Below are 49,446 nucleotides of genomic sequence, written 5' to 3'. Positions count from 1 at the left end.
GCGCAGCGGCTCGGTGGGTGCGGGGCCCAGTGGGGTGTCCTGGCTACTCCGTCTTGATCGCCGTCAGCATGTTCAGCCGAGCCGCGCTACGGGCCGGCCAGAGCGCGGCCAGCACACCGACCACACCGGCCAGCAGCAGGAACAGCCCGAGCCTCTCCAGCGGGATGACGAGCTCGTAGTTCGGGATGCTGTTCTTGAAGGTCTCACCGATCGCCCAGGCCAGGAACGACCCGAGGACCACGCCGATCACCGCGCCGAAGAGGGAGATCACGATGGCCTCCAAGCGGATCATCCGCTTGACCTTGGCCCGGTCCAGACCGATCGCCCGCAGCATGCCGATCTCCTGCTGGCGTTCGAAGACCGACATCGCCAGGGTGTTGACCACCCCGAGTACCGCGATGATCAGGGCCATGCCCAGCAGCCCGTACATCACATACAGCATGGTGTTGATCATGCCGCCGAACATATTGCGGATGTCCTGGCGGTCCATGATGTTCATACCGGGGTTGTCGCCCAGCGCGTCCACCAGGGCCTGCTCATTGGCCTTGGTCTCGCCGCCGTCCATCTTCAGCCAGACCTGGGCGATGTAGGGCTTCTCGTAGAGCGGGTCGACCAGATCGGTCGAGAGCACGAAGGGCGAGACGAACTCGTTCTCCGTGAAGGTCGCGCCGATGGTGAGTTTCATCGACTTCCGAGGCTCGCTGTCGCCGATCTTGGCGGTGATCGAGTCACCGGTCTTCCAGCCGTTGCTCTCGGCGGTCTCCTCCGCGATGGCGACCTGCCCATCGGCGAGGGTGGCCAGCGAGCCGGACTGGATCTTCAGGGAGAAGATCTTCTCGACATCCCCGGGGGTGACCGCGGAGGCCGCCCATGCCTCGCCCTTGACCTCCACGTCCAGCGCCTGCTGCGGGGTGACCGCCGCTACGCCCTTCGCCTGCCGGAGCGCTTCCAGGGCCGAGCGGTCCATGGAGCCGTTGTTGGCCATGGACACCATGTAGTCGCCGCGGATGTTGTCCGTGGTCATCCGGTCGATGGCCTGGCCGAGCGTGACACCGATGACGGTCAGACCGGTGACCAGGGTGAGCCCGATCGCCAGCGCGGAGGCGGTGGCCCCGGTACGGCGGGGGTTGCGCACCGCGTTCTGCCCGGCGAGCTTGCCGGAGACCCCGAACATCTTCCCCAGCAGCGGCTTGACCACCGCGATCATCGGTCGGGAGAGCAGCGGGATCAGGATGATGACACCGATCAGGGACAGGAAGGCACCTACGCCGATCGTCAGTCGACCGTCGCCGCCGCCCATCGAGGCCCCGGCGAAGATGCTTGCCAGACCGGCCGCGGTGATGACGCTGCCGATGGTGTTCCGGACCACCAGGGACTTGGTGGAGGCGACCGCGTGCACACTGCTCATGGCCGCGACCGGGGCGATCTTCGCGGCTCGACGAGCCGGCAGCCAGGCGGCGAGGACGGTGATCAGCACACCGACGCCGAGAGCGGCGATCACCGCGGTGGGGGAGATGACCAGGGAACCGCTCGGGATCTTGGCGCCGAAGGAGCCCATGACCGAGCGCAACCCGACCGAGAGGCCGAGGCCGAGCACGAAGCCGACCACGGAGGAGAGGAAACCGACCACCAGGGCTTCAAAGATCACCGAACGCTTGACCTGGCTGCGGGAGGCGCCCACGGCGCGCAGCAGCGCTAGCTCCTTGGTGCGCTGGGCGACCAGCATGGTGAAGGTGTTGGCGATCAGGAAGGTGCCGACGAAGAGCGCGATGGCCGCGAAGGCGAGCAGCATCGTGTTGAGCGCGCTCAACTCGGACTTGATGTCCTTGGCCTCCTGGTCGGCCAGCTTCTTCGCCGTCTGGGCGTCGGCTCCCTTGGGGAGCAGCGGCTCGACCGCGGCCAGGATCGCCTGATCCGAAGTGCCGGGCTTGGCGCTGACGGTGATGTCCTGGAAGAAGTCCGGCTTCTGGTAGAGCTCCTGGGCGACGGGGGTGTTGAACAGGACCAGGCTGCCGCCCGCGTTGACCGCCCCGTCCTCGGTGCTGAAGATGCCCGAGAGCTGGTACTCCTTCACCGGACCGTTGGTCGCGACCCGCACGGAGTCGCCGACCTTGTACTTACCCTTCTTCGCGGTGTCCTTGTCGAGGGCGATCTGTCCGCCCTCCGCCGGGCCCGAGCCCTGGGAGAAGTCGTACGCGGCGTCCTTGCCGTCCTTGCCGGGCGCGTAGTTCCCTCCCTTGTTGGCCCAGCCGCTGCCGATCAGCTTGCCCTTCTGGTCGGCCACGCCGGCGAAGCCGGAGACCCGACCGGTGACTTCCGAGACCCCGTCCAGGCCCTCGATCTTCTGGAGGGTGTCGGCCGGGATGCCCCCTGCCTTCTCGGCGCCGGGGCCGATCTCAGTGGTGCCACCGTTGGCCACCACGGCTATGCCGTCGTAGCTCTTGGCTGACTGCTTGCTGAAGGCGCTGCTGAGGGTGTCGGTGAAGACCAGGGTGCCGGAGACAAAGGCCACGCCGAGCATCACGGCGAGCGCGGTCATCAGCAGCCGGGCTTTGTGCGCGAGCACATTGCGCAAGGCGGTACGGAACATGTGAGTCAGTCCTGGGGTGAGAGCCGGAGGTCAACGAAGCGGCTGATGGTCAGCTGGTCCGGCCCTTGGCGTCGAATGCCTTCATCTGGTCGAGCACGCTGTCCGCGGTGGGGTGCAGCATCTCGTTGACGATCCGGCCATCGGCCAGGAAGATCACGCGGTCGGCGTAGGAGGCGGCGACCGGGTCGTGGGTGACCATCACCACGGTCTGGCCCAGTTCGCGCACCGAGTTGCGGAGGAAGCCGAGGACCTCGGCGCCGGAGCGGGAGTCCAGGTTTCCGGTGGGCTCGTCTCCGAAGATGATCTCCGGCTGGGAGGCGAGGGCACGGGCGACCGCCACTCGCTGCTGCTGGCCGCCGGAGAGCTGGGTGGGGCGGTGACTCAGCCGGTCCCGCAGACCCACCATGTCGATCACACTGTCCAGCCACGCCTTGTCGGGCTTGCGGCCGGCGATGTCCATCGGCAGCGTGATGTTCTCCAGACCGGTGAGCGTGGGGAGCAGGTTGAACGCCTGGAAGATGAAGCCGATCTTGTCCCGGCGCAGCTGGGTGAGCTGCTTGTCCTTGAGGCTGCCGAGCTCGGTGTCGCCGATGCGGACGGAGCCGGAGCTGAAGGTGTCGAGCCCGGCGACGCAGTGCATCAGCGTGGACTTGCCGGAACCGGAGGGCCCCATGATCGCGGTGAACTCCGCCTGGCGGAAGTCGACGGTGACATGATCGAGCGCGACCACCTGGGTCTCGCCCTGTCCGTACACCTTGGACAGATCCGTGGCGCGGGCGGCCACGGCGGTGGCGCGGTGTGCGATGGGCGTGGTGGTCACGAGGAGAGGCTCCTGTCACGGTTGGTTGGTGAACTCCGTTGGGGTCGAGTTCCATCCTGTCCGCCGTCCCAGCGCCGAACGTCAGCCCCCGTGCCCGTTCCGGGGGCCCTCTTTGGGCGGACTGTCGAGGGTCGCCGTCCTCCTTTGGTATGACGGAGGCCCCTGAGGGGAACGAGTCGATCAGAGCGGAACGGATAAGTCCGTTCAGACCCCGAATCCGGTCCCGGGCACCAGTACCGACCAGGGGGATTCCGCTTACCGCTGTCATGCGATGCGGCCAGGCTCGCGGACGCACAGACGGCGACGCTCTCGGGCCGGCGCGGGGACTGCCCGCCTCCAACCCCGAGCAAGGGGTGGTTGCGACGAGTTTCCGTCAATCACGTGTCAACGCATGGATGCCCACCTGTTGGGATGGCGCCGCCCGAATCTTCTGTCACCTGGGCTGACGCACCCTCAAGCGGCAATAAAATAAGACAACATCGGGCCATGGGGGCTCCGGGCGTATCGATCTACCCGGATAGGCTCCTGTGCTTACGCGGAGCCACGCACCTGGCCCGGATGGTGGAATGCAGACACGGCGAGCTTAAACCTCGCTGGCCTTCGGGCCGTGCCGGTTCAAGTCCGGCTCCGGGCACGACTGACCCTCCCCCGGATGACCTGCGGATTTGGCATATTTCCGCCTTCAACAACTGAAGATTTGGGAACACCGGGGGGAACACCGGGCGGTAGCGTGCACTCTCATGGCGAGCGTGCACGCGCGGAAGAACCGCGCCGGGATCATCACCAGCTACCAGGTCAAATGGCGTGAAGGCGGCGCCCGTACAGGCAAAGGGCAGTCCGAGACGTTCGAGGACATAGCCGCTGCCGAGATCTTCCAAGCGGCTGTCAACGCCGCGGGCCAGCAGTGGCCGCACGGATGGATGAAGGGCCGCGGCTACGTCGCGGTGGAGCCCGTACTCAGCGACGAGGCGCGGTTCCGTTTCCGCGGATATGCCACCCGGGCGATAGACCGCCGTACGGGCATCAGTCCCCAGTACCGCAAGGACTGCCACCGAGACCTTGAAAAATACATCTATCCGACGTTCGGCGACGGTGACGTGCGGTCTGCCGAGCACTTCTCTGGGGAGACAGTCAAAGAGTGGGTGCGAGTGCTGGAGCAGACGCGTGTGACGCGTGGCGCGCAGCTGCCGAACTCCCCGAACCGAAAGCTGATGTCCCCCAAAACCATCCGGAATCTCCATGGTCTCCTGTCCAGCATCTTGCAGGAGGCAGTCACGGCGGAGCCACCGCTACGCAACAGGAACCCCTGCGAACTCACCCGGCTGGGGCGTACAGACGATGACGGCGGTGCCGACGACGGCGGTGTTGATGACGACAGTGACGAGGATGAGGAGGACATCTGCTTCCTCACCCCCCAGGAGGTGGCGGGAATCCGGGAGTGCATGACCCGACCGGGTGATCAACTCCTGCTAGACGTGAAGTATGGCAGTGGGATGCGTTTCGGAGAGATCACGGCACTGGCGCCCAAATGCATCATCGACCGAGCCACCAAGCCCAAGATCAGGGTGAGGCGCGCATGGAAGAAGAACGGCAAGGGCGGCTACTTCATGGGCAAGCCAAAGTCCAAGCTCGGCCGGCGCTCCATCAGGGTCAGTACGACCGTGATGGCGGCCCTGGTTGAACTGGGCCTCGGGACTCTCGATGAGAGCACGTTGTTCTGGACCGGCGACAAGGGGCAGAGGCTGCACGCCAGTACGTTCAACGACCGGTGGCACCGCGCCGTTCGCCGCGCCAAGGCAGCGGGGCTACTGTCTGCGGAGAGAGCCCCCACGCCGCACGACCTCCGGCACTCCCATGCGGCTGCGTTGATCTCCGCCGGCCACGGGCTCACGTACGTTCAGCGTCGCCTCGGGCATGAGTCCATCAAGACCACATCGGACTTGTATGGGCATCTTCTGCCCGAGGCTGACGACGACGCTATGGAGACGATAGAGGCGACGCTGAGCGGGGAGCGGCCCCGACTGCGCGCCGTGTGAGTGGACTTACCCGCTACATCGGCGAGGGGCAGAGTCCAGCGGAGCCGCATATACGGCGGGGGCGGGGGTGGGTGTTGTGTCAGCTGCGGCTGGGGTGGGACAGGCGGCGCCCAGGGCCGCCAGCAGTACGGCGACCGCCCCCGCCGTGCTGGCGCCGTAGCGGGACCGGGCCATGCCCTGAACCAGCCTTAAGTGGTCCCGCCTATCGCGCCCCTTGGGGTTAGGGGCTGGGCTCTCCCGATCAGCCAGAGCCCGTTCGACTCGGGCGAGGGCTATCTCAACGCGTAGCTGATCTGTATCGGCTCGTAGCTGGTCTATCTCGGCCTGAAGTTGGTTGGTTTCCTTGGCCCGGTCGGCTCGGGCCAGAGCTACCGCGGTACGTAGTTGATTGACCTCCCTACCTAGTGACCAGCACCATCGGATGCCCCAGCCGACAACTGCGGCCAGTGTGCCGATGGCGGTGGTGGCAATTGCGGATATCAGTTCGATCATCAGGAGTGATCATCTCCCCAAAGCGATGTGAGGGGTAGGTCTGCATCGTTTCGCGGCGTATGGCGCTGTGGTGTGCGTGGGCAACTATGTTGCAGAAACGTTACTCCTCATGTGCGGAGCGTAGGGCCGGGGTCAGCGGTGGCCCCGGCTGCCTTGGGGGAGGCAGCCGGGGCGGGGAACTGCCCGCGGGCAGTGGTTTTATCGCTACGCGATCCGTCGCCAGACCGGCTCGCAACTCCGTAACTCATCCCGTTGGCGCCGCACCCCGGCGAAGAACGCGGCCGGCCGCGCCTCTACGTCTGCCAACTGCCGCTGATGGAGCCTGAGTGCGTCGTCACTGATCTCATACGCGCAGCCCGCATCGGTGCACTGATGCCACCCGGTGCGTGCGTGCGTGAGCAGCTGGGTGCACCGAGGGCAGTGGAGACGGGCAGCTGGCTGGCTGACACCGCATGGGTAGCAGATGAGCCAACCGTCCTGCGTGCTGGTCATCGGAGCTCCGCACTTGCCGCAATTCACCGTGCGCCCCTTCCTGTGAGTGGGTGGAGTCCGGCCGCGGCAGTCCAGAGATCACGCGGCGGGGCCGGGCTCAATCTGGTGTGGTGAGCAAGCCGCGGAGCCGCTCAAGGGGCTCGTCGGTCTCTCCATCGGCGGTCTCGCTGTAACCGCCGGCGTGCTCGATGCAACGGCGCATGACAGCTGACTGCGAGGCATCGCGTGACAGTCGGTCCCAGTCGTGAACCAGGCAGATCACCCTCCCGGAGGTGCCCGCCATCGCCCGGCACAGATTCTGGAACTCCGGCCGATGGTGACCTAGGGCGTGGTCGCCGAGGTCCAGCCACATGCCCGCAACCCTGTAGCCGTGCTCCTGGGCGTACTCGCGGCAGCGCTTGAGACGATCGTCAAGGGCGACCGTGTTGAGGGTGGCGTGCCTGTCGTAGATGAAGGCATGCGTCACCTCACCATGTGTTTGGTGTGCACTGTCAGTGCTCATAGTGCGTCTCCCGACCCGACTCGGTATGGACGAGACGCCATCGTGCGGGGGATGTCCGGCCGGCTATATACACTCCGCGCGGCGCCGGGCGTATATTCCGGCTATGGGTGGTCGGGCACCGTGGACAGACGTCAGGCTGCGCGCCGCATGGGCACGAGCCGATTGGGGCGCTGTCCTGCGCGAGTATCGACGCGCAGCCGGCATCACTCAGCTAGCGCTTGAGTCCCTTACCGGTTTGCCGCAGCCGCACATTTCGGCCATCGAGTCCGGCCGTCGGCAGGTACGAACCGGGTCGGCGGTGAAGACTCGCATCACTGAAGGACTTCACGTGCCACGAGAACTGATAGAGGCAGGGCAAAGCGCTGCCTTCGAAGAGTGGTCACCCAATACTGAGTTGAGGGAGCGCCTGGCGCACGGGCACCGCACTGGTCGGACTGACCTCCGTGCCGCGCAGTGGATTGCGGAAGTCCTCGCCACGCAGCGCCGAGCCGAAGACGAAGTAGGCGGCACTGTGCTGTGGCCAGTTGTCCGCTCGCAACTGGACGTCGTCACCCGGCTGATCCCATCCGCCTCAGGACAGACCGCGGACGAACTGATGCTCCTGGCAGCCGAGCACGCCCACTGGCTGTCATGGGTGGCCGCGCAGAACCAGCAGACCGGGCCTGCCCTCGCCTGGCTGGATGGTGCGCACGGGTGGGCAATCGACGCATCCCACGCCGACATGGCTTCCTGGCTCCAACGAGTACGGGCCTACTACTGCCGACAGCACAGCGACCCCATAAGGGCGCTGCGCGTAGCGGATGGGGCACGCCAGCTAGCAGGGCTGTCACCCGGTGCGACTTCGGTGGCCGCGCATGAGGCATCGCTGGCTGCCGCTGCGGTAGGTGAGCGGGACAGGGCGCTGCGCCTGGCGGATGATGCCGTTGTGGAAGCGTCGCGTGTTCCGGATGAGCCGGACCGGCCTGCTTGGCTCTACTGGCTCACCCCGTCGCGAGCACGCCTTCACCGCGCGGATACCGCGTACGCCTGCCATCGGTGGCAGGAGGCGGCAACAGGGTTCGAGGAGTCGCTACCTGGCCTCGCGGGGTTTCCTCGGGACCAGGCGCACTATCAGGGGCTTCTCACCGACGCTCAACGCCGAGCGGCTTAGTTTCACTCGGAGTAGTCGAACCGCTCGATGTAGGCCCGCCGGCCGTCACCGAGGAATCGCTCGACGGCAAGGACCGCATACGGTGTGGACGGCCCGTCGGCGATTTCCTCGCCCTTGGGATTGATCCAGATGTCCCACAACTTCTCGGGGAAGTCGAAGCGCTGGCGCTGGCGGAGCGATCGGTCGATCTCCGTCTCATCCTCGTCGTCACAGGGTACGTACGGTACGTAGGTGATCCACATGGGGCGAGTAGGTGTGCCCGAAAGTGGATCAACCCCCTCAACCGGCGGCGCCGTCGGGATGACTCGGGCGGCAACGAGCACTCCGAGACCATCGGAGACCTCGCGTACGCGATCGTGCGCCAGGTGGATACTCTTCCCGCCCAGGTCAGCCGCCTCTAGCTCCACCCCACGCGCGTTTCGCGGGATCTTGTGGTAGTACGTCAGGTTCCAGCGCACGTGTATCTCCCTTGCAGCCCAACAGCTTGCGCCGATGCTAACCGCGGGGACTGACAAAGCGAGACCCCCGGGGGTCGGGCCCCAGGGGTCTCATCACGCCGAAGCGTACCCGCTCACCGCTCTCGTCAGCCGCTGTCGGGCAGGTACCGCTCCCCGTCGCAGTGTCGATGCACTCGATGCCCGTGGGGAGCCGGGAGGGACCGCCACGTGGGTCTGACCGAAGCCCAGCGCTGCGGCATCACGCAGCGTCCCCTCCCAATGACCTGGCCGTCCACGGCCGCGCGGGCGCGGCCGCCGCTGCGGCCATTGACGAGACGCTCAGCGTCCCGTGGTAGCCAGGTGTGCTCAGATAGGCCACACCACCACGTGAAAGGGGCCGAGGTGTCGGTCTGGCGCAACCTCAACGAACACACCGTCTACGAAAACCGCTGGTTCCGCGTGAACCTGGCAGACGTGGAGCTCCCTGACGGTCGGCACCTGGACCATTTCTTGATCCGACAGCGGGCGGTGGCCCTGGCTACAGCGGTCAACTCGGAGAACGAGGTGCTCTTGCTCTGGCGGCATCGGTTCATCACCGACAGCTGGGGCTGGGAGATGGCGGCGGGAGTCGTCGAGGATGGCGAGGACATCGAGGCCGCGGCCGCGCGTGAGATGGAAGAGGAAACCGGCTGGCGACCCGGGCCGCTCCAGCACCTGATGACGGTCGAGCCGGCCAATGGACTGGCCGACGCACGACATCACCTCTACTGGGCCGAGACAGCTACCCACATCGGCCACCCTGAGGATGACTTTGAGTCCGAGCGCCGCGAGTGGGTGCCGCTCAAGCGGGTCCCGGAGCTGATCGCGGCCGGTCAGATCCCGGCCGCGAACATGGCTGCCGGACTGCTGATGCTCCGCCACCTGCGACTCGGCTAGCGGCATCACGCAGCGTCCCCTCCCAGCTTTGCGGGAGGGGACGCGTAGGGGGGTGGCCCTGCCGAGTCAGCGCACGGGCAGGATCTCCAGCCGACCGCCTAAAGGTGGGCCCAGGCGGTCGACGTCGACCACACTCGCACCAGATCCGGCCACTCGCTAGTCACCAGTAACCAGAATTTGGCACTCCGGGCATGACAAAGCGCCCCCTGCCAGCCCGTATCGGCTGGCAGGGGGCGCGTGGTTGTCAGCCAGGGTCAGGGTCCCGGTCGCTGGCGGTCCATGGCTAGGGCGTTTTTGACCGCGGTCTCAATCCTCTTGGTGAGCACACCGTTCGTGTTCTCTTTGATCTCGTCCAGTGCCTGGTCCTGCTGCCCGAGGTGGGTGGTCAGATACGCCGCAGCAAGCACCGGACCCACGAGGGTCATGTACTCGGCAGTGGCCTGACCTGCGATGGCGAGTGCGATGTATCCGGCGACGCAGATCGCGAACACCAGGATCTGAAAGGTCTTGTTCTTCATCTCGTTTCCTTGATGCTCAGGTTCTGGGGACCTTGAGCCGGTCCCAGGTGGTCTTGCCGGGTGGCCACTTGGCGGCGGTGCCGGTGTAGCCGCATTTGCGCTGCCACGCCTCATACGAGGTTCTGTCTCCGGTGCCGATGACGTCCGGGTTGGCCTGTGTTTGGTAGCGGTTGCAGCCCACCGCGATGAGCCGCTTGCGCATGGCGGCGACGATGGGTGACTTGCGGCCCATGGTGAACCAGGCCGCACCCGGGAATGGCTCATGGGCAGGCTTGGTCGGCGGCTTCTTCACCGGCGGTTTGACGGGTTGGGCGGGTGGCTGGCCTTTCAGCCGCACCTCGACCCGCTGCCGCATGGACGCCATGGTGAACCCGCGGGGATCGATCTTCCCGGGCTGCCACTCCAGATGCCCCAGCACCGCCCGAGCGGACCAGCCGTGCACCCGGCAGAGCGCGGCCGCCGCCTTCTCGATCGCCATCAGCTGGGCCTCGGGCCACGGGTCGCGGCCGTCGCCGAGGTTGATGCACTCGAACCCGTAGAAGTGCCTGTTCCCGTCGGTGGTCGCCTCGTTGTCCGCCGGCAACTGGCGTTCGTCGATGACGGCCCGGAGTACGTCCGGGTCACCGAGCCCGGCGTGGTTGGTGCGGCCGTAGCCGACCAGGTGCACCACGCCCTGCTTGTCGATCACCCCGTGACAGAGCGGCCCCGGCAGACTGCTGTGCCCGTCCCGACACAGCGCCACGGTGTTGGCCGTGCCCGTGGTCACGGTGTGGTGCACCATCACCCCGTGTACCGGACCCCACGGCCCCTTATGGTCACGGCTCCGGGTACGCCACCCCGGCACCTCCACCACGGTCAACCCTTCGTCCCGCAGAGCGGTGAGGAACACCGCGGCGTTCATGGGGGCGGTCATCGCTCACCGCCTCCGGCAGCGCGGGAGATCGCGGCGGCCGCCGCAGCCCACGCACCCTGAACGCGGCTGCCGACGTCATCCCATACCGGCATCTCCCACCCGTCCCAGGTCTGACCCTCGGTGTGCGCGGCATAGGCCAAGAACCCGATACGGGCGAGGTCAGCAGCGTCAGGCGCGGGGGTGCGCGAGGGCCAGGACCAGGTACCTCGCTCCGTGCCAGCCGGGCGGGACGTCACCCACGGGGTCACCTGGCCATCCAGGATTATCCGGAGGTTGAGGAGGTCGCCCTGGTGGACGCGCACCACCACGGCGGGCATCGTGTCGCCCTCATGGAGCTCCGCGATCGGGGCGCGCGGGGTAGTGGCCGCGGCGAGGGAGCGAATGTAGCTGATATCGGTGTCGGCCAGCCGATACAGAACGATCCGACCGAGGGTGGGTGTGGAGCTCATAGGGTGCCTCCAGACACGGCAAAAGCCCCGGCCGTATGGGACTCGGGGCTGCGGGTTCGAAGGGTCAGACGACTTCGAAGATGGTCAGGTTGTAGGCGCAGTTGACGCCCTGGATGATCTGCCCGGCGCCCGGGCTGGCGATCATCTTGAACGTGTGGGAACCGGCAGCTGCGAGGGTGCCTTGATAGACCTGGGAGAACGTTCCTCTGTCTGTGCCTGTGGCATCCGAGAATGCCGCCAGCGGGCTCTGGTTCGCGCCATCGACATTGAGTCGGCCGGTGCCGGTGGTGGCGCCCGTGTTGGTGTCGAGGTCCCAGACGCATACGGCGTGGTAGGTCGCGCCGTCGGTTTCGGTGTCCAGGGTGATGGTGGTGTTGGCGACGGTTTGGTTGCTGAGGGCACCAGAGATGGTGCCCGTGCCGACCGCGTTATGGGGCCTCGGTTGGATGCGGTTGACCTGTTCGGCGGTGAGGATCTGCCCCGCGAGTAGTGCCATCCGAGGTCGCCTCCTTGTCTATAGGGCGAGCCGTAGCGGAGTGGTCAGGCTCAACTTGGTCGCGGTCGGGTGGGGCTTGATGATGGTGTTGGCGGAGCGCACGACGGTGAACGTCTGCGGGGACGATGTGCCGCTGATCGCGGTGACGGTGACCCGCTCCCCGCCGATGGTGATGTCGAAGGGGAACTGGGCCGGGAACTCGCCGGTGGTGATCCAGCGGGGACCGGCGGTGGTGGTCACGGACCAGCTGGTAGCGGTCGCGGTCACACCCGATGCCAGCTGCGACCCCGCGGTGTCCAACCGCCCCAGCACACTGTGGTTCAGCACCCCTACGGTCCAGGGCCGGGCTGGCGTGCAGGTGTAGGTGATCTCCCACGTGTACGTGTCCAGGATCTCCTTGTAGCCCTGGACGATGAGCTCGATCGGCTCCGGCGGCAGCCAGTCGGGCGGGTTGGTGATGGTGATCTTGTCGCCGATGTGGATGCCGAGAACTTGGGGGATGAGTTCAGGTGCACGGTGCAGCAGGATGCGCACCGTGGGATAGCGGGCCTCATCCGCAGTGCCGAGGTGGACGCGCCATGCTGCGATCTGTTCGCACTGGGCATCCCGGGCGAGCGAGCGGGTCACCGACTCGTCATAGATCCCCACCCCATCGGGCGGCGGCGCCGTCGACATGGGGCCGGTCTCCCGCACGACGCGCGCGCTGGACCCGCCCGATCGCGTCACGGTGACGTCGTTGACCACACCCTTGTCGTCATCGAGAGGCTCGAACGGGGCGGCGATGTGCCCCGGGGCGGTGTAGTCGAGAGTGAGCACGGGTGCCTGGTTGTAGAGGGTGGTGCGGGTGCGGTAGATCAGCCCGGGCCGGTCCCGCGCCTCATACAGAATCCCGCCGTCCGTGTCGGCAGCTTGTTGCAGGAGGGTCAGCAGCGATGCGGGCCGCTGCGGGCCGAGGCCCTCACTATCCGCGGCGCGGCCGCGGATAGTGAGCGGGACCTGGCCCACCTCGTCGGTGACCCGCCGCATCCGCGCCGGCACCAGCTCGTTCAGGTATCCGTGGTCAGCGAAGTTGTAGATCGTTGACTGGTAGACGGGAAACACTGCGAGGTGCCCGATCGGCACCCCGTTCAGTTCGGCATCGAACGCCGTCTGGATGCGTTGGACCGCGCCGACCGCGCCGGCGTAGGAGGTGGCCCAGCCCACGGAGGTTCCGGAGATGGGGATGACCTGGATACCGAGCCGGGTCATGAGCCCGTCTTGCTCGGACCGTAGTTGCAGGCGGTTCCATTGCCCGTCGATGTCGGCGTCGGCGATGCCGATGGTCAGAAGGCTGCTGGTGGCGTCGCCGTCGGCGTTGGTGCCGATGATCCGTACGCCGGCGGTGGAGATTTGCACCGTGAACTGGGCCCACGGATTGGAGCGGGTGTAGACGTCCAGGATGGTGGTCCAGGCCGCGGACGCCGCATCGAGGTGGTACACCACCTCGATCTGCCACGCGCCCGTGTTCAGGTACGGCGGCACGGTGGCGGTGAGGGTGGCACCGGTTTTGATCTTGGGGAGCGGTCCCGAACCGGCCAGTGAACTGTCGGCCGCGAAATCCAGCCCGGTCACCTTCATGGGTGTGACGCCGGGGATCGGGGATGCCGCCGTGGTGGCGGTGGCCCCGTCCTCCATGGGCCAGTACGCAACCGGCTGACCGCTGGGAATACGGCGCCGAAGGGTCGACGGCACCGGTTTCTGTCCCTGGCCGAGGCGGCGCAGGATGCCGCTGGCCGTGGTCGACACCCAGACGTCAGCCCCGGATAGGTCCCAGCGCACCGGCCAGCTCGGGATCTCCCCGGACATGCGGATGTCCCGGCGGGTGACCTCCGCCGTGCCGATCATCGTCCACGTCCGACCGGCCGAGTCGACGAACGAGCTGGTGCCGGGAGTCTGGGCGGTGAAAACCGGGCCGGCAACGATACTGCCGCCAATCCCATTGCGGACCTGGACAGCGTGGATGCGCCCCCCTGCCGGCGGGGCGAAGATGCTGGGCCGCGCCACGGTCAGAGGTGCGGTACCGGCGTGGATGGACGTGATCCCCGGGTAGACATACGGCTCGCCGATCTCCACCCAGGACCCGGCCAGACTGGTGGCCCAGTAGAAGCGCACGGTCCAGCCACCGATGCCGTTGTTCACATCCAGCGTCACCCGGAGCGCGGCCCGGCGGGGCAGTTCCGGCAGCCGGCGGGAGACGAACCAACTGTTGGTGGTCGTGCCGTCCTCGGACCAGTGGATGTACAGCAGCCCGTCACGGACATAGACGATGAACGACCGCTGATTCGCCGGTTCGTCCCACTTGGAGGCGAACCATTGGGAGCGTGGCCACGTCCAGTCCAGTGTGGCCTCGGCCCGCACGTCCAGGTCACCGACGATGTCCAGCGATGCGTGGTCGGGGGTGGTGGCGCAGTCGGTGCCGGCGTTCACCGTGAGGTAGGGCTCCGGGCCGGGGACCGAGGTACGTACCGGGGTGTTGTGGCCGATCAGCCCGGACCAGGGCGACCTAGGGTTTCGCCGGCTGAACCGGCCGTCCCCGTTGTTGAGCTGGATCGGCAGTTTGGTGGGCTTCACTTTCTGGGTCTCGTCGTCCCGGCCGGCGGTGATGGACATGGCGCCACGCACATAGGGAGTGATGTCCGTCCACACCCCACCGAGCTGGATTTCCGTGGTGATGGCCAGCGGGAACGTCACGACAACCTCCTCCTATGCATGGGTGCCGCCCAGCGCGGTGACCGGATCGGACTCGCCGTTGATCCGAATCCACTCGCGGACTACGCGGACCAGGCCGTCATCGCCGCCGGTGACATCCACCGTGACTCGGACTTCCTGCGCGCCGGTGGATCGGACGCTGCCGGACACGCTGCGGAGCATTCCGTCCAGCTTCGACAACGGCAGCACGGCCTCTTGTTCGGCTCCTTCGCCGATCATGGCGAGGGTGGGACCGGTGGTGATACCGCCCTCGGCGAGGTAGGGGATATCGGGTGTGTGGAGGGTCATTGAGGGGACGCTGACGCCCATGACCGACCCGCCACCGAGGGTGAAGGACAAGCTGTTCCAGCGGCTGATGATGTTGTTGACCGCGCTCCGGAAGCTGGCGGTGAGTCCGTCCCACATGCCGCGGGACGCGCTGGCGATCCGGCCGGGCAGTCCGGCGACCCAGCTGACCAGTTCGCCCAGCCACCCGCCTACCCGGCCGGGCAGTGCGCGCAGCTGGTCGACGTAGCCCATCACCGTGTCGATGGCCGCCCCGGTCTTCTGGCTCACCCACGCCCAGGCGTCACCGATCTTGCTCGTGATCCAGTCCCAGGTCTCGCCCGTTTTGGTGGTGATCCAGCCCCACGCGTCCGAGAGTTTGCTGACCACCCAGTCCCACACCCGCCCCGTGGCGGCGGCGATCTCGTCCCAGTAGACGACAATCAGGATGATGATCGCGATCAGGGCGATGATCCCGGCGATGATCCACGTACCGGGGAACGCCCACAGGGCCGTGTTCCAGGCCCACTGGGCGATGACCGCGATACCGATAGCCAGCGCCAATCCCAGCAAGACCGGCACCAGGATTTTGAGCAGGGTGGGGTGTTCGGCGAAGAAATCGGAGACGATTTTGAGTGCGGGTGCGAGGGTCTCGCCCAGCGTGGTGGCGATGTTCCGCCAGATACTGTCCAAGCTGGCGGCGGCCGCCATGGCGTCGGTCGCTTCTTTCGCCGAGCCGGCGGCCTGGTCCATGCCGGACGTGGCGGCGGCCGAGGCCGGGTCCATCGCCCACAACGCATCGGCACCCTCACCAGCCATATCGCCGAACAACTGGACTGCCAGCGCGCTCTGTTTGCCGGTGTCGTCCACACCGCGCAGCGCTTCAATCGTTTTTTGCAGGGCGGCTTTTGCGGGCTCGCCGCCTTTGTGAATGTCGGCCAGCATTTGCTTGGCCGGAAGCCCGAGGCCCTTGAACGCCTCGGCCGCTTTATCGGTTTCCTCTGACGTGATGCGGGCGAACTCATGCAACACGTCACCGGCCTGGTCGATATCCCGACCGCCTGCCTTGACGTACTGCGACATCATCCCGAAAGCGGTTTGCGCGTCCAATCCGATTCGATTCCAGTGCACCCCGTACTCGGTGACAATCGCCGGGATATCCGCAGCCATGCTCTTGGGTAGCGTCTGAGCGGCTTTGGTGAGGACGTCGAACGCCTCGGTGCCGTCCTTCACCAGTCCTTGGTTGATCATCTGCCCGGCGGCGGTCGCTGACTCGCCCACATCCATTTCGAACGTGTCGCCGAGCATGATCGCCGACTTGGTCATGGACTGGAGCTCACCATCGGCGATCTTGCTCATGCCGCCCATAGCCGATGTGACGCTGCCCAGTGAGTTGTTGACGTCCTCGATGCCCGCCCCGAACCCCTGGGTGAACACGGTGCCGGCGAGGTCGCCCGCCCGGGCTGCTTCCGCCTCGGTCAGATCGAGCTGGTTCGAGAGGGTGACGTTGGCGTGCTTGGCGTCCATGGCGTTGGTCAGCCCGGCCATGAACAGTCCGCCAACGGCGGCGCCGGCGGCCGCGGCCTGCATCCCGCCCAGCGACTGCTCCACCTGCTGCGCGGCCTGGTCGGCGCCCTGGGCTGCCTGTTCGGCGCCGGTGCCGATGTCGGCGAGGGCGGCGGCCGCGCGGTCGGCCGCCTGGCTCACATCGAGGGCGGCCTGGTCGCCGGCGTCCCCGATCCCGGCGAGTGATGCGGCCGCGCGATCGGTGGCCTGCGCCATCTCCAGGGCGGCCTGATCGGCAGCGTCGCCGATCCCGGCGAGAGAGAGTTCGACCTGATCAGCTGCGGCGCTCGCGCCACCCGTCAGATCCCCGGCGCTGATGCCGACCTCTACCAGCAGCTGGTCCAACACACTCATGATCGCCACCGCCTCCATTCGTCAGGTCGGTGCCGCCCATACGGGAATTCATTTGCTTGACCGCGGTGAGCATTTCTTCCCAGCCGGGGCCAGGCTTGCTCTGGTCCCACTCGGGCAGGAAGTCCTTGGGTTCCTTCGCCCGCTGGCCCTTGCCGCGGGCCGTGTTCGCCACCGTGGCGGTCAGGATGGAAAAGAGGACATCGAGGCGCTCCGGACCGAGCGGGCCGGTGACCCGCTCATACGCCATCCACTCCGTGAGCTGGGCCGAGGTGTGCCGGGCCAACACTTCGTCCACGGACCAGCCGAGCTGTAGCGCTAGTCGGAAGTAGAACTGTCGCTCGGCGGAGTTTCGGATTTTCCCTCGGCCTCTTCCAGGTCCTCCTTACGCATCCCCGAGAGACGCTGGCCGATCTTCGTGAGCCGTTCGAGGACCTGGCCGTTCTTCGCCCCCAGCTGGCGTACTTCCTTGTCGGTGTAGAGGCGCTTGAAGTCCTCATCCACCAAACACTTGGACAGCAACTTGGCCGTCTGATCTTGCATGTTGACTCGCTGCGGCTTGCCGTTCGTGCCGATGCTGACGATGGACTCCGAGTAGGCGTTCCGTTCGGTGCCGGACATGCCCAGGATCCGCACTTCCCCGCCCCACTCCGGTACGGGGACGTCCTCCCACTGCCGGTCATCAGCAGCATCGATCAGGGCCTTAGTGAGCAGTGCCATCAGGTGCCTTCTTTCAGGGTGTTGAGGACGGTGACCGTGCCGGCGGTCAGGGTCAAGGTCACCGAGGGAATCTCGCTGGGGTCGACGGGCACCGACACCGAATCGCGCAGGATCGCGCCGGCGGGGATCTCCACCCCGTCGACCACGACACTCGCCGTGCCGCCTTCACGGGTGATGACGATGTGCGCTGCGCTCATGACAGGACCGGCTTTCCGGAGACCTTGAGGGTGAGTGAGGCTGCGGCCTTGTCGTCGTGCGGCCACTCAGGCTCAAAGCCCGTCAAAATCGACTTGATGGTCCAGGTCGTCTGCTCTGGGTCCGGGAAGACGATCTGATAGTTCCGGGGGGCGGTGTCGTCGAAGTCGGCGACCAGGGCATCGTGATAGCGAGGCTGGTAGTTGACATCGAGGCTCACCTCGCCGGCGTCCTTGAGCCCGCCTATGTGCTCCATCCACCCGTCCGGTGACCCGTGGCTGGTGACGTCGATGGTGTTGCGGGTCATGCTCGGTCCGCCGAGGTTGGTGATGTCGGCGATCGAGGTGAACACCTCGGGGGTCGCGCCGTCACCGCGGCGTAGCTGGACGCCGAAGCCATCCTGACCGGCCATGAGTCCTCCTTCTGGGCATGGCGGCAGCCCCGGACCGATGGGCGCGGGGTGCTGGGTGCTGGGGCTAGTTGGGTTGTTCGGTGATCACTCGGTAGCGGAGCACCAGGTGGCGGATGTCACCGGGTGGCTCTGGGTCGGTCAGCGTCTGCTGGAACTCGAACCGCGTGACCACATGGTGGAACCCGGTCACGGTGAGGGGCTGGTGGTCGAGGAGTGCGGTCACCCGGGCCCCGATAGCCAGGCCTTTACTGTGGCCGCGGTGCCGGGTCCACACATGTTGGGTGATGGTGGTCTGCCAGCCGTAGCCACGGTGGCGGTTGTCGGGGATCTCGGTTGCCTCACCGATGACGATGTACGGGTAGGTGGCCGACTCTGGCACCCAGTCGTAGACACCGCTGATCAGTGCCATGAGTGCCGGGTCGCCGGTCTGGCGGATGCGGATGGCGTCCAGGATCGGCAGCAGCGGTGACAGCGGCGGCGGTGTGGTCACAGGATCTTCCGTACCTCGGCCCGCAACCGCGCCTCGAACTTTGTCCGCTCCATCTCCAGTGCGGGCCCGAGGGCGGGTTGGGCGGGGATGCGCTGGGTGCCGTGTTCGTGGATGCTGGCGTACCAGTCTTTGCGGTTGCGCCAGCCGATCGTGGCCCGCAGTCCGCCGGCCTGGTAGGCGATAACGACCGTGTCCCGCAGGTTCCCGGTCTTGACTCGGACGCCAGCGCGGGTGTCGTCGCGGACCGCTTCGGCGGACGCTTGAACGGCTGCCCGGGCGGCCTCGATCACCTGAGGGCCGAGGGCCTCCATGCGGGCCCGTAGCCGGTCGAGGTTGCGGATCTGGACACGGCTCCTGCGTCGCGCCACAGTGACCTCCCTTAGCGGTGCTTACGGAGTCCGCGACCGATGGCCGCCAGTTCCCCGGCGATGGCGAGGAGCGCCCACACCATGGCGTGCCGCGGTCCGTTCTCTGTGTCGTGCACCAGCCATGTGCCGAGCGAGCGCTGTGCGTTGAGGCGGCACTCGTGCGGGTCTATCGGGCGTTCGGGTGGTGTGCTCATCCGTGTTCCACCTCCAGGGCGGCGACGGTGACGGAGGTGACGGCGTCATAGGAAACGTTCGCGCGGCCGTTGGGTCCGCGGAACACGCCGGCGAGGGGGATGACCGCTGACTTCCCGGCGGCGATGACCACCGCGACATCGGGGATCGCCAGCCCGGACACGGTCCCGGGGGTGGTGATGGTGACGGTGTGGCTGGACGCGTCGCCGTTGGCGACGTAGAGGAACCTGCCGGGCCCGGTGGGTGCGGTGTCGCCGAGCGCGGCGGCGGCGGTGTCGATGTCCTCCAAGATGATGCCGCTGGCGATCGGCACGCGGATGATGGGCAAAGCGGCCATGTCAGCCTCCTTCTGTCTGGGTGAGTTCGCAGTCGGCTTTGGTGTAGATGGGGGTGGAGGGCTGCACCGTGGTGTGCACGGTGAGGTTCTGGCCGTCGCCGCGCAGCTGGTCGCCGCGGTGTACGTCCGCGGCGGGCTGGAGGTAGACGGTGTGGGTGTGGGCGGCGCCGGATTGGGCGGCCAGCATCCGATCGGCCGCAGACGGTTGATCGACTTTGGCGGCCGCGGTGCCGACGTGAACGAGGGTGATGTCCTGGCCGCCGTGTCCGTCGTCGGTCATCGTCGGACGCCACACATCGAGGGTGCGATTCAGTAGGTGGCTGATGTCCACGCCTCACCGGCTTTCGTTGCCGCGGGCGTACGGGCGCAGGATGCGCAGTTCGTACTCGGTGAGCGCTTCACCGGTGCGGTCTTTGTCGTAGGTGATGGACCGGTCCCCGAGGGATTCGGCGGCCACCGCCGTGGACGGGCGGACCCATGCCCGGCCGGCGACCTGTAGGCACACCTGCTTGACGATGGCGGGGATGGTGGCGTAGCCGTGGCTGTAGATGCCGGTGATCTCAGCGTCCAGCGGCCACCTGGCTCCGAGGCGGGTGAGGATGCCGTACCGGTTCACCCGGTACCCGGTCCCGGCGACCAGGAGCGTCCCGTCCTCGGTCACCGAGGTGACGGAGGTGACGGGGCGTTCGGGGAGGTTGATGACCGTGCGCCCGTTGCCCACCAGGACGATGGTGTCGTCGGCCACCAGGTCGATGGTCTGTTCGAGCTCGCCCCGGATCACGGTCTCCGCCGCGGCGATCGTGGTGGAGGCCTGGTCCGTGTCGATCGCCGGCAGTTTCAGGTGCTTGCGCAGCTGTTCAGGGGTGGCCCAGGGGCTCGCCACAGGTCACCTCCCCACTCAATCCTTGGTGCCCTCGGCGGGCTTGGCGGTCTTCTTCGCGGCCCGCTTGCGAGGGGGAGGTGGCTTGGTGTCGGTGGTGGGCGGGGGTCGGACCGCGGTCCGCTTCTCCGCCCGGGCCGGCGAAGGGGGTGTGTCGGCTTTGCGGGCTGCGTGGGTGGCGGGGCGGGCGTGCCCGGCGGTGATCCACGCTTGGGCCAGGCCATCCGGGACGTGGACGACCTGGCCCGACTCGTAGCGGTGTCCGGCCCCGTCCGCGACGGACGTGACCGAGATGATCCGGATACGCATCAGCTGGCGGACAGTTGGAGGATGCGCAGGGCGTTCGGGCGGACGACGTCGCCACCGACCCGGCGCCGGATCTTCCAGCCGATCATGCCGTCCTCGGCATACAGCTGGTCCAGGACCTTGACGGTCATCCCGGCCCGGTCGTAGAGCCGGTACCCGGCGTTGAAGTCCCCGAACGCCGCGACCTTCGCCGAGGCCGCCACCGCGGCGATGTCCTCCTGGTTCTCGATCGCGTAGCCGAGGAACGTGTTCGGGCGGCCGGCCTGGACGCTCTGCTGCCATAGGTACTGGCCGTTGCCGTCCTTGAGGACCGACAGAGCGAGCTCGGTGCCGGACGCCATCGCGAACCGTGCGGTGCGCCGGTACTGGGCCGGCACGGCGTAGATCAGCTGTTTGAACAGGTCGACCTTGACCGTGGTGTTGCCGTTCGCGGCCTGCACCACGGGCACACCTCCGCCGGTGGTCATGAAGCCGATCGGCTGCCGGTTGGCGTGCCCGGTACCGACCGCGCCAGCGGTGTCCTCCGCCTCTGCCACGGCCCTGGTGAAGGAGTCGCGGACGTACGCCTCCAGGTTCACGTCCGAGTCGTCGAGTTCGTCCTCGCCGATCTTCGCGAGCCCGTACAGGTCCTCGACGTAGGTGTACTCCTCTTCCGGGGTGCCCGGCATGGAGTCAGACAGGGTCTGCCCACCGGTCTCCAGCTTGCCCCAGCCCACCGACACCTCGGACAGCGACCGGCGCCGTACCCGGTTGGAGGAGATGGTCCGCTGCGAGACCATGCCGCGGACCACGGTCAGCGCGGGCAGTTCCCGGTTGATCTCCGTTTCGAGGTCCTCGGGGACGAGGATCTCCCCGGCGGCGTTCTCCACCAACGCCCGCTGCTCGGGCGCCAGCCCGTTCACTCCGCGGCGCAGGGCCTGGAAGAACGCTGCCCGCGCCTCCTTCGCCCGGCCCTCGGCTCCGGCGCGGCTGCCGTCGTCCGGGCCCTGGCCGCTGCGGCGGATCGGCTCGGCCAGCTGCGCGGAGCGCTGCTCCTCGGCTTCCTGCCGGTTGATGCGCTCGGTCAGGCCGGTGAAATCATTCTCGTGCCGCTCGTAGGACTGGCGTTCCTCGGCACTCAGTCCGCGGTCGGCTGCCTCGGCGGTCTCGGTGATGGCGCGCATCGACTCGACCACGCGGGCTCGCTGCTGCCGCAGCTCCACGCTGGTGGGCATGGTGTCTCCATTCTGGGGTGGGGCTGAGGTGGGGTCAGGCGATGATGTTCGCGGCCCTCAGGGAGGCGAGGAGCGCGTTGAGCTGGGTGCCGGCCGAGGTGCCGTCCGCGGCCGGGACACAGTTGGTGACGGCGGCGCCGATGTAGGTGATGGCGGACCATGCGGTACTGCCGTCGCCGATCTTGACCTTGCCGGTGTCGCGCTCGTAGCCGCGCTCACCGGCGGCGAGGACGGGATCTTCTGCGGTCCACTCGGCCGCGGTGGCGCGCTTGGCGCTGATGGGGCCTGATCCGATGGCCATGACTTCTCCTTACGTTGCGGGTCAGAGGGAGGCGAGCATTTCCAGCTCACGCAACCGGTGCTGGGCGCGTTCGAGCGGGTATGCCTGCGGCCCGGGCGCGGAGCGATCGGCGGCATCGAGGAGTGCGCCGAGGGCGTCATGGGCGTCGGCGACCAACTGCCGGTTCGCCGCGGACAGCACTTTCCCGGCGCGTACCTCGGACAGGGCGCGGGTCACGGCCTCAGGCTCCGGCGCTGCTGGGCGGCCGGTGTGCCGGGCGGCGGCGGAGCGGAGCTCGGCGGAGGTGGCGGCGAACGCCGGGTAGGTCACCACGGACACGTCGCCGCCGTCGAGGTCGATGCCGAACACCTCATGGGTGTTACCGGCCCACCCATCGGCGGTCACCCAAAACCCAAAGCTCATCTGCGTGATATCGCCGCGCTCCAGCGACACGGCCAGATCCCGGGCATAGGACACGTCGGCCATCTGGGAGTCGACGTCAACGCCGGCCTCGGGCTCCTCGGTCAGCGTGGCCGTGCCCGAGGCGGTACGGCCCAGGAGCAAGTTCGGATCATGGTTGATCAGGAACCGCACGTCCGGCGACTGCGACAGGGTGCGGGTCGCAGCGCCGGGCATGATCCGTTCCCGCCACCCGCCCATGTCCTCCGACAGCGAGTCGTAGACGATGCTGCGGCCGTGGAACTCCAACCGGCCCAGCTTCTCGTCCGCCCGGGTGATCCGCAGGTCGGTCAGCGGGAACGCCCGCACCTCACGCGTACGCACAGCGTGTCTCCCTTCACAGGTTGAATTGGAGCCGGCAGGTGCATCCGGCGATCTCGTCCACGCCGAGGCGGTGGTCATGCGGCCAGCGGCCCTGGTGCTTGCCGATGGTGAACGTGTCCCGGATGCCCACCGTCTGCCCGTCCGCTCGGGCGTGGGTCTTGCGCGGGTTGGCGTCCCACACCCGCCACGTTTTCGTCTTGGCGCCGGCGTGCTTGGCACCCTCATGACTGGCGAAGTTGGTGGTCGATGACACTCTGGCCTGCGCCAATACGCGCGCGCGGGACTCCGTCATCCGGTCGAACATGTCCCGCACCGAGGCCTGCACTTCCACCGGCGCGTGACCGAGGTTGATGGTGGACCGCAGCTTTTCCACGGTGGTGGAGTTGATGTTGCTCGCGGTCGAGGCGGCACTCGCGGCGAGCACCGCGGTGGTCTCCTCCAGCACGAACGACCCACCCAACGCCGAGGCGGTGGCGGTGCCGACCTCGGCGACCAGGCCCCGGGCGAGCTGCAACAGAAGCTCGGTCAACACCTCGTTGTCCGCGGCGAGGTCGATGATGTCGTCCGCGGTCGCGCCCGGGCTGACGTTCAGCGCGGCGAGCGCGCGTTCTCCTTGCTCGGCAAGGAACGCGCTGATCGCTTCGAAATGCCGCTGGATCCAGCCCGGCATCTCCTCGGGGGCGGGGGTCTCCGCGGTGTCGTCCCGCCGCTGCTGGGGTGGGCGGCGACGGGCACGGAGTCCGGAGAACGGGAACGCGGTGCGCTGCGGTCCTGTGGCCCAGGTCAGTTCGGTGAATCCGAGGTCGACGGGTGTCGGCGGCTGGGGAGGGGTGCCGTCGTCGCCGAGGTAGGTGAGGGTCATGTGTGGGGTGAAGCCGTGTCCGGTGTCGGCGGGGACGCCGGCACCGGCGAGCGCGTCGACTAGGCGATGGCGGAGCTCCGCCAGCCCCGGCACATCGACCGTGGCGAAGTACGGTGTCGTGCCATCGTCTCCGGGCGGAAAGTAGCCCAGGCCACCGATGGATCCGGCGAGGATCTGGTGCTGGGCGGCGACACCGGCCACCACCACAGCGGCCGTCGCCTTCTGGTCGTCGGTTAGGTCCTTGCCCAGGTAGGCGAGGGTGATGTGCAACTCCTCCGCCGCCAGCCCACCCTTAACGGCCAGACGCTCCGCGATATCGGCGGGCGGATACAGGGCGACCATCGCCGCCCCGCTCGGCACCTGGGCGGCCGCCCGCACGCTCGGCCGCGCTCGCTGCTCAGGTGGTGTGGTCTGCCCGGCCGGGCTCATGTTGAGGGGGACGACGTATTCGTCTCCGCCCTCGATCGGCGGTTCGTCTTCCTTGGCCCGGATGTCGTTGACGGACATCCATCCCCACTGACGTGCCTGCGCGTAGGCGCTGAACCGCTGGGTCGTATCACCTCGAAGTAGGGCGTCGGGGTTGAACTTCAGATACGCCTCGGGTCCGCCGAGGAGGCGTTGCGTGGTGCGTTCCAGGCGGGTGGTCCACGACATCAGCGAGTAGATGACGTAGCCGAGGGACATCTGCTCGATGCCCGATCCCCATGAGGTCGACCGCTCCACGTCGCCGATCATGTGCGGGGGGACACCGAAGATCCCGGCGATCTCCGCCCGGGTGAGCTTGTAGACCTCAAGGAACTGCGCGTCCGCCGGGGACAGGGTGGTCTTCTGCCAGGTGGCCCCGGCCTCCATGACCGCCAGGCGGTGGGAGTTGTCGAACCCTTCGTGAAGATCGGTCCATTGCCGGGTCAGCCGCTCGAACTGCTCATCCTTGAGCGTGCCAGGGACACTGACGACGCCACCGGGTGAGGCGTCACGCTGAAAGAACGACCCGATGTAGCTGGTGGCGGCCCAGCCGGTGCCGACCGCCTGCCGTGCCATACCGATAGGGGAAAGGCCCTCCACCCCGGACAGACCAAACGCCCTGAAGTGCAGGAAGTTCTCCGCGCGCACCAGGCCATCGGCCTCACGGATAGGCGCCCACTCGTCGTCATCCAGGGTGATCTTGTAGACCAGTTCCCCGGTCTCCGGCACCCGCCGCGGTTCGACACTGGTCCAGGAAATCGGCCACAACCCGACCGGCCGACCGCCGTTGTTCCGCTCGATATAGACACCGGCGTTGCCGCGGACCAGCATCCACCCCAGTACCTGGGCCCAGAACTCACCGGACGGCAGACCCGGATTTGCCTGGTAGGTCAACAGCGGCGCCACGGGGTGCTCGTCAATGCGCCGACGAGTCGACCCCGACCGCTCATACACGGCACAGGGCAGCATGCTGCCGGTCTCTGCCAGCAGTCGCACCGACGAGAACACCGCAGCAACCTGCAATGCCTTCTCCGGGGTGACGGACACCCCGGCACTGGTGCCCCGCCCATCCAACCGGGGTAGCGCCTTGCGGCTGCGTTCGGACCGGCCGGTCAAGAGTCGGCGAATCAACGGCATCAGGCACCTCCCCGCACGTTTCCGGCGGTGATCAGGACGGCGGCCACGACCAGGAGCGCGACCCCGGTGCCGATGACTCCGGCTAGCGCGCCGCCTATGAGGACCAGGCCGGCCGCGCCGGCGGTGATCCCGGCCAGCTCGCACATCCACTGGACACGCTCATGCACCCGCGGTCTCCCTTGTCGATCAGCTGATGATGCGGATGTTCGGCTCGGGCTCTTCTTCGGGCTCGGCCCGCATCAGGTGCATCGCCAACGCGTTGAGACCCGAGGCGACGCCGTCGATCCGTTTGGTGGACAGTTGCCGGTCGGGCTTGACCGGCTTCACATGACCCTCGGAATTGGCTTTGACGCCGACGCAGTCGACATGCCACCGCAGGATGGGATGCCCGCCATGAACGATCCGGCCGGAGAGAACGAGCCGTTCGAGTTGCTGGCAGGGTTGGTTCAGACCGGCGTAGCCCTGGGAGACCTGTTCCATCTGCACACCGGCGTCCATCAGCTCGGACACGGTCTCGGTGGCGTTCCACCGGTCGTAGCCGACGGCGAGGATGTTGAACCGCTTGGCCAGATCATCAGTGATCAGGGAGCGGACGGCCCGGTAGTCGACCACGTTCCCCTCAGTCAGCCGCAGCGCCTGCCCGGCATGGCCCGGCGTCTCCTCGGCCCACCGCTGCAACGGCACCTTGGTGCGCCGCTCCAGCTTGTCGATGTTGTCCTCGGGCAGCCAGAAGAACGGCACCCAGATGTGCGGCTCGGCCGGGTCATCCGTCTGCGGTGGGAACCACAGACTGAACGCGGTCATGTCGGTGGTGGAGGACAGGTCGAGACCGCCGTAGCAGTCGCGGCCCTCCAACTCATCCAGCTCCACCGGCACCGGCAGGAGCGATCCCGGGTCACGGCCGGACCGGTCCCAGTCATCCATCGCGAGCCAGCGCGTGGTCTGCTTCGTGCGGATGTTCAGGTGCAACCTGAGGTAGCGGTTCAGCTGCGCCGGCGAGCGCTCCGCCTGCCGGGCCTTGCCCTCCAGATAGTCCGCCAGCACGGTGACGCCATAGCCCGGGTTAGCTGTGCGCAGCGTGTCCTCGGTGAACGGGTCGAACTCTGCGGCCTCCTGGTCGGCGCCGAAGACGACACCGAACACGGTCGGGTCCTCGGCGTGCCTGCCGGCGAGGGTCTCGATCTCCTCGCGTTTGGTGGCGTAGACGCTGCCGGTCTCGGCGCCGTCGTCCGCCGTGGTGATGAACACGATCAGCGGCTGGGTACGGCTGCCGACGCCGGTCTCCAGCGCGTCGATGACGTCCGGGTTGCGGTGGACGTGCACCTCGTCGACCACGCCACCGTGGACGTTCAGGCCGTGCGCGCGCAGCCCCTCCGAGGACAGCGCCCGAAAGATCGAATGGGTCACCGGGTGCTCCAGCAATTTACGCTGGATGCCGCGCCGGCCGAGCTTCTTCTTCAGCGGCGGGGAGCCGGACGCCATGTTCGCCGCGGCCCGGAATACGATGTTGGCCTGGTCCCGGTCGCCAGCCGCGGCGTAGACCTCGGCGCCGGCCTCACGGTCCGCGAACGCCAGATACAGACCCAGCCCGGAACACAGCGTGGACTTGCCGTTCTTCCGCGGGATCTCGAACCACACCGTGCGGATGACCCGGTAGCCGTCCGGCCGTTTCAACCCGAACACGGGTGCGACCAGGTACCGCACTTGCCAGTCCATGAGCCGGAACTGACGCCCGGAGTGCCGCCCGATCAACTGCTTCAACAGCAGGAAGAACTTGAGGACCCGTTCCACGGCTGCCGGGTCGAACCACGTACCCGCCTGCGCGGGGATCGGGGTCACCAGTACCGGCCGGCGGCCCTGCGTCATCCACTCGGTGGCGTCGACCAGCCCGGCATCGACCCAGGCCGCCACCGCCTGGTCAATCTCTGCGGTCAGCTGCGTCCGCAGGCGGTCAGTCGAGGATGTCTTCCCCCTCCGTGCCATCGTCACCCTCCGGCTTGATGGAGCGCAGCCGCGAGTTCGGGGTGATGAACAGCTCCTTCGCCAGCATCGCCACGGTGGTCGTGGCCTCGCGCCAGATCTGCCATGCCGGGTGCTTGGCGGGGCCGTTGCCCGCGCGCCGCTCGGCCACCAGGTCCTCGGTCTGCAACAGGCGCTCTGCGGCCACGAACTTGGACCAGGCCGCGCAGTACGTCGTCAGCGCGGCACGGTCCACCTTGGCGAGCACCCCGAGCCGGTCCAGTTCGGGCACGATGCGCCGCCACTCTGCTTTCGCCTCGGTGTCCAGCCAGGTCGGAGCGGACGGGGCACCCGGCTTGGCCGTCACCCGCTTCGGCGCGGAACGCCCGCCGGGGTTGCCACGCAGCGCGCGGACGTTGTCGGGCTGGGGAACCGGGCCGCGGGTACCCATCACCCACCCCCTCCCGGTGTCACACACAGTGATGGGCGGCTACAGCGTTCTCAGGAACGCGGCCGGAACTCGCGGTCACGCGCGCGTCACCCCCGCCTGCGCTGGAAACCCACCCCACCGGCAAGATCCACAACCCCCCTAGGGGTCGGGGTCACCTCGGTGAGGCGGTCTGATCAGCGCGGTGGATGCGCCACCACGACTCGATGGCGTCGATCGTACCGTCCGGTCTGCCATCGTGTCGCGCTCGCCGTACGCACTCGTCCTCAGCGGTGGCCAGCACCACGACGGCCACGCCCTCGGGGGCCAGGCGCCGCCGGTCAGCGTCCCGCGGTGCGGTCGCGATGAGCCACGCACGCGCCACGTCGTGCCGTCGCGCGAGTCGTGCGATCACCGCGTCACGCGCCTCGGCCACGAACGGGGTCAGGGCCGATGGGTGGTGGTGGGGGTGGGGGGACCCCAGCGCCTGTGCGAGTGCATCCCAGTCCACGACCAGATCGCCAGCCGCAGCCCGCTCACGTACATAGGTGGTCTTGCCCGAACAGGGTGGGCCGCAGACCAGCGTCACCTTGGTCGGGGTGGCCAGGCGTTTGGGGCCAGCGCCGGCGAACCCGACCTCGGCCGCGGTCTTGGCATCGTGGCAGCGCTTGCACATGGCCTGGCAGTTGGCGCGGTCGAACGCCAACGTCTCATCACCGCGGTGGGGGCGGATGTGGTCGACCACCCTCGGCGGAGCACCGCACCCGGCCCGACACAGCGGCTCCTCCGACAGGACCTGGTCCCGTAACGGCGGCCACCGCGGATCGTCATACACCCACGCCCACGGCCGCCGCGCGTCACCCGCCCTACGCAACGCCGGCTTCTGGCAGACACGACACCGACCCTGCGCATCACGGCGCAGCCCGCACACCGGACAACGGCCCACTGGACGACGGGGCATGAGTACCTCACCTAGGGGTGATGGTGGCCTTGAGTTGCTGTGAGGATCTCCCGGCCCTCGCATCCGCAGCCGAAGCACCATCGGCGTTCGTCCACCAGCTCGGCGGCCTGGCCATCCAGGAAGTAGAGGCAGTCGGTCTCTTCGACGCTGATCGATCCGACCCTGGTCCGGCACATGGGGCAGTGGGGTGTGGGGTGGAGCGCCGGGCCGATCAGAGTCAGCGGGTGAAGGATGGGGAGTCGGAAGTAGATCCCGATCTGGTGCGGGGTGTGGTCGCCGTCGTGCTGGTGGGTGAGGCCGCACTGTGCGCGGTCGGGGCCGGTGAGTCTCTGACACTGGCGCTGGTCGATGGCGCGCTCCTTCCCTTGGTGCGCGGCGGTCCGGCCGCGGCCTGGTGACCGCACAGGATGCAGACGTCGGACTCGGCCAGGAGCCGGGCGCGCATCTTGCGATAGGCGTACTCGGTGAGCTCGGGACGGCCAGCCATGCGGCTACGGCTGCGCCGGGGCGAGGGAGCGGACGGCGTCGGCGAGGTCGAGGAGCGCGTGGAGGATGCCGATCTGCGCAACGGCCGCCGCGTTCGTGCTGGCAGCCACCATCTGGTCGTTGGCGACGGGGCGGCCTTGAGGCAACACCGCCAGTTGCGCGACGGCGGCCGCTTCGTATCGGCGTGCGTCGGCTCGATGATCATGCATGGAGTTCTCCAGAGGTGAGAGGGCTGGCGAGGTGTTCGCGGGCGAGGCGGATCACGTCGTCCCGGTTGCCCCATTCGCTGTCGAAGGAGCAGCAGCAGCGGATGCGCATGGTGCCGTCGTGTTCGTACTGGACCCATCCCGAGCTGGTCGTCGGCAGCACCTCGCGGTTGCCCTGCTCCCAGTCGAGATGGTGCTCACCGCGCGTCGCACATGACTCGTGGAGGTCGCTCACTGTGGTCTCCGGGTATGGGTGAGCCCGGCTGCGCGCAGCCAGCCGGTGAGGGTGAGCAGCAGGAGCGCCGCCGCGGCGATGGTGGTTGTGGTGGTGGTGGTGCGCAGCACCGGGCAGCAGGTGCGGGGTCGGTGGCACTTGTGACAGTTCCGCTACTTATGCCGGGGCTGGTGTGGTGCGCGGGGTGCAGGGTTTCCAGTCGGGGTTGCGGCCGCCGCGTTTGGCTCGGTCGGCGCCCCCGTTTTGCCAGGCGTCGCGCTCGGCGAGGGCGAGGGTGCGCAGGTGGTAGAGACGGGGGCCGGGGATGGGGACGTGGGTGATCTTTCCACGGTGGGCCCATTGGCGGATGGTGCCGGGTTTGACGCCGAAATGGGCTGCGGCGTCCGCGACGGTCAGGAGGGTGCCGGGCTTGATGGCGTCCAGCGGTGGGTTGGGGAACTGGGGCTCGCCGGGGGGCATGGGCACCTCCTGCGGGCATGACGCAGGCCCCGGCGCGGGTGGGCGTCCGGGGCCTGCGGTTGTTTTTGGGCAGGGTGTAGCTGCGGTTTCGACGTTACAGCGTGGGTGTCGCGTTGTCGATGTTGGTCGGTATGGGGGGCAGGCCTTGGGCTGTACGGAGGCCGTTGATGTAGATGGCCAGGGGTGGAGCGAGGCGGAACCACTCGCCGTTGAGGCGGTAGGGCGCATGGGCTTGGTGGAGCTCATGTTCTCGCCGGGTGTAGCCGGGTTCGGTGGCGAGGAGTTCGATCTCAGGGGCGTTGATCTCGCGCAGTCTCTGCGGCACGTTGATCGATTTGCCGATCTTCACAGCTGTGCCGGATTGAACGAAGTACACGCTGCCGTGGGCCTCCCGGTCGGCTTGCTCGCGTGCCTCGCGCCGCCCTTGGGGCGTGCGGAGGTGCTGAAGCAATCGCTCCTGTTCGGCCATTTCGCTTGTCCAGTGGTCGAGATGCATTTGGCTGTCGGCGCCGAGAGATTGGAGACCTATGCGTGTGCGCTCGATGGCGATGAGGTGAGCGAGTTCGTCGTCGGGCAGCTTCCACCAGCTGGCGTAGCGGCGTAGCCCGGTGGAAGTGAAGTGGTCGTCGCACAGGGGTAGAGGCTCGGAGATGGCTGGAGGAAGCCGGCACGCCTCGCCCAGGTGGGTCCCAACGCACTGAGAACCGCGGAGGATAGGAATGCTGACATGGACGCGGTTGCCGCAGCCGCAGCGGTAGGAACCGCGGCCTCGGGGTGCGTCAGGGGTCATCGTTCTGCCGCAGGCGCAGCGCACGGTGGGTTCCGGCATATCTGTGTTCTCCTCCCGGGTCGGCCGTGTCTTGGAGGCGGCCTTGGCTCCAGGATTCCGGGAGGGTCTGACAGTGCCTCTTGGGTCACTCCGGTTCCGGGTAGCACTCGGCGAAGCCTGCGAGGAGTCGCGCCAAGCTGGCGATGTGTTCGCGCAGTTGGCCGGCCCATGCGTGTGCGTCGGGCGCGGGGACCATGACGTGTGACGGCTCGGCGTCCACTGCGGCCGCGACGGCTTCCGCGAGAGTGCGCATGGCCGCGCCGGCCTCAGCCGCGCGTCGCGCTTTGAGGTCGCGCACTTCACCGTCTGTCGCGGTTCGCGTCGCGCTTTGAGGTTGTTGCTGGTCAGCGTGTTGCGCGTCGCGTTCCAGGGCGCGGATGTCGCGCCAGACGACGTGCTTGCTGACGCCTAGGCGTCGCGCGATCTCTATCTGCGAGACGTTCTCGGCGAGGAGTCGCGCGACGGTCGCGCGACGGGTCGCGGTGGTCGCGCTCCGGCTGCCGGAAGTCGCGGCGGGAGTCGCGGTGGTCGCGGTCATGAGGCGTTCTGTTCCTGCCGGGTGGTGTGGGCGTGGGTGGTGTAGGCGGCGGTGGTCATCTGGTGGCCGCAAACCTCGCAGCTGATGCCTGGTTGCCCGTCGGTGGCGGTCAGGGCGTAGGTGGCGCAGGCGGGGCAGGGGGCGTCCATGGGGGTGTTCTCGGGTGTGGTGCGGGTGAGGATGCGGATGTGGCGCACCAAGGCGTCCAGTTGCTGGTGGAGGTCGGTGATCCAGGGGCGGGTGGCGGCGTAGCCGAGGTAGGCGGTGAGCCAGTGGCGCCAGTCGGTGAGGGTGGTGCCGTGGCGTGGCAGCGGGGTGTGGCAGGTGCGGACGATGATCTGGCCGCGGTGGTCGCGCAGGATCTGGCCGTCCTGGTCTCGCAGGATGGCGGGGTAGTCGTCGGTGATGTAGGCGACCCATCCGGCGAGGAAGGGATAGATGGGGATGTGGCCGGTGGCATCGCGCTCATCCTCGGGCGGGGTGGCGTGGCCGGGGCCGATCAGGTTGAGGACCCCGATGTTCAGGGGTGCGGGTGCGGTGGCCCGCGCGCCGATGCGGCCCTGCGCCGGTCGGCCCTCCGGCACGAGTGCGGCGTGGAGGTGGGGCAGCAGCTGGAAGAGTTCGCCGAGGAGCTCCCGAGTGACGGCCAGGCAGCGGGTGCAGGCGTGGAGGCCGTCGCCCGCGGGTTGGTGGTGGCAGATGGTGCAGTCAGCCACGGCCAGCCTCGGGCCGGCCGTGACGGGTGATGAGCTCGCGGGCTGATACGTGGGGGCAGGGGGAGGCGGTGGTGCCATGTATTCGGCAGTGGCCGTGATGGTCGTGCCGGCAAGGCTCAGGGTCGGCGAGGGTGGCGAGTAGGCCGATGGCGCGCTGAAACTCGGCGTGGAGGGTCTGGTGGCCCCATTCGATGTGGGCGCCGTGGTAGCCGCCGCGAAGGAGGTCATCGAGTGTGGGGGCGCCGGTGGCCAGGAGATCGGCGGGGTCGGTGACCAGGATGGTCTGGCCTCCGGGGAGGAGTACGCCGTCGTAGGCGTTGCCGTGGTGGTGGAGACGGAACCCGATCGCGAAGGGAGCTTCCGTCTTGGTGTCGGTCTGTGGGGGGGTGCGGGTGTCGATGTCGTGAATCCAGGCGGCGCAGACGGCGGCGATCTGCACCAGCTCGGTGCGCAGCTTGGCGGGGTCGGTCTCGGCGAGGGCCTCGGCCGCCTCCTCACGGAGGATGTGGAGCCAGGTCAGGTACTCGCCCTCGGCTGCCTGCTGGCACGCCATCCGGGCTACGTCCGCATCGACGATGAGCTCCGGGTACTGGCCGGTGCCGTCCGGGTGACGCTGATCGCCCCATTTGGCCAACTGTCGCTGGCGCTCTGTGTCGACGGCTGCGGCGAAGGCCTGCAATCCGGGGGTGGTGAAGCTCATTTCGCCGCTTCTCTCTGTTGGGTGGCGTGGGCGGTGGCGAAGAGTGGCCGGCCGCACATCCAGCACCGGACCTTGAACGAGACGAACGCACGTCGTGCTGCGCCCGGATCGCCCTCGATGGCCGTGTGCACGGTGGTGGCCCATGCCTGCCAGCGGTCGCGCCAGTCCCGGTGCCAAGCAAGCCGTTCGTCTAGGTCGGCAGGGGCATCGCGTTTCAGTGGCCAGGTGGGGCCCGGCCTTGCGCCGCGGGGCCAGATGCTGATGGTGCCGCCGTGTACGCGCCAGTAGGTCGTGGTGGTGGGGTCGGCGTGGTCGATGGCTGCGTAGTAGCCGTCCGGCAGGCCGGTCATCGCAGGAGCTCGTATGTGCCGCAGGGGCCGAGGCAGATGGTTTGGCCGTGGGTGACGTAGTGGACGTGGTGGCCGGCGGTGCGTAGGGCGGTGGCTGCGTGCCAGGCGGGCGGTGTGTGGTCGGTCGGCTGCTGGTGGTCGGTGGGCTCGGTCCGGTTGGTGATCATCAGCGGGCTTCCTTACAGGTGGTGTCGTGCGCGGTGCCGTGGGTGATCCAGTGCTCGGTGCAGCACGCGTTGTAGAGCTGGGTGAGGCCGTGGTTGATGTGTGTGTGGATGTGGTGGGCGGGTATGAGGCGCCATCTCATGCCGGTGTGGGTGGCGTGGCTGCCGGAGTGGTCGGGGCGTAGCACGCACTCGGCGGTGCCGGGGCGGTGGTGGAGTTGGGCGGGCGGGGGGATAGCGCCGCAGTGCTCGGCGATGGCTCGGGTGTGGTGGGCGGCTGCGGTGGCTTGGGCGAGGGTGCGGGTGCGTTGCCAGTAGGCGCCGAGGGCGAACCAGGCGGTGGCGACGGTGGCGAGAACGGCGAGGGCGGTGATCACGAGTTGGTCCAGGCGGTGGTGAGGGCGGCGGCCGCGGTGAGGGCGAGTAGGGCGAGGGCGGCCCACCAGATGTTGGTGAGGGCTCCGAGGGCGATCAGGAGCGTGGTGCCGGTGAGGGCTGCGGTGCGCCGGGTGGCTGCGGGGTTCGTCATGTGAGGTGTCCGTGTTGGTAGGCGAGGGCGACGGTGTGGCAGCGGGATGCGAGGGCGGTGGGCGGGTCGGGGGTGGAGTCGAGTGCCTGGTAGATGTGGCGGAGGTGGGCGAGTGCGGTGTGGGCGGTGATACCGAGCTGCGCCCCGATCTGGCGGTTGGTGAGCCCGTCGGCCATGAGGGTGAGGATTTGACGTTGGCGGGGCGTGAGGGTGGTGGGTGGTCGGGGTTCGGGGGGTAGCTCGTTCAGCCAGCCGTTGCGGTAGGCGATGGCTATGGCGTGGGCGTTGTTGACCGCGCCGATACGGGGGCGCAGCCGGAGGAGTCGGTGGCGGATGGTCCCGGCGGGTGTCCTGGTGACCGCCGATATGCGGGCCAGGCTGTGTCCGCGGGCCAGGCCGCTCAGTGCGGTGAGGTCGTAGCGCCGGACCAGGCCGGGTACCGCCCAACTACCGCTGCTGCTCGCGCTGCTCACCGCGCTTTCCAGTAGGGGTGTTGGATCTGCGGCCGCGGTCGGGGTCTCGGCTGCGCCCTACTCGGCGTCCCCTTGTTGCTGCGTTTTGCTGGTGGGTTGGTGCAGGTGGCGATGTGGGGGATGGCGAGCCATTCGGAGCCCTCGGGGGTGGGGCGTTCGGTGGTGAGGCCTCGGGATTTCACTCGGCCGACTCGGTCGGTGTAGACGGCGGTGTTGCCGGTGGGGTCGGGGTCGGGGTTGACGAGGAGTTCGAGGGCGTTCTTGGCGGTGATGGTTTTGCGTACGGGGTCGCCGCAGCGGGGGCAGGTGGTGATGTCGTGGGCGCTGGGCATGGGTCTCCGTTCAGGTGGTGGTGGGGTGGTCGGGGCAGGGGCACCAGGTGCGGGTGCGGGTGGGTCGTGTGGGTGGTGGTGGCGGTCCGGTGGGGCGTTCGGGTCCGGGTGGGTGGCCGGGTGGCCGGGCAGCGGTGCGGAGTTGGGCGCAGATGTGGCAGGGGGCTCCGGTGCGCCAGATGCGGCCTGACTCGCAGTCGGCCAGGTGGCAGCCGCCGTGGCGGCGTATGGCCGTGAGGAGCCATCGGCCGTGGTCACTGATGTCGGCGTGCAACTGCCGGGCGTAGCGGTGTTGGAGGCGGTGGCGGAGCGCGTCCGGGGCGCTGCCGGCGTCGAGTTGGCGGCCGATTTCTCGGGCGAGTGTCCGGGTGACGTAGGGGCTGAGGCCGGGCAGCAGGTGCCGTACGGGCTCCATGACGTGCCAGATGCGGGGGGCGAGGGTGAGCGCCGGTCCGGTGTACGGGGTGGTCCGCGGAGCGCTGGGGCGGCTGCCGCTGAACACGGCCGGGACGATGCCGGGGTTATCCACAGGCAGGGGCTGGTAACTACCGGTGTCTCGCCTACGGCGGTTGAAACCACCGGCCCGCCCGTCATCAGGTGAGTCAGTCTCAGGGTCTTCCTTAGTCGCGTGGGACCCGTCAGCAATGGGCTCTCCCGATCCGTCACTGGGTGCGGGGAGTGGGGGCTGGATCGGCTCGGTATGGACGGTGTAGAGGTGACGGCCTTGGTAGCCGGCCCGTTCGGTGATGGTGATCCAGCCGAGGTCGGCCAGGCCCCGGACGGTGCGGGCGACCGCGGCTTGGCCGAGGGGCTGCCCGGCGGACTTGCCGGTGCGGTGGCGCAGGACCTGGCCGAGCTCCGCGTACGAGACGGGTAGGCCGCGGGCGACGGCGTAGGCGATGGCGATGTAGGCGCGCAGCTGGCGGGGGGTGAGGGCCTCGGGTGCGCGGGTGGGTATCCAGACACCGAGCTCGCGCCGGGCATCAGTCCGGCGCACTCGGCGGTCCGCGGTGCGGCCGCGGCCGCCGTGGTAGGTGCGGCGGTAGCTGACCAGCTCCACCACATCGTCATCCGGCGCCGGCCGCATCAGCTGCGTCAGCGACCGTTCGACGGCGGAGCGGGAGAGGCCGAGGAGGCCTGCGAGGTAGGCCACCCCCGCCTCACAGGACCCGGACTTCATGGCGAGCCCGGCGATCTTGATGTAGACGGCCAGTGCTGCATCGGCGTAGTGGGTGGAGGTGACCAGCCGCCACGGCACACGTACCCGCACGGGTGGTCACCTCCTTTCAGGCGTAGTGGTCAGGGGTGGGTCAGTGGGTGGGCAGGGTGAGGGTGATCGCTGCGGGCTGGGCGTGCCCGTCTGCGTCGACCGAGCGATGCCGAACGATCCAGTCGCCGTGTTCCAGGGAGTTCAGGGACGCGCGGGCCTTGGCGTCGTCGATGCCCGCGGCCCGGGCGAGCTGCCGAGCTGCGGGCACCCGGTTGGCGGGGAGGTGCCCGGTGTCGGTGGCGTACTGGGCGAGGAGGAACCCAACGAGGCGGGCGACGGGGTGCAGTCCGTACGGGGCCTGCGGACTGCTCCGGATCGATGCCTCGTACGCCGCCCGATCCCACCCCGCAGCCGCCGGCGGCCGCTCGGGCTCCGTCCGGGCCGGGATCGGCTGCGGACGTCGGGGACGGGCGGCCAGCGCCGCAGGCGTCGGCCGAGGGGCGAGGGGTTGAGACATCACAGTCCTCCTGAACGGTCGGTGCTGAAATGAGTGAGATCGCCGAGGTCCTCGAGGAACCGCACGACCGCGGCCGGCCCCTCGGCCTGGTGCTCGCAGCCGACCCGGCAGCGGAGCTCCGCGTACGGCAGCCGCAGCCAGACGCCACGGCGCTTGTCGCCGCAGTCGACGTACAGACCTGGGTAGTCACGCGGTGGCCACCGGCGGGTCATGGCGGCCCGCCCCAGCGGGGAGGAGGGGGCGGGCCGCCGGACATCAGGCGGCCGGGGGAGGTCCGCACCGGCATGCCCCGCCGGGGGCGCCCTGCCCGATGGCGCAGGCGCACACCGGCGTCAGCGGGCCCGGGGCGTCGGTGACGCCGGAGCACTGGTCGCACTGCCCCTCGCGCCACTCGCCGTCTCCGCAGGGCGGGTCGTATGGATCGTCGTCGTAGAAGGTCATCGGACAGCCTCAGCGGCAGCGCGTTCCCGGGCGTAGACCTCCCGCGGTTGCAGGAGCACCCACCGCAGCGCGCCCTCGGCTGCCTGCCCGTAGGCGTAGGCGGCGTCCGACATGCCGGCCGACGCGGCTACAGCCTCGTGGTACTCGGACGCCTCGTGATCGCTGACGTACTCGCGTCCGGCGAGTTCCTCGGCGTGCTCTGCGGCGATCTGCCTATGGGCCACAGCGTCGTGGGCCGCCTTGATCCGGGGTGCGGTGGAGAGCTGGTCGATGCCGGTGACCTCCAGGCGGCCGTGGGGGACCGGGTCCCCGTCCCCGTCCGCATCGAACTGGACGTGCGCGGGCTGGGCGCCGGTCTGCACCTGCCGAATTGCCCAGGCGACGCCGGACGCGTACAGCAGGGCCGCGTCCTCGTACTCCCGCTCCAACCGCCGGGCCTGGTCCGCGTAGAGCCTACTCAAGGCCGAGATGGCCTTGCCGTGCGGCTGGCTGGTGCGGGTGTGGTCCCAGGCACGCTCATGCAGGTCGCCCCGCACCCGGACGGTCTGCCCCTCATGCAACTGGCGGCGGGTGAAACACACGGTCTCCTGCGTGAGCAAGGCCGCGCGGTGAGCGAGCTGCCACTCACCCGCAGTCTCACGGAGCGCCTCCACCGAGTCGGTCAACGACTCAAACCACGGCCGCGCGGGTGGGGGCGTCGTACGGTGTCGGGGACTCCCCTGGAGGGCGGCGCAGATGTGCGCTGCTATGTCCTCGGGGTCGGCGGCCCAGGTGTTGCCGGACGCGCTGTCATTGGCGGTGGCCCACTCGCCGCGGCCCCAGATCCGGACGGTCGGGTGGCCGGGGGCGAGTGTGGTGAGTGCTGCGGTGATGGTGTCCAGCTCCGCCTGGCGGGGGTGCTTGGGTAGGTCGGTCACAGGTCTCTCCCCTATATGGGTGTGCAGGTGAGTGGTGGCTGGCCGGGCGGGGTGTTGGGGCAGCACCCGCCCGGCCAGCGGGTCAGCGGGGAGCCGTAGCCGTGGGGGCAGGCGGGCGCTCGGCTGACCCTTCGGGGGTGGTCTGGCGTGCCCGGCGAACGGCACGGCCGAGGCCTCGGCCGATCGCGATGACGGCGCAGCTGATGACGAGAACGGTGAGGGTGATGGCGGCGCCGAGGAGACCCCACGGCACCCACCAGGGGCAGGCCGTCATCGAGGCCGCCTCGGTGGCCGGCTGGTACGGCGGGGGGTGCGGTCGTACTCGCGGGACTCGGGCCGGGCTGTAGGGCGGGGAGCGAGGAGCAGCGACCAGCGGGTGGACAGCCATGACCCCGCAGCGTGGGGTTTGGCGCGGATACCGTCCCGGTGTTCCCATCCCCACTCGCCGGCCCGGGCGAGCATCATCCCCGCGACCGCGACTGCGGCCAGGACGGCGATGATCAGCCATGCGGCCATGCCCTGGAGTGCCATGTACGCGGCGCCCAGGACTGCGGTGATCAGCAGCGCTACGGCCATCACGACGCAACCCCCGCGACTGCCCCAGGGGAGGCCAGCTGGGGGTGCAGGGTCGCCCACTCCTCAGCGTCGATGAACCGGACGCTGCCCACGCTGACCTTGACTCCGTCGACTGTGCGGGACCCGTCCGTGTCCTCGCAGCCCGGATTGGAGTAGCCGGTCGTGTCTCGAAGGCTGGTGGCGAGTTGGATGTCCAGCCAGTCCGCCCACGCCTGGGTATCGGCGCGTGTGCTCGGCTGGAGGTGGAGCTCCGCCCGGTCGCGGTCGACCTGAGGGCGCACGCCCAGCAGCGCGGGCAGACCAGCGGCGTCAGCGTCAGCGAGGATTCGGCGCGCGACCGTGGACACGGCGCGCGAGTTCTCCTCCATGGCGTCGATCGCCTCGATGCCGGTCATGAGCCCCGGTACCGCAGGGGTGGGGTCGGGTGTGGGGTCGGGCTCCGAGTGAACGCCGCCCACGGAAGTGTGGGTGTCCTTCTCGGAGACGACCTCGGCCTCGACCGCCGCGGTGGGCTCGGTCTGACGCGCAGGGGCCGCAGCGGCGGCGCGGTCAGCGGCGGCCAGCTTCAGGCCCACGGTGCGGTTGGCGTGGTTGGCGCACCAGTCGGTGCAGTACCAGGTCGGCTGGGTGTCGGCGCCGATGAGGTGGCCACCGAGGACCCAGCCCCACACGGCGGGGTCGGATTCGTCGAGGACGGTGGTGGAGATGCCGCAGCCGGTAGTCGTGCACGACCCGTCCTGACGGATACACGTCGTGCACAGGTCCAGCATCAGGGTGTTGTGTACCCAGGAGCAGCCGCCGGGGCAGGGTGCGTCCTCGGTGCAGCCGCACCGCACGCACTGCGCATCCTCGACCGGTGCGGGGAACAGGGCGGCGAGGTGCTCGGCCAAGTGCTGACGGACCTCGGGGCTACGGAGCCCGGACACCTGCGCGATCTTCTGCCAGCCGGCGATCGCGACCATCAACTCACCGACCAACTGCCCCTGCGCGGACAACGCCGGAGAGGGCAGGGATGGGGGCGGGGGTGGGATATGGGAAGCTTCGGGCACGGTTGTTCCTCTTCTCTGGGTGCAGTACGGCTGCATGTAGAGGGGTGGGGCACCGAGGGGCGCCGGACCAGGCCCGGTCCGGCAGCCCCGCTTAGCCACTGCGGCGTCGCTGTTTCGGCTGAATGGTCGCCAGGCTGAGACCCGGCGGCTTGGCGGTCTCCACTGCCGCACTTCCAGGGCGCACGCGACACATGTTCTTGATCGCCATCAGTTCGTCGTCATCGAATGCGACGGCCCTGCCAAGCTTTTGGTGCGGAAGCGTGTCGAGGTTCTCCTCAAGGAAGCCGACTGCACAGCGCAGAGCTGCTGCGGCCTCTTCGAGGTTGTAGTTCTGGAGACTCATTACGCAGCTCCGGATGCGTCGACCTGATCCGGCCGGAGCTCAAGAACACGGGCGAGAGCCGCTCGCAGATGCGGACGGGGAGGGTGGACTCCCCTTTCGATTTTGCTCAGGTGATCGGGGTGAACAGCCACTCCGTGCGATGCGCATAGCTCTGCGAGGTCGACCAGCGTCAGGCCCAGCCCTATGCGTTGCCGCCGCAAGGAGGTGGTGTCTGCTTGGTTCTGTGCTGACATGTCACGCAGGTTAACGCAGGCAGCGTGAAGAAACAACAGATCGGTTGGGGTCTGCTGCCTCCGTCGTTGGCTGGAGTCGGAAGGTGCCAAAGTGGGGCCGCGTGAAGCTGCGTTAATCTGCGTTATGTCGATACCGAGAGGACGTGGGGATGGCGGAGTCGTCGCACCTCGATAACGAGCTGAACCGCCGGCGCCTAGAGCTAGGGCTCACTTGGAGGCAGTTGGCATCGGAGGCTCGCACGACCTACGAGACACTCCGTGCGATGCGCCGAGCCGAGGGCAGCGCGAGTCAACTCACGCGGCGGAACCTAGAGCGCGCCCTTAGATGGGCGCCGGGTGCCCTTGATCTTGTAGAGCAGGGTGGTCGACCGGAGGTGATGCCCCCCGAGTCGCACCCGGAGCCGGCCGCAGCGCCGCCCGTCCCGCCGCAAGATCCACGCGTGGACGCCATTCTCACGATCATCGATGGTCTGCCGACTCGGGTTCGACTCCAGGTTTTGCAGGCCTTGGATGACCGGTTGGCGGGGAGCGTGCGGCGCGACGATGGCGACACTCGGGCGGTTGGTTAGTGGCGGGTTCCCGCCATCTGGGGGCGGTCACGCATCGTGACCTGCGGTGTTCCCCCCGGGAACACGCCCCCCTTTTAAATGGCCTGAGACTGGCCGAGCTTGCCTGAAACCCAAATTCGGTGCGCAGGTCAGAGCGTATGTGCAGGTCAGGGAACTGGGACGGTCAGGTTCAAGTCCGGCTCCGGGCACTTCCGGAGTCGTATTCCGACGCCGGGTGGTTGAAACCTTGACCTCCACTTGGGGGTCCTGGAGCCCCACATACGGGTGGTTTTGCCGGGCCGCGGTGGACCAGAGGCACCTGGTGCACACAGTCCGAGCGCCCTGCCTTCGGCGTACCCGATGCAGTGGACCGAAGTCCCAGGAAGCGGCGATAGTCGGTCGCCGAGAGTGACCGATCGGATGACTCAACGGAACTCTGCTTGCGCCAGAACGGCACCGTGATCATCACTGAGGCCGACCATGACGGCCCTGGCCGTCTGGGACTCGCTGTGATCAACCCGACCGGGTACTCCTTCCCTCTGTTCTCGGCCGGCGGGTCCGGGCCCGTCGACGCCGACGCGGGCCGCGCAGCTCACCGGGTTCCTGGCACTGGCCGGAGCACGTCTGATGGCCGCGACCCTGGCGCTCTGACACTTCACGCGCTCTGACAACGGTGTTGTGGGAAGAGGCGGATCGTGGCGCCGGAGGCTTGACCATGGATGCGACGGGCGGGCCGGTGCGGGTGCCCGCCACGATCCGCGGTGTCGGTGAGGCTCTGCCCGAAGCGGAACGCGTTCAGTTCACCACCGAGATCGAGAACACTCGGCCGGTGAGTCCAAACGGTGTTGGTCCGGTGGGCGATGAACATTCCCACCGAGTACGACGACGCTGAACAGGCCCTGGTGGAACGTGTCCGGTCCGGGGACTCCACTGGCACCACTTTCGCCGAGGACCTCGGCGATGACATGTGTCGAAGCGGGGGATGAGCCGCTACCGCGTGACGTACGCCGATCCGACCGCCGTCGGTCGGCGGGCGCTACCGGCGGAAGTGCTTCAGATACTTCGGCGCGTGAGGTGCACCCGGACTGGGCTGGTGCTGCAACACGCTGCCTCTGGTGCTGTGAAGCCCCCGTTGGTGTCTTGTTGCCAGCAATAGCCTGTGATGACTGAGCGCAGTGCGTCGAGGTGAACCATCAGCAATGAGGAAAGGGTGGAGGCGCCCGCCACGATCGAGGGCATCCGCAACGCATTGCCAGCTGACCAGCGAAGGCTCTTCGATGAGGCCTTGGGCGAGACGACGGTGGAGAGTGTCGCCGATGTGGTGCGGCACTGGATTCTCAACCTTGCCTCTGGTACTGAGGACGAGGAGGTCTTCGCCTGCTTTGAGGCCGAAGAGTGGGGGCTGTATGAGTCGATATGAGATCGCGTATGCACCGGTGGCGGAAGCATCACTCAAGCAGATGTCCTCGCCTTTCGGCAGCAGAGTTCCGGGCGCCCATGGGGCGCACATTGGGCCGGGACCCCTACGGGCACGGATCGCGGGCATTGGGACGGGAGAGGGACCAGAGGGAGGCCACCGTCGCCGGGGTCTTCACGCATACCTACGCGGGGTCGGGCAGCAGTAGTCGGGACCGGCCGCATCGCTGCTGTCATCGAGAGAGTCGCGGTGGTGAGGGTACGACGCTTCACTGGGTCCTTCGATGCAGGCGTACAGGTGCGGGCGCAGGTTCACCTCCCTCACTCGTGGTGCCCGACGAGCGGGGCACGAATCCCAGGTCCAGGATGGGGACTCCGAACTCTGCCTTCAAAGCGAGCCTCAGCCGCTCTTGTGGCCATCGAGTCTTGCCGGTGCGCCAGTTGCGGATGTGTTGGGCGGTGACGTTGCCCGACTTGCCGGTCAACTGCTCAACGTGGGCGTTCAGACGCTGTGCCAGCTCTGACTGCTTCAACCCAGCTGCCGCCATGTGAGCTGCAAGATGGATGTTGCCCGTCATGTGCATAACGTAGCGCTGCGAGCGCTCTCTGTATGACCTTCCAGGTCGAGATTGCCGGTTGGCTGTGCTGACTTGCGTCGGGAATTGCCCGTCCTATGGGTGGGCCTGAACGGTTTCCTGCTGGTGGGCAACCGTGGCTTCGAGGTCAGGACCACGACCTCAGTGTCGGTCACCCCACTGTGTGAGCGGAAAGCGTTCGCGCGGGGATGCCAGCCCTCCTGGCAGGCGGAGCGCTCCTCCTCCTCGGCGCGATCGCCGTCGCCACCAGCCGACGCCGACGCCACACCGGCTGATCTCCCACGACCCGGGGCGCGGCAGTGCCCCGGGTCACGAGCGGCCGGCCGACCGCCGGCCCGACCAACTGCGCCGGGTGGAAGGGGTCCTGAAGCAAGCGGCGATCCAGTGGGCGGAGCCACGCGGGACCTTGGTCGTACAGCGTCCCCTGGCGGCTTTCTGGCCCCCGCGCGCCGAGGTGTGCGTACGGGGCCTGTGGCGGCCCGCGCCGCAGTACCTGCGCCGCCCGAATGGCAAGGTCACGTCCGAGGCCGAGCGGCACTGGCGACGTGGGATCGGCCGTGTACGGCGGGGCCGAGTCGCTGGGTCTGACCGGCGGGGAGACCTTCTCCTTCACTCTCCTTCACCGGTGTCACCGGACTGAACGAGGGCCGCACCCTGAAGACCGTCAAGGTCAGCGCGGGCTCGGTCGAGTTCGACGCGATGGTCCGCATCGACACCCACGGTGAGGCGGACTACTACCGCAACGGCGGCATTCTGCAGTACGTGCTGCGCAGCCTGAGTCGCTGACACTTCATCAATTCCCAAGAGGGCCAGGCTACTTCGTGTGGTCCGGCCTCTTGTGTGCACCCCCCGGCATGGGCTAGATCTCTTCTCGCGATTGGTACAGACCTCTGACCCCACTCAGACAAGGCCACCAGTATGTTCAGACGCACCTCCGCGTTCCTGGCGACGGCTCTGCTCGCCTCGCTCGTCGCGGTCCCCGCGACCGCTCAAGCCGATGACGACGACAGCCGCCAGCTGCCCGGCCACCGTGTGGCCTACTTCACCGGGTGGAGCGTCTACAGCGGCTTCTCCGCCAAGAAGGTCCAGGACTCGGGCCAGGCGGCGAAGCTGACCGTGATCAACTACGCCTTCGGCAACATCTCCCCCGAGGGCACCTGCTTCGCGGACAACCTGGCCGACCAGGCCGACGCCTGGGCCGACTACCAGCGCCCGATCGACGCGGCCGACTCGGTGGACGGCGTCGCCGACAACTGGGACCAGCCGCTGAAAGGCAGCTTCAACCAGTTGCGGAAGCTGAAGGCGAAGAACCCCCACCTGAAGGTCGTCATCTCGATCGGCGGCTGGGGCTGGTCCAAGTACTTCTCGGACGTGGCCGCCACCGACGCCGCGCGCAAGAAGTTCGTGGCCTCCTGCGTCGACCTCTACATCAAGGGCAACCTGCCGCAGCTGGACGCGCCGGGGGGCGGCCCGGGCAGCGCCGCGGGCGTCTTCGACGGCATCGACCTCGACTGGGAGCACCCGGGCGGCGACGGTCTGCCGGACAACCATGTGCGCCCCGAGGACGGCCGCAACTTCACCCTGCTGCTGGCCGAGTTCCGGCGGCAGCTGGACGCGGTGGGCGGCAGCGGGCGGGGGCGCCACCTGCTGACGGCGGCCGTAGCCAACAACACCGACGTCGCGGACCGGCTGGAGCTGCGGAAGGTCGCCCGCCAGGTGGACTACCTGAACCTGATGACCTACACCATGCACGGCTCCTGGGAGCCGCAGGGCCCGACCAACCACCAGGCGAACCTCTACACCGACCCGGCCGACCCCTCCGGCATCGGCTACAGCTACAGCGCGGACCGGGTGGTGCGGCACTACCTGGCCGGCGGCCTGCCGGCCCGCAAGGCGGTGCTCGGGGTGCCATCCTGGGGCTACGGCTGGACGGGAGTGCCCGCCGGGGCGAAGAACGGCCTCTACCAGCCCGCCACCGGCATGTCCCCGCGCGGCGGCGGCCAACTGCCCTACAAGGCCATCAAGGACCTGCCGGGCGCCGTGCACACCGACCGCGAGTTCGGCGCGGCCTGGAAGTACGACGGCACCGAGTTCTGGACGTACGACACCCCGGCCACCGCCGCCCAGAAGGCCCGCTACACCCAGCGGAACGGTCTCGGCGGCGTGATGGTCTGGTCCCTGGACGGGGATGACGCCCAGGGCTCGCTGATCGCCGCGCTGGACCGCGGTCTGCGGCGCTGACCCGCGGTTGCGACCCGGTGGCGGGCGGGGCGACCCGGCCGCCACCGGGTGCGGCGGCCGAATATGCAGACTCCCTGCACATGGCACATGCTGCACCGCCAACAACGCCCGGCCCGCGGCGCCCGTATGACCGAATTGCCGCCAGGTGAACAGCGGGCCATACCTTTGAGCGTCACGAAAACCGCCTCCGACCGGCGCGTTCGCCGCTGCGCTATGGCACCCGATCTCTACTCCGGCTACAGATGCGCCCGGGAGTGCGCCCTCGGGTACAGACCCCGGCCGGCAAGCCGAGAATCGGGCTAGGACCGGCCAGTTCGGTCCGGTTCTCCGAGGTCCGAGATTCGCCGCAAGGTGGCTGCGCTCTGTCGCGGCCAGTGGGGCGTGGACCGGCTGAGCTGGGGGGAAACGTGTGGGGGCCGACCTGGCCGTGCCGGGGAGCGGCGCGGCCCAGTGGCTTTCGCCGGGGTAGAGGTGGCGAAACAGGAGTACGACGGCCATGAGTGAAGCGTTGCCCATGCCATGGGGGAAGCCCGTCCACTGGGCGGAAGCGATCGAGGAAGGGCCGACGTCGGGTGCCGGCGAGCTGGCTCGGGCGGTGCTGGGTGCCTTTGCGACTCCCTATGTGGGTCGGGCCCCGCGCCGGTTGAGTGTGCAGGCGGTCCGTATCGCCAGTGGGCTGGAATCCTGACCCCGAGGTGCCGTGGTCCGGAGCACTGATCTGTGGGGAACCCGAGGAGGGTCTGGAACTCGCCGATGTATCGAGCAGCTACGGAGCTGGGCGCGGGACGAAGAGTCCTGGCGCGTTGCCTGTCTGCAGCTCCGCGGAGCTGCACGGTTCACGCTCATCGCCTCTGGCTGGTCGGGTCGGTACGGTCGGTACGTACTGACCGTATGGTCGGAGAATTCTCCCCGTGCGCCAGGTTGCTGACCGTGACGGATCAGCCACCAGTGTTCATCGCGTGACCATCGAAAACAGTGCGGGGTTCCGCCCCTTCTGCTGAAAGACGTCCACCCCCGAATACCCGGCCAATCGAATGCAGCGGGAATATCAAGCGGGGCGGCGAATAGGTCCGTCCGGCCGTGCGTCGGACAGCGAGGGTCGCACGGACCACCAGCGATCACTCGGCACGGCTGCCGTGAGGCTCGCCGCGACGGAGCCGTCGGCTGTGACCGCCGTCAGGGGTGGAAGCCTGACGCGGCCTCTTGTCCGTTCTGCTTTCCGCCACCTGGTTGGGGGAGCGGGCGGTGTGCGCGGAGGCCTCCCCCAACCGAGCCCCGCCCCCGCTTGCCCCGGGCCAGCCCCCGGGCCCCCGGCCCACCGCCGGGGGCTGGGGAAGCACAGGAGCGTCGGGCGCCCATCAGATGGAGTGGAACGGCAGAAATTGGCCTGTTACATGGGTCACGATCGGGAAAGATCCTCCTAGAGCATTAGGGTGCTTTCTTTGCACCCGCATTACTCTTAACGCAAGGCCGCGCACGGTGGCCATGGAGGAGTGAGATGAGGAGCAGTAACCCGGTCTTCTCGCGACGGGGGTTCAGCCGCGACAACGGCAATGCGGGCTTCAACGCGCAGCCGCAGGCCGGGGGCCCCGCCGTAGGAACCAACCCCTACGCCCCGGGCACCGGCAACCCGTACGCGACCAACCCGTACGCACCGGCCGACACCCAGCTCGGTGGGGACCAGCAGGCTCCCCCCAGTTCCCGTGTGATGACCATCGACGATGTTGTCTCGCGCACCGCGATGACACTCGGCACCGTGGTCGTCACCGCAGCCCTCTCCTGGTTCCTGTTGCCCGTCGACCAGGACAGCATCGGCAAGTCGTATGGCATCGCCATCGGTGCCGCGCTCATCGCGATGGTCCTGGCGCTCGTCCAGGCCTTCAAGAGCAAGCCGGTTCCGGCGCTGATCCTGAGCTATGCCGCGTTCGAGGGTGTCTTCCTCGGAGTCATCTCCAGCGCGGTCAGCACCTACATCAGCGCGGGTGTCGTCCCCCAGGCGGTCCTGGGCACGATGGCGGTCTTCGCAGGTGTGCTCATCGCCTACAAGATGCGCTGGATCAGGGTCAACCGTCGCTTCTACGGCTTCGTCATGGCCGCCGCGATGGGCTTTGTGCTCCTGATGGCGGTCAATCTCCTGTTCGCCGTGATCGGCGGCGGTGACGGCCTCGGCTTCCGCAGCGGCGGCCTGGGCATTCTCTTCGGAGTGATCGGCATCATCCTCGGTGCCTGCTTCCTCGCTCTCGACTTCAAGCAGGTCGAGGACGGGCTCACCTATGGTGCCCCGCGCGAGGAATCCTGGCTGGCGGCCTTCGGCCTCACCCTGACCCTCGTCTGGATCTACCTGGAGATGCTGCGTCTCCTCTCGATCCTCCAGGGCAACGACTAACACCTCGTAGAGAAGGGCCCGCAGGCACTGCCTGCGGGCCCTTCCGCATGTCAGGGGGTCGGACAGATGCCAATAGGGGTCATGGGAAGGGGCTACAGCAGTCTGCGGGCGGCCCGCCTGAGGTCGTACTCATGGATGATCGCTTTGGCGTGGCCGTATGCGAGATCGTGTTCGCCCCGGAGCCAGCTGACCTTCTCCTCAAAACGGATGAGGGACGGGCCATCCTCGACGGTGCGGAGCCAGTCGGATACCTCACGACCGGTGCAATGGGGGATTCGGGAGAGCAAATTGCGGTGGGTCTCTTCGGAGAAGAGCTGTGACATCGGCGCCTCCGGACGCGTTGCGCGTGTGCTCCTTCCCGACACCGTGCCTGAGGGTTCGCGTATTGGCAACAGTCCCGGAGATGCGCATAAGGTCGAACGGTGCTTGATACGACAGAGCTGACCGTGGCCGTCGACCGTTTCGCCGACCGGCTGCGAGTCGCCCCGCAGAGCCGCCTCCAACGCGGGGCCGCAGCGGAGGCACTGGGGCTGGCCAGGGAGTTGGCACTGCGTGCCCAACGGATCGAAGCCCCCGAGCGAGAGCCTCGAACCATGCCCGACATGGGCCTCTTCGCCGTCGCGGACCAACTGATGGTGGCCGGAACGGATTTGGCCGAGGCGCTGAGAACGGCCCCGTCCCGCCGTACGGCAGAGGTGGACGAGGCCGCGATTCTGGTCAAAGCAGCTGCGGAACGTGCCTTTCGATGACGGGCGCGGAGACGACCGCGGGCATCACAGGGACGCTATGACGCGGTCCGCGAGTATGTAGACGCTCTCCTCGCCACAGACGAAGGTCAGGGCGTACGCCCCGGAGACGCTGGAGCCACCCAGCAGTACGGGAGTGTCACCGGCGCGCAGGGCGTTCGCCAGGCGCTCCGCGGTCTCCCGATGACCGGGAGTCATACAGAGCGTGGTGCCGTCCGTGAACACATAGACATCGAGCGTTCCCAGCGGGCCCGGCCTGACATCGGCCAGCTCGGTACGCGCCTCGGCGAGGCTTTCCAGGCGCTCCACGGTCCGTTCATGATCGGTGACCACCGGAGTCTGTACGGGCACGAAGTCGGGGTGTGAGGGGTGACGGCGCCGGGCCGCTGCCAGCTCGGGGGAGTCCTCGGCGAACTCGATGACCTCGGGCAGATCGGCGTAGTCGATGAACTCCACCAACTCGTCCTGCCCCTCGATGGCATCCAGGTCCAAGGCCTCCAGACCGACGAAGTCGGCCTGCCGCGGCACATAGAACGGCAGTTCGTCACCGGGTGTGCCCATACCGCCCAGCAGGGGCGCGGTGACGTCCCCGCCGAGTCGGGCGGGGGCGTCACTGGCGTCGCGGGACTCCTGGGCCGCCCAGAAGGCCCTGGCCTCGGCCAGCTCACGCTCCCGCTCCTCCGCGAGGGCCTCGGCGACGGCGGCCCTGATCTCCGCCAGGGGGGTGGGGCGGGCCTGCGGCACGGCGGCGATGGGCCGCGCGGTGGCCGCGATGTTCAGCTCGGACAGTTCGGTGCGCAGGGCTGTGACCTGCCGGCGAAGCCCATGGGCGGCGTGCAGAGCAGCGGCGCCCACAACCGTTGCGGCGGCCGTGGTCAGCAGCAGGGCAAGAGACATGGTGCTCACTGACGTACTCCCGTTTTCGTCGACACCCCCGACTTCCTACATCAGCTTGCGATGGGCCTGCCCGAGCTGTCAGTGCATTACGTCACGAATTGGACAGGACTTTTGGCCCGGTGTTTACCGCGATACTGGTTTGACCTGCGGAAATGCACCTGCCCCAGGACCAAGGTCACATCCTGGGGCAGTTTCGGTCACGACTTGGCCCTGAGTGCCATGTCGGTGGCGAGCGGTGGCACCGCAGCCTCAGCGAGACGGCCGGGGGCCGCTGCTGCCCGCATGAGCTGGGCCCCTGCGCGGACTCCGCTTCACCTCAGCTGAACCGCCGGGCGAACTCCCCAGGACCACAGCTGACGTGGGCGAACCCTCCACCGCGCCTCAGCTGAGCCGCTGGGTGTTTGTGGTCGCGTTCAGCTTCGTTTTCGTTGCGGGCAGGTGCCGCCCTCGTTCCTCGGGCGACCCCTACCCTCCACTGCACCTCAGCTGAGCCGCTGGGTGTTTGTGGTCGCGTTCAGCTTCGCTTTCGTTGCGGGCAGGTGCCGCCCTCGTTCCTCGGGCGACC

Annotated in this window: 67 protein-coding genes, 1 tRNA gene and 2 pseudogenes; 13 read left to right on the top strand and 57 right to left on the bottom strand. The window is 68.1% G+C overall.

The genetic code is table 11. The annotated features are described in order from the left end of the window. Positions 1–43 precede the first annotated feature (43 nt). Positions 44–2,590, bottom strand: a complete 2,547-nt coding sequence (locus tag NBG84_RS18285; protein ID WP_250920544.1) for an ABC transporter permease — start codon at positions 2,588–2,590, stop codon at positions 44–46. 49 nt (positions 2,591–2,639) lie between these two features. After that, a complete protein-coding gene (locus NBG84_RS18280; protein ID WP_250920543.1) occupies positions 2,640–3,410 on the bottom strand; it encodes an ABC transporter ATP-binding protein in 771 nt (256 codons plus the stop codon). Positions 3,411–3,962: 552 nt separating this feature from the next. Between NBG84_RS18280 and NBG84_RS18275 the strand changes: the two genes are divergently transcribed. Both NBG84_RS18275 and NBG84_RS18270 read left to right on the top strand, forming a co-directional pair. Next, positions 3,963–4,044: transfer RNA gene (locus tag NBG84_RS18275), tRNA-Leu, on the top strand. Positions 4,045–4,150: 106 nt separating this feature from the next. Then, the gene (locus NBG84_RS18270) at positions 4,151–5,446 is read left to right on the top strand and encodes a tyrosine-type recombinase/integrase (protein ID WP_250920542.1); all 1,296 of its coding nucleotides are present in this window, start codon (positions 4,151–4,153) and stop codon (positions 5,444–5,446) included. A 6-nt stretch (positions 5,447–5,452) separates the two neighbouring features. Here NBG84_RS18270 and NBG84_RS18265 read toward each other — a convergent pair whose 3' ends face one another. The 3 genes from NBG84_RS18265 to NBG84_RS18255 all read right to left on the bottom strand — a co-directional run bounded on the left by NBG84_RS18265 (position 5,453) and on the right by NBG84_RS18255 (position 6,932). Continuing rightward, on the bottom strand, positions 5,453–5,938 hold the full coding sequence (locus NBG84_RS18265; protein WP_250920541.1) for a hypothetical protein: 486 nt from the start codon (positions 5,936–5,938) through the stop codon (positions 5,453–5,455). Positions 5,939–6,142: 204 nt separating this feature from the next. Beyond that, complete coding sequence (locus NBG84_RS18260) at positions 6,143–6,430, bottom strand: hypothetical protein (protein ID WP_250920540.1); 288 nt, start codon at positions 6,428–6,430, stop codon at positions 6,143–6,145. A 97-nt stretch (positions 6,431–6,527) separates the two neighbouring features. Next, the gene (locus NBG84_RS18255) at positions 6,528–6,932 is read right to left on the bottom strand and encodes a recombinase family protein (RefSeq protein WP_250920539.1); all 405 of its coding nucleotides are present in this window, start codon (positions 6,930–6,932) and stop codon (positions 6,528–6,530) included. On the opposite strand from NBG84_RS18255, the pseudogene NBG84_RS41145 reads away from it, so the two are divergent. Further along, positions 6,880–7,269: pseudogene (locus NBG84_RS41145) on the top strand (helix-turn-helix domain-containing protein); the annotation flags it as partial. The gene NBG84_RS18255 and the pseudogene NBG84_RS41145 overlap by 53 nt on opposite strands. A gap of 174 nt (positions 7,270–7,443) precedes the next feature. Next, positions 7,444–8,082 carry a hypothetical protein gene (locus NBG84_RS18245; protein ID WP_250920591.1) on the top strand — a complete coding sequence of 213 codons (639 nt, stop codon included), beginning with the start codon at positions 7,444–7,446 and terminating at the stop codon, positions 8,080–8,082. A gap of 2 nt (positions 8,083–8,084) precedes the next feature. Here NBG84_RS18245 and NBG84_RS18240 read toward each other — a convergent pair whose 3' ends face one another. Next, positions 8,085–8,540, bottom strand: coding sequence for a hypothetical protein (locus NBG84_RS18240; RefSeq protein ID WP_250920538.1), 456 nt, complete (start codon positions 8,538–8,540; stop codon positions 8,085–8,087). A 381-nt stretch (positions 8,541–8,921) separates the two neighbouring features. Here NBG84_RS18240 and NBG84_RS18235 point away from each other — a divergent pair, with 381 nt between their 5' ends. Beyond that, the gene (locus NBG84_RS18235) at positions 8,922–9,455 is read left to right on the top strand and encodes an NUDIX hydrolase (RefSeq protein ID WP_250920537.1); all 534 of its coding nucleotides are present in this window, start codon (positions 8,922–8,924) and stop codon (positions 9,453–9,455) included. Between the two features lie 254 nt (positions 9,456–9,709). Here NBG84_RS18235 and NBG84_RS18230 read toward each other — a convergent pair whose 3' ends face one another. The 26 genes from NBG84_RS18230 to NBG84_RS18105 all read right to left on the bottom strand — a co-directional run bounded on the left by NBG84_RS18230 (position 9,710) and on the right by NBG84_RS18105 (position 28,924). Continuing rightward, the gene (locus NBG84_RS18230) at positions 9,710–9,973 is read right to left on the bottom strand and encodes a hypothetical protein (protein WP_250920536.1); all 264 of its coding nucleotides are present in this window, start codon (positions 9,971–9,973) and stop codon (positions 9,710–9,712) included. A gap of 16 nt (positions 9,974–9,989) precedes the next feature. Beyond that, positions 9,990–10,886 carry a peptidoglycan-binding protein gene (locus tag NBG84_RS18225; protein WP_250920535.1) on the bottom strand — a complete coding sequence of 299 codons (897 nt, stop codon included), beginning with the start codon at positions 10,884–10,886 and terminating at the stop codon, positions 9,990–9,992. Then, positions 10,883–11,335 carry a hypothetical protein gene (locus tag NBG84_RS18220; RefSeq protein ID WP_250920534.1) on the bottom strand — a complete coding sequence of 151 codons (453 nt, stop codon included), beginning with the start codon at positions 11,333–11,335 and terminating at the stop codon, positions 10,883–10,885. The genes NBG84_RS18225 and NBG84_RS18220 overlap by 4 nt, the downstream gene beginning before the upstream one ends. A 64-nt stretch (positions 11,336–11,399) precedes the next feature. After that, a complete protein-coding gene (locus NBG84_RS18215) occupies positions 11,400–11,831 on the bottom strand; it encodes a hypothetical protein (protein WP_250920533.1) in 432 nt (143 codons plus the stop codon). Positions 11,832–11,849: 18 nt separating this feature from the next. Next, positions 11,850–14,561, bottom strand: coding sequence for a hypothetical protein (locus tag NBG84_RS18210; RefSeq protein ID WP_250920532.1), 2,712 nt, complete (start codon positions 14,559–14,561; stop codon positions 11,850–11,852). A gap of 12 nt (positions 14,562–14,573) precedes the next feature. Further along, positions 14,574–16,763, bottom strand: coding sequence for a phage tail tape measure protein (locus tag NBG84_RS18205; protein WP_250920531.1), 2,190 nt, complete (start codon positions 16,761–16,763; stop codon positions 14,574–14,576). Then, positions 16,684–17,058 (bottom strand): phage tail assembly protein T, encoded by a 375-nt coding sequence (locus tag NBG84_RS18200; RefSeq protein WP_250920530.1) that lies wholly within the window; start codon positions 17,056–17,058, stop codon positions 16,684–16,686. The genes NBG84_RS18205 and NBG84_RS18200 overlap by 80 nt, the downstream gene beginning before the upstream one ends. A 20-nt stretch (positions 17,059–17,078) precedes the next feature. Then, positions 17,079–17,480, bottom strand: coding sequence for a hypothetical protein (locus NBG84_RS18195; protein WP_250920529.1), 402 nt, complete (start codon positions 17,478–17,480; stop codon positions 17,079–17,081). Then, on the bottom strand, positions 17,480–17,677 hold the full coding sequence (locus NBG84_RS18190) for a hypothetical protein (RefSeq protein WP_250920528.1): 198 nt from the start codon (positions 17,675–17,677) through the stop codon (positions 17,480–17,482). The genes NBG84_RS18195 and NBG84_RS18190 overlap by 1 nt, the downstream gene beginning before the upstream one ends. Then, positions 17,674–18,087, bottom strand: coding sequence for a phage tail tube protein (locus NBG84_RS18185; protein WP_250920527.1), 414 nt, complete (start codon positions 18,085–18,087; stop codon positions 17,674–17,676). The genes NBG84_RS18190 and NBG84_RS18185 overlap by 4 nt, the downstream gene beginning before the upstream one ends. A gap of 64 nt (positions 18,088–18,151) precedes the next feature. Further along, positions 18,152–18,577: a DUF3168 domain-containing protein gene (locus NBG84_RS18180; RefSeq protein WP_250920526.1), complete on the bottom strand. Its 426-nt coding sequence runs from the start codon at positions 18,575–18,577 to the stop codon at positions 18,152–18,154. Then, positions 18,574–18,945 (bottom strand): HK97-gp10 family putative phage morphogenesis protein, encoded by a 372-nt coding sequence (locus tag NBG84_RS18175; protein ID WP_250920525.1) that lies wholly within the window; start codon positions 18,943–18,945, stop codon positions 18,574–18,576. The genes NBG84_RS18180 and NBG84_RS18175 overlap by 4 nt, the downstream gene beginning before the upstream one ends. 11 nt (positions 18,946–18,956) lie before the next feature. Further along, on the bottom strand, positions 18,957–19,139 hold the full coding sequence (locus NBG84_RS18170; RefSeq protein WP_250920524.1) for a hypothetical protein: 183 nt from the start codon (positions 19,137–19,139) through the stop codon (positions 18,957–18,959). Beyond that, on the bottom strand, positions 19,136–19,474 hold the full coding sequence (locus tag NBG84_RS18165; RefSeq protein ID WP_250920523.1) for a hypothetical protein: 339 nt from the start codon (positions 19,472–19,474) through the stop codon (positions 19,136–19,138). Before NBG84_RS18165 ends, NBG84_RS18170 begins: the two co-directional genes overlap by 4 nt. A gap of 1 nt (position 19,475) precedes the next feature. Continuing rightward, positions 19,476–19,805, bottom strand: coding sequence for a phage head closure protein (locus NBG84_RS18160; RefSeq protein ID WP_250920522.1), 330 nt, complete (start codon positions 19,803–19,805; stop codon positions 19,476–19,478). A 3-nt stretch (positions 19,806–19,808) separates the two neighbouring features. After that, positions 19,809–20,357 carry a hypothetical protein gene (locus NBG84_RS18155; RefSeq protein WP_250920521.1) on the bottom strand — a complete coding sequence of 183 codons (549 nt, stop codon included), beginning with the start codon at positions 20,355–20,357 and terminating at the stop codon, positions 19,809–19,811. 15 nt (positions 20,358–20,372) lie between these two features. After that, positions 20,373–20,663, bottom strand: a complete 291-nt coding sequence (locus NBG84_RS18150; protein ID WP_250920520.1) for a hypothetical protein — start codon at positions 20,661–20,663, stop codon at positions 20,373–20,375. Further along, positions 20,663–21,874: a phage major capsid protein gene (locus NBG84_RS18145; RefSeq protein WP_250920519.1), complete on the bottom strand. Its 1,212-nt coding sequence runs from the start codon at positions 21,872–21,874 to the stop codon at positions 20,663–20,665. The genes NBG84_RS18150 and NBG84_RS18145 overlap by 1 nt, the downstream gene beginning before the upstream one ends. Positions 21,875–21,908: 34 nt before the next feature. Continuing rightward, entirely contained in the window at positions 21,909–22,175 is a 267-nt protein-coding gene (locus NBG84_RS18140; RefSeq protein WP_250920518.1) for a hyaluronate lyase N-terminal domain-containing protein, read from the bottom strand. A 21-nt stretch (positions 22,176–22,196) separates the two neighbouring features. Next, positions 22,197–22,937 carry an HK97 family phage prohead protease gene (locus tag NBG84_RS18135; RefSeq protein WP_250920517.1) on the bottom strand — a complete coding sequence of 247 codons (741 nt, stop codon included), beginning with the start codon at positions 22,935–22,937 and terminating at the stop codon, positions 22,197–22,199. Positions 22,938–22,950: 13 nt separating this feature from the next. Continuing rightward, positions 22,951–25,401: a phage portal protein gene (locus NBG84_RS18130; RefSeq protein ID WP_250920516.1), complete on the bottom strand. Its 2,451-nt coding sequence runs from the start codon at positions 25,399–25,401 to the stop codon at positions 22,951–22,953. After that, the gene (locus NBG84_RS18125; RefSeq protein ID WP_250920515.1) at positions 25,401–25,568 is read right to left on the bottom strand and encodes a hypothetical protein; all 168 of its coding nucleotides are present in this window, start codon (positions 25,566–25,568) and stop codon (positions 25,401–25,403) included. The genes NBG84_RS18130 and NBG84_RS18125 overlap by 1 nt, the downstream gene beginning before the upstream one ends. A gap of 19 nt (positions 25,569–25,587) precedes the next feature. Next, positions 25,588–27,384: a terminase large subunit gene (locus NBG84_RS18120; protein WP_250920514.1), complete on the bottom strand. Its 1,797-nt coding sequence runs from the start codon at positions 27,382–27,384 to the stop codon at positions 25,588–25,590. Further along, entirely contained in the window at positions 27,353–27,811 is a 459-nt protein-coding gene (locus NBG84_RS18115) for a phage terminase small subunit P27 family (RefSeq protein WP_250920513.1), read from the bottom strand. Before NBG84_RS18115 ends, NBG84_RS18120 begins: the two co-directional genes overlap by 32 nt. A gap of 151 nt (positions 27,812–27,962) precedes the next feature. Continuing rightward, positions 27,963–28,532 (bottom strand): AAA family ATPase, encoded by a 570-nt coding sequence (locus NBG84_RS18110; RefSeq protein ID WP_250920512.1) that lies wholly within the window; start codon positions 28,530–28,532, stop codon positions 27,963–27,965. Positions 28,533–28,759: 227 nt separating this feature from the next. Next, on the bottom strand, positions 28,760–28,924 hold the full coding sequence (locus tag NBG84_RS18105; protein ID WP_250920511.1) for a hypothetical protein: 165 nt from the start codon (positions 28,922–28,924) through the stop codon (positions 28,760–28,762). A 48-nt stretch (positions 28,925–28,972) separates the two neighbouring features. Between NBG84_RS18105 and NBG84_RS18100 the strand changes: the two genes are divergently transcribed. Then, positions 28,973–29,146, top strand: coding sequence for a hypothetical protein (locus NBG84_RS18100; protein WP_250920510.1), 174 nt, complete (start codon positions 28,973–28,975; stop codon positions 29,144–29,146). A gap of 93 nt (positions 29,147–29,239) precedes the next feature. On the opposite strand, the gene NBG84_RS18095 is transcribed toward NBG84_RS18100, so the two are convergent. From NBG84_RS18095 to NBG84_RS41565, 22 genes are all read right to left on the bottom strand, one after another. Further along, a complete protein-coding gene (locus tag NBG84_RS18095) occupies positions 29,240–29,443 on the bottom strand; it encodes a hypothetical protein (RefSeq protein WP_250920509.1) in 204 nt (67 codons plus the stop codon). After that, positions 29,436–29,675, bottom strand: a complete 240-nt coding sequence (locus NBG84_RS18090; RefSeq protein WP_250920508.1) for a hypothetical protein — start codon at positions 29,673–29,675, stop codon at positions 29,436–29,438. The genes NBG84_RS18095 and NBG84_RS18090 overlap by 8 nt, the downstream gene beginning before the upstream one ends. 156 nt (positions 29,676–29,831) lie before the next feature. Continuing rightward, entirely contained in the window at positions 29,832–30,134 is a 303-nt protein-coding gene (locus NBG84_RS18085) for a helix-turn-helix domain-containing protein (protein WP_250920507.1), read from the bottom strand. 94 nt (positions 30,135–30,228) lie between these two features. Continuing rightward, positions 30,229–30,963 carry a GIY-YIG nuclease family protein gene (locus tag NBG84_RS18080; protein ID WP_250920506.1) on the bottom strand — a complete coding sequence of 245 codons (735 nt, stop codon included), beginning with the start codon at positions 30,961–30,963 and terminating at the stop codon, positions 30,229–30,231. Positions 30,964–31,048: 85 nt separating this feature from the next. Further along, positions 31,049–31,501, bottom strand: a complete 453-nt coding sequence (locus NBG84_RS18075) for an HTH domain-containing protein (protein ID WP_250920505.1) — start codon at positions 31,499–31,501, stop codon at positions 31,049–31,051. After that, positions 31,498–32,217 carry a hypothetical protein gene (locus NBG84_RS18070; RefSeq protein WP_250920504.1) on the bottom strand — a complete coding sequence of 240 codons (720 nt, stop codon included), beginning with the start codon at positions 32,215–32,217 and terminating at the stop codon, positions 31,498–31,500. The genes NBG84_RS18075 and NBG84_RS18070 overlap by 4 nt, the downstream gene beginning before the upstream one ends. Beyond that, positions 32,210–32,917 (bottom strand): hypothetical protein, encoded by a 708-nt coding sequence (locus NBG84_RS18065; RefSeq protein WP_250920503.1) that lies wholly within the window; start codon positions 32,915–32,917, stop codon positions 32,210–32,212. Before NBG84_RS18065 ends, NBG84_RS18070 begins: the two co-directional genes overlap by 8 nt. Continuing rightward, positions 32,914–33,267, bottom strand: a complete 354-nt coding sequence (locus NBG84_RS18060) for a hypothetical protein (RefSeq protein ID WP_250920502.1) — start codon at positions 33,265–33,267, stop codon at positions 32,914–32,916. Before NBG84_RS18060 ends, NBG84_RS18065 begins: the two co-directional genes overlap by 4 nt. Next, entirely contained in the window at positions 33,264–33,434 is a 171-nt protein-coding gene (locus tag NBG84_RS18055; protein WP_250920501.1) for a hypothetical protein, read from the bottom strand. Before NBG84_RS18055 ends, NBG84_RS18060 begins: the two co-directional genes overlap by 4 nt. Continuing rightward, positions 33,434–33,808, bottom strand: coding sequence for a hypothetical protein (locus NBG84_RS18050; RefSeq protein WP_250920500.1), 375 nt, complete (start codon positions 33,806–33,808; stop codon positions 33,434–33,436). Before NBG84_RS18050 ends, NBG84_RS18055 begins: the two co-directional genes overlap by 1 nt. Further along, the gene (locus NBG84_RS18045) at positions 33,805–33,960 is read right to left on the bottom strand and encodes a hypothetical protein (protein ID WP_250920499.1); all 156 of its coding nucleotides are present in this window, start codon (positions 33,958–33,960) and stop codon (positions 33,805–33,807) included. The genes NBG84_RS18050 and NBG84_RS18045 overlap by 4 nt, the downstream gene beginning before the upstream one ends. Further along, complete coding sequence (locus tag NBG84_RS41140; RefSeq protein WP_250920498.1) at positions 33,957–34,433, bottom strand: helix-turn-helix transcriptional regulator; 477 nt, start codon at positions 34,431–34,433, stop codon at positions 33,957–33,959. The genes NBG84_RS18045 and NBG84_RS41140 overlap by 4 nt, the downstream gene beginning before the upstream one ends. After that, entirely contained in the window at positions 34,430–34,765 is a 336-nt protein-coding gene (locus NBG84_RS18035) for a hypothetical protein (protein WP_250920497.1), read from the bottom strand. The genes NBG84_RS41140 and NBG84_RS18035 overlap by 4 nt, the downstream gene beginning before the upstream one ends. Before the next feature lie 10 nt (positions 34,766–34,775). Next, complete coding sequence (locus NBG84_RS18030) at positions 34,776–36,035, bottom strand: helix-turn-helix domain-containing protein (RefSeq protein ID WP_250920496.1); 1,260 nt, start codon at positions 36,033–36,035, stop codon at positions 34,776–34,778. Between the two features lie 40 nt (positions 36,036–36,075). Beyond that, positions 36,076–36,492 carry a hypothetical protein gene (locus NBG84_RS18025; RefSeq protein ID WP_250920495.1) on the bottom strand — a complete coding sequence of 139 codons (417 nt, stop codon included), beginning with the start codon at positions 36,490–36,492 and terminating at the stop codon, positions 36,076–36,078. After that, entirely contained in the window at positions 36,492–36,704 is a 213-nt protein-coding gene (locus NBG84_RS18020; RefSeq protein ID WP_250920494.1) for a hypothetical protein, read from the bottom strand. The genes NBG84_RS18025 and NBG84_RS18020 overlap by 1 nt, the downstream gene beginning before the upstream one ends. Before the next feature lie 225 nt (positions 36,705–36,929). After that, positions 36,930–37,850, bottom strand: coding sequence for a hypothetical protein (locus NBG84_RS18015; RefSeq protein WP_250920493.1), 921 nt, complete (start codon positions 37,848–37,850; stop codon positions 36,930–36,932). Positions 37,851–37,932: 82 nt separating this feature from the next. Continuing rightward, positions 37,933–38,124, bottom strand: coding sequence for a hypothetical protein (locus tag NBG84_RS18010; RefSeq protein ID WP_250920492.1), 192 nt, complete (start codon positions 38,122–38,124; stop codon positions 37,933–37,935). After that, complete coding sequence (locus tag NBG84_RS18005; RefSeq protein ID WP_250920491.1) at positions 38,121–38,426, bottom strand: hypothetical protein; 306 nt, start codon at positions 38,424–38,426, stop codon at positions 38,121–38,123. The genes NBG84_RS18010 and NBG84_RS18005 overlap by 4 nt, the downstream gene beginning before the upstream one ends. After that, a complete protein-coding gene (locus NBG84_RS18000) occupies positions 38,426–39,475 on the bottom strand; it encodes a hypothetical protein (protein WP_250920490.1) in 1,050 nt (349 codons plus the stop codon). Before NBG84_RS18000 ends, NBG84_RS18005 begins: the two co-directional genes overlap by 1 nt. A gap of 91 nt (positions 39,476–39,566) precedes the next feature. Further along, positions 39,567–39,818, bottom strand: a complete 252-nt coding sequence (locus NBG84_RS17995; RefSeq protein ID WP_250920489.1) for a hypothetical protein — start codon at positions 39,816–39,818, stop codon at positions 39,567–39,569. Then, complete coding sequence (locus tag NBG84_RS41565) at positions 39,818–40,051, bottom strand: helix-turn-helix domain-containing protein (protein WP_425608655.1); 234 nt, start codon at positions 40,049–40,051, stop codon at positions 39,818–39,820. The genes NBG84_RS17995 and NBG84_RS41565 overlap by 1 nt, the downstream gene beginning before the upstream one ends. Before the next feature lie 1,408 nt (positions 40,052–41,459). Here NBG84_RS41565 and NBG84_RS40685 point away from each other — a divergent pair. After that, positions 41,460–41,585: a hypothetical protein gene (locus NBG84_RS40685; protein ID WP_285367023.1), complete on the top strand. Its 126-nt coding sequence runs from the start codon at positions 41,460–41,462 to the stop codon at positions 41,583–41,585. 224 nt (positions 41,586–41,809) lie between these two features. Continuing rightward, a complete protein-coding gene (locus NBG84_RS17990) occupies positions 41,810–42,019 on the top strand; it encodes a hypothetical protein (protein ID WP_250920488.1) in 210 nt (69 codons plus the stop codon). Positions 42,020–42,284: 265 nt separating this feature from the next. Here NBG84_RS17990 and NBG84_RS17985 read toward each other — a convergent pair whose 3' ends face one another. Then, entirely contained in the window at positions 42,285–42,593 is a 309-nt protein-coding gene (locus NBG84_RS17985; protein WP_250920487.1) for a helix-turn-helix domain-containing protein, read from the bottom strand. Positions 42,594–43,183: 590 nt separating this feature from the next. On the opposite strand from NBG84_RS17985, the pseudogene NBG84_RS17980 reads away from it, so the two are divergent. From NBG84_RS17980 to NBG84_RS17965, 4 genes and pseudogenes are all read left to right on the top strand, one after another. Then, a pseudogene (locus NBG84_RS17980) lies at positions 43,184–43,397 on the top strand (hypothetical protein); the annotation flags it as partial. Positions 43,398–43,529: 132 nt separating this feature from the next. Then, positions 43,530–44,852, top strand: coding sequence for a glycoside hydrolase family 18 protein (locus NBG84_RS17975; RefSeq protein ID WP_250920486.1), 1,323 nt, complete (start codon positions 43,530–43,532; stop codon positions 44,850–44,852). 496 nt (positions 44,853–45,348) lie between these two features. Beyond that, positions 45,349–45,540 carry a hypothetical protein gene (locus NBG84_RS17970; protein WP_250920485.1) on the top strand — a complete coding sequence of 64 codons (192 nt, stop codon included), beginning with the start codon at positions 45,349–45,351 and terminating at the stop codon, positions 45,538–45,540. Between the two features lie 810 nt (positions 45,541–46,350). Beyond that, a complete protein-coding gene (locus NBG84_RS17965; protein WP_250920484.1) occupies positions 46,351–47,238 on the top strand; it encodes a Bax inhibitor-1/YccA family protein in 888 nt (295 codons plus the stop codon). A 92-nt stretch (positions 47,239–47,330) separates the two neighbouring features. Here NBG84_RS17965 and NBG84_RS17960 read toward each other — a convergent pair whose 3' ends face one another. Continuing rightward, entirely contained in the window at positions 47,331–47,561 is a 231-nt protein-coding gene (locus NBG84_RS17960; protein ID WP_250920483.1) for a DUF4287 domain-containing protein, read from the bottom strand. Positions 47,562–47,660: 99 nt separating this feature from the next. Here NBG84_RS17960 and NBG84_RS17955 point away from each other — a divergent pair, with 99 nt between their 5' ends. Then, a complete protein-coding gene (locus NBG84_RS17955; RefSeq protein WP_250920482.1) occupies positions 47,661–47,987 on the top strand; it encodes a hypothetical protein in 327 nt (108 codons plus the stop codon). 24 nt (positions 47,988–48,011) lie between these two features. Here the strand turns inward: NBG84_RS17955 and NBG84_RS17950 are convergent, their stop codons facing one another. Next, on the bottom strand, positions 48,012–48,881 hold the full coding sequence (locus tag NBG84_RS17950) for a hypothetical protein (protein ID WP_250920589.1): 870 nt from the start codon (positions 48,879–48,881) through the stop codon (positions 48,012–48,014). Positions 48,882–49,446: the final 565 nt, after the last annotated feature.

This window comes from Streptomyces albipurpureus (assembly GCF_023701525.1).
Classification (GTDB): Bacteria; Actinomycetota; Actinomycetes; order Streptomycetales; family Streptomycetaceae; genus Streptomyces; species Streptomyces albipurpureus.
This window is presented reverse-complemented; position numbering and strand designations above follow the sequence as displayed.

Bases quoted from the DNA above. Each gene is read 5' to 3' on its own strand.
- NBG84_RS18285 (WP_250920544.1), bottom strand. From the start codon at position 2,590: ATGTTCCGTACCGCCTTGCGCAATGTGCTCGCGCACAAAGCCCGGCTG.
- NBG84_RS18270 (WP_250920542.1), top strand. From the start codon at position 4,151: ATGGCGAGCGTGCACGCGCGGAAGAACCGCGCCGGGATCATCACCAGC.
- NBG84_RS18265 (WP_250920541.1), bottom strand. From the start codon at position 5,938: ATGATCGAACTGATATCCGCAATTGCCACCACCGCCATCGGCACACTG.
- NBG84_RS18260 (WP_250920540.1), bottom strand. From the start codon at position 6,430: ATGACCAGCACGCAGGACGGTTGGCTCATCTGCTACCCATGCGGTGTC.
- NBG84_RS18255 (WP_250920539.1), bottom strand. From the start codon at position 6,932: ATGAGCACTGACAGTGCACACCAAACACATGGTGAGGTGACGCATGCC.
- NBG84_RS18230 (WP_250920536.1), bottom strand. From the start codon at position 9,973: ATGAAGAACAAGACCTTTCAGATCCTGGTGTTCGCGATCTGCGTCGCC.
- NBG84_RS18225 (WP_250920535.1), bottom strand. From the start codon at position 10,886: ATGACCGCCCCCATGAACGCCGCGGTGTTCCTCACCGCTCTGCGGGAC.
- NBG84_RS18220 (WP_250920534.1), bottom strand. From the start codon at position 11,335: ATGAGCTCCACACCCACCCTCGGTCGGATCGTTCTGTATCGGCTGGCC.
- NBG84_RS18215 (WP_250920533.1), bottom strand. From the start codon at position 11,831: ATGGCACTACTCGCGGGGCAGATCCTCACCGCCGAACAGGTCAACCGC.
- NBG84_RS18205 (WP_250920531.1), bottom strand. From the start codon at position 16,763: ATGAGTGTGTTGGACCAGCTGCTGGTAGAGGTCGGCATCAGCGCCGGG.
- NBG84_RS18195 (WP_250920529.1), bottom strand. From the start codon at position 17,480: ATGGCACTGCTCACTAAGGCCCTGATCGATGCTGCTGATGACCGGCAG.
- NBG84_RS18190 (WP_250920528.1), bottom strand. From the start codon at position 17,677: ATGAGCGCAGCGCACATCGTCATCACCCGTGAAGGCGGCACGGCGAGT.
- NBG84_RS18185 (WP_250920527.1), bottom strand. From the start codon at position 18,087: ATGGCCGGTCAGGATGGCTTCGGCGTCCAGCTACGCCGCGGTGACGGC.
- NBG84_RS18170 (WP_250920524.1), bottom strand. From the start codon at position 19,139: ATGAGCACACCACCCGAACGCCCGATAGACCCGCACGAGTGCCGCCTC.
- NBG84_RS18165 (WP_250920523.1), bottom strand. From the start codon at position 19,474: ATGGCCGCTTTGCCCATCATCCGCGTGCCGATCGCCAGCGGCATCATC.
- NBG84_RS18150 (WP_250920520.1), bottom strand. From the start codon at position 20,663: ATGCGTATCCGGATCATCTCGGTCACGTCCGTCGCGGACGGGGCCGGA.
- NBG84_RS18145 (WP_250920519.1), bottom strand. From the start codon at position 21,874: ATGCCCACCAGCGTGGAGCTGCGGCAGCAGCGAGCCCGCGTGGTCGAG.
- NBG84_RS18140 (WP_250920518.1), bottom strand. From the start codon at position 22,175: ATGGCCATCGGATCAGGCCCCATCAGCGCCAAGCGCGCCACCGCGGCC.
- NBG84_RS18130 (WP_250920516.1), bottom strand. From the start codon at position 25,401: ATGCCGTTGATTCGCCGACTCTTGACCGGCCGGTCCGAACGCAGCCGC.
- NBG84_RS18120 (WP_250920514.1), bottom strand. From the start codon at position 27,384: ATGGCACGGAGGGGGAAGACATCCTCGACTGACCGCCTGCGGACGCAG.
- NBG84_RS18115 (WP_250920513.1), bottom strand. From the start codon at position 27,811: ATGGGTACCCGCGGCCCGGTTCCCCAGCCCGACAACGTCCGCGCGCTG.
- NBG84_RS18105 (WP_250920511.1), bottom strand. From the start codon at position 28,924: ATGTGCCGGACCAGGGTCGGATCGATCAGCGTCGAAGAGACCGACTGC.
- NBG84_RS18095 (WP_250920509.1), bottom strand. From the start codon at position 29,443: ATGCATGATCATCGAGCCGACGCACGCCGATACGAAGCGGCCGCCGTC.
- NBG84_RS18085 (WP_250920507.1), bottom strand. From the start codon at position 30,134: ATGCCCCCCGGCGAGCCCCAGTTCCCCAACCCACCGCTGGACGCCATC.
- NBG84_RS18080 (WP_250920506.1), bottom strand. From the start codon at position 30,963: ATGCCGGAACCCACCGTGCGCTGCGCCTGCGGCAGAACGATGACCCCT.
- NBG84_RS18075 (WP_250920505.1), bottom strand. From the start codon at position 31,501: ATGACCGCGACCACCGCGACTCCCGCCGCGACTTCCGGCAGCCGGAGC.
- NBG84_RS18065 (WP_250920503.1), bottom strand. From the start codon at position 32,917: ATGAGCTTCACCACCCCCGGATTGCAGGCCTTCGCCGCAGCCGTCGAC.
- NBG84_RS18060 (WP_250920502.1), bottom strand. From the start codon at position 33,267: ATGACCGGCCTGCCGGACGGCTACTACGCAGCCATCGACCACGCCGAC.
- NBG84_RS18055 (WP_250920501.1), bottom strand. From the start codon at position 33,434: ATGATCACCAACCGGACCGAGCCCACCGACCACCAGCAGCCGACCGAC.
- NBG84_RS18045 (WP_250920499.1), bottom strand. From the start codon at position 33,960: ATGACGAACCCCGCAGCCACCCGGCGCACCGCAGCCCTCACCGGCACC.
- NBG84_RS18035 (WP_250920497.1), bottom strand. From the start codon at position 34,765: ATGCCCAGCGCCCACGACATCACCACCTGCCCCCGCTGCGGCGACCCC.
- NBG84_RS18025 (WP_250920495.1), bottom strand. From the start codon at position 36,492: ATGTCTCAACCCCTCGCCCCTCGGCCGACGCCTGCGGCGCTGGCCGCC.
- NBG84_RS18020 (WP_250920494.1), bottom strand. From the start codon at position 36,704: ATGACCCGCCGGTGGCCACCGCGTGACTACCCAGGTCTGTACGTCGAC.
- NBG84_RS18010 (WP_250920492.1), bottom strand. From the start codon at position 38,124: ATGACGGCCTGCCCCTGGTGGGTGCCGTGGGGTCTCCTCGGCGCCGCC.
- NBG84_RS18005 (WP_250920491.1), bottom strand. From the start codon at position 38,426: ATGGCCGTAGCGCTGCTGATCACCGCAGTCCTGGGCGCCGCGTACATG.
- NBG84_RS17995 (WP_250920489.1), bottom strand. From the start codon at position 39,818: ATGAGTCTCCAGAACTACAACCTCGAAGAGGCCGCAGCAGCTCTGCGC.
- NBG84_RS41565 (WP_425608655.1), bottom strand. From the start codon at position 40,051: ATGTCAGCACAGAACCAAGCAGACACCACCTCCTTGCGGCGGCAACGC.
- NBG84_RS40685 (WP_285367023.1), top strand. From the start codon at position 41,460: ATGAACATTCCCACCGAGTACGACGACGCTGAACAGGCCCTGGTGGAA.
- NBG84_RS17985 (WP_250920487.1), bottom strand. From the start codon at position 42,593: ATGACGGGCAACATCCATCTTGCAGCTCACATGGCGGCAGCTGGGTTG.
- NBG84_RS17975 (WP_250920486.1), top strand. From the start codon at position 43,530: ATGTTCAGACGCACCTCCGCGTTCCTGGCGACGGCTCTGCTCGCCTCG.
- NBG84_RS17970 (WP_250920485.1), top strand. From the start codon at position 45,349: ATGAGTGAAGCGTTGCCCATGCCATGGGGGAAGCCCGTCCACTGGGCG.
- NBG84_RS17965 (WP_250920484.1), top strand. From the start codon at position 46,351: ATGAGGAGCAGTAACCCGGTCTTCTCGCGACGGGGGTTCAGCCGCGAC.
- NBG84_RS17960 (WP_250920483.1), bottom strand. From the start codon at position 47,561: ATGTCACAGCTCTTCTCCGAAGAGACCCACCGCAATTTGCTCTCCCGA.
- NBG84_RS17950 (WP_250920589.1), bottom strand. From the start codon at position 48,881: ATGTCTCTTGCCCTGCTGCTGACCACGGCCGCCGCAACGGTTGTGGGC.